The organism is Kitasatospora fiedleri (assembly GCF_948472415.1).
Lineage (GTDB): Bacteria > Actinomycetota > Actinomycetes > Streptomycetales > Streptomycetaceae > Kitasatospora > Kitasatospora fiedleri.
The window spans coordinates 6,513,859-6,570,297 of the sequence record NZ_OX419519.1; the positions used below are offsets into that span (position 1 = coordinate 6,513,859).

Genomic DNA, 56,439 nt, shown 5'->3' on the forward strand with positions numbered 1-56,439 from the left:
ACTCCCGCCGACGGTAAGGACGTTGTCCCAGGCGCTCGCCCCGGTCCCGGTCCCGTCTCCGGCGCCGACCCCCGCCGGGTCGCGCCCGCCGTCCGCTCCGTCCGCGCCGCCCGCGCCGCCCGCTCCGGCGGTTCCGGCCGCCGCCGTCGGGCCGGAGGGCGAACTCCCGCGCCGGGTGCGGCAGGCCAGCCTCGCCCCGCAGCTGCGCGACGCCCCCGCCCCGGCCCGCCCCGGGCTGCGTTCCGCCGACCGCCCCGCCGACCGCGACCCCGAGCAGGCCCGCACCGCGATGGCCGCGTTCCAGCGCGGCTGGCAGCGCGGCCACGCCCAGCCGCCCGCGGACCGGCCCACCGGCCGGCCCGCCGACCACTCCACCCACCACCCCGCCGACCGCAGCGACTTCGACAGAGGAGACCGGGCCCGATGATCGGCACCCCCCACCAGAGCGGCGAACTCAACTGGCTGCTGGACGAGTTGGCCACCCGGGCCGCCCGGGTCAGGTTCACCGTCATGCTCTCCGCCGACGGACTGCCGATGGGCAACTCCACCGGCCTCGGCCGCGAGGACGCCGAGCACCTGGCCGCCGTCGCCTCCGGCTTCCACAGCCTGGCCAAGGGCGCCGGCCGGCACTTCGACGCAGGGAAGTCCGCCAGACCATGGTCGAGTTGGAGCGCGGCTACCTGTTCGTCGCCGCCGCCGGGCAGGGCTCCTGCCTGGCCGTCTTCGCCGAACCCGACGCCGACCTCGGCCTGGTCGCCTACGAGATGGCCCGCCTGGTCCGCCGGGTCGGCGAACACCTGCACGCCGCCCCGCGCGGTTTCTAGTGCCGCGACGGGGCGACCTCCGCCCCGTCGCGGAGCGGTGTCCGGTGCGTGCGGCGGGAACGCGCGCACCGGGCACCACTCCGCGACGGGGCCCGGACCGGCCGGACCGGCACCGCACCGCCCAGTGGCCAGTAGCCAGTAGTACGTCGACCGTCCGTCAGAAGGGGTGACCTCCGATGGCCTACCCGCCCCGGCGCTACCTGCCCGGCTCCCCGTTCGGCTACCCGCCGCCGCCCGCCCGCCCCGTCCAGTGGTACGACGAGGACGCCGGTCCGATGGTCCGCCCCTACGCGCTCACCAGAGGCCGCACCCGCCCCGGCCGGGCCTTCGACCTGATCGCGCTGGTCGTCACCGACGTCCCCGACCCGACCGTGCTGCCGGTCGGCCCCGAGCAGGCCGCCATCCTGGCGGTCTGCCGGGGCAACGCCCTCTCCGTCGCCGAGATCGCCGCCGACCTCGACCTGCCGCTCGGCGTGGTCCGGGTGCTGCTCGGCGACCTGTTCGACGCCGAACACATCCGGGTCAGCCGCCCCGTCCCGCCGGAGCTGCTCCCGCACGAACACGTCCTCCAGGAGGTCATCCATGGGCTCCGTGCCCTCTGACAGCACCGACCTGGCCCTGAAGATCCTGGTCGCGGGCGGCTTCGGCGTCGGCAAGACCACCCTGGTCGGGGCCGTCAGCGAGATCAAACCCCTGCGCACCGAGGAGCAGTTGACCGCCGCCGGCACCCACGTCGACGACCTCGGCGGCGTCGAGCGCAAGACCACCACCACGGTCGCCATGGACTTCGGCCGGATCACCATCCGCACGGGCCTGTCCGTCTACCTGTTCGGCACCCCCGGCCAGGACCGCTTCTGGTTCCTCTGGGACGAACTCGCCCGGGGCGCCCTCGGGGCCGTCGTCCTCGCCGACACCCGCCGCCTCACCGACTGCTTCCCCGCCGTCGACTTCTTCGAGCACCGCGGCATCCCCTTCGTGGTCGCCGTCAACCGCTTCGAGGGCAGCCGCGCCTTCCGCCCCGAGGACGTCTCCCGGGCCTTGGACCTCGACCCGGCGACCCCCGTGGTGCTCTGCGACGCCCGCGAACGGGCCTCCGGCAAGGACGTCCTGATCAGCCTGGTCGAACACGCCGGGAAGGCGCACGCGGCCCGGTTGCTGGCCCGGACCCGCGGCTGACCGGGGGCGGACCGGGGGCGGACCGGGGGCGGACCGGCGGGGACGGGCCGGAAAGGGGGAGGCCGGGGCGGGCCCGCGCCGCTAGTGCCGCGTCAGGCGACCTTTGCCCGTCAAGGAGCGGCGTCCGGTGCGTGCTCTCGGCGTGCCGGCCGGAAGCCCTCGTACTGGGTGTACTCGGGTTTTCGGCCGGTGCGGCGAGAGGGCGTGCCGGGCGTCGCGACGGGGTGAAGGTTGCCTGACGCGGCACTAGCATGACCGGCATGTTCCCCACCCGTGACTAGGGACCGCACCGCGACCGCACGCCGCAGCGGGCGTCGCGGTCGCTCCGGCGTCCCCGTCCACCGGCGCACCGCGTGCGCCGTCCCCGTTGAGGAACCACTCCGCCATGTCCGCGTCCTACCTGGCCGTGCTGCGCGCCCCCGGCGCCGCCCGGCTCCTTCCGGCCGCCCTGCTCGGCCGCCTCTCCTACGGCACCCTGCCGCTCTCCCTGCTGCTCGCCACCGCCGCCACCACCGGCTCGTACGCCCGGGCCGGCTGGCTGACGGCCCTGTTCTCGGCGGTCAGCGTCCTGCTCTTCCCGACCCGCGCCGGACTGGTCGACCGGTACGGGCCGCGCCGGGCCCTGCCCCCGATGGCCGCCGGGTACGCCGCCGCCCTGCTCGCGCTGGCCGCCGCGACCTGGCGCCCCGGCGTCCCCTACCCGGCACTGCTGGCCCTCGCCGCCGCCGCGGGCGTCCTCGCCCCGCCGCTCGGGCCGGTCACCCGGGCCCAGTGGAGCGTGCTGGCCGCCGACCCCGAACTGCGCCGCCGGGCCTACAGCCTGGACACCGTCGCCGAGGAACTCCTGTACGTCACCGGCCCGTTGCTGGCCGGGCTGCTGGCCGCCGCGGCCCGTCCGGCCGTCGGGGTGCTGCTCAGCGCTGCCCTCGTCCTGGGCGGCACGCTGACCCTGGCGGCGGTGGCCGTCCCGATGCCCGTCCCGGTGCCCGTCCGGGGTGCGGCGGCCACCGCGCGCTCCGGCACCCGGCACCTGCTCGCCCGGGCCCGGCAGCCGCTGTCCGCCGCGGCGGGCGCCGGTGCGGGCCTGGCGGCGTTCTCGCTGCTGGCGGTGGTCTTCGCCGGACGCCACGGCAGCGCCGCGGACGTCGCCTGGGTGGAGGCGGCGCTGGCCGCCGGCAGCGCGACCGGCGGGCTGGCGCTCGGCGCGGTCGACTGGCGCGCCCCGGCCGCGACCCGGCTCACCGTGCTGACCGCGGCCCTCGCCGCAGCCCTCGCCCTCGCCGCCCTCGCGCCCACCCTCCCGGCCCTGACCGCCGTCGCCGCGCTGGCCGGCCTCGCCGTCGCCCCGACCCTCACCACCGCCTACCTCCTCACCGACGAACTCGCCGCCCCCGCCGAACGCACCCGCGCCGGGGCCTGGGTCAACTCCTCTTTCAACGCCGGGAGTTCCACCGCCACCGCGCTCACCGGCACGCTGCTCGCCCACCTCCCGCCGTCCAGCTGCCTGCTGCTCGCCGCCACCCCGCCGCTGGCCGCCCTCGCGCTGCGCCGGAGGGCGTAGGTCCGGTCCGGTCGATCTTGCCGGGCGCGCGACGCCGGATCATCCCGGCTGGAAGCACCGGCGAAACACCCGAGTACACCCAGTACGAGGGCGTTCCGCCGGCACTCCCAGCCGGGCGCCCGACGCCGCGCGCCGATCCGACAAGACCGACCGGACAGGGCCCAGCCGCCGGACGCCACGGGCCCCCGCCGGAACTCCCTCCCCCCGCAGCGATGAGTTCCGGCGGCGGGTCCCGTCCCACCTGGTATGACGCGCACCATGACCACTATCGCCACCACCGGTTCCGGTTCCGGTCCCGGACCCGGACCGCTCCGGAGCGCCGGGACACCGGGCCCGACCCGCCACGTCCGCCGGGGGGCCCGATGAGCACCGTCGAGGTCAACGGAACCGTCCTGGGGACCGAGTCCTTCGGCGCCCGGGACGCGCCGCTCCTGCTGCTCGCGGGCGGGCCGACGATGCTCTCCTGGCCCGACGCGCTGTGCGAGCGCCTCGCGGCCGGCGGGCGCCGGGTGGTGCGCTACGACCTGCGCGACAGCGGGGAGTCGGCGACGGCGGACCCGCAGGCGCCCGCCTACACCCTGCGCACCCTGGCCGCCGACGCGGCGGCCCTGGCGGGCGTGCTCGGCGGGGGCCGCGCCCACCTCGCGGGCATCGGGGTCGGCGGGATGGTCGCGCAGGTCGCCGCCCTGGACCACCCGGACGCGTTCGCGGCCCTCACCCTGGTCGGCACCCGCCCGGTCGCCCCCGGCCCGCCCGACCCGGACCTGCCCGACCACGACGGGCCCACCATGGCGCGGCTGTTCGCCGCCCCGATGCCCGACTGGACCGACCGCGCGGCCGTCGCCCGGTTCGCCGCGGCCGGTGCGGAGGTCCTGGGCGACGACCCGGCCGCCGCGCGGACCACCGCCGCCCGGATCTGGGACCGCGCCCCCGCGACCACGGCCCCCGTCCAACTGGCCAACCACCTGGGCGCGGTCTTCGCCCGCCTCGACTGCACCCCCCGCTGGCGCGAACGCCTCCCCGCCCTGGCCCTGCCCGCTCTGGTCGTCCACGGCCGCCGCGACCGCTTCTTCCCGCTCGGCAACGGCGAGGCGCTGGCCCGCGAGATCCCCGGCGCCCGCCTCCTCGTCCTCGACCGGGCCGCCACCGCGCTCCCCGCCACGGCCGCCGCCGAGGTCGCCGCGGCCGTGCTCGCCCTCGACCGCCGGGCCCCGACCGACTGAGCCCGACGGCCGGTTCAGCCGGTCGATTCAGTCGGTCGGTTCAGTCGGTCGGCCCGGTCAGCCTGCTCAGTCGGTCGGCCCGGTGCGCGCGGGGAGTGGAACGGGCCGCCGGGGGCGAAGGCGTGGGCGGCGAAGCGCTCGCCCATGCGGCGGTAGGCGGCGGGGGAGGGGTGCAGTCCGTCGGGGAGGTCGTCGGTGTCGGCCGGGCCGAGCAGCTCGCGTCCGTCGAGGTGGTGCAGGTGGGGGTCGTGCGCCTGCCGGAGGGCCACGATCCTGGCCAGTTCGTCGCGGACCACCTGGAGCGAGAGCGCCCCGCGCTCCAGCTCGGCCGGGTTGCCCAGGGCGGTGATCCGCCCGTCCGGGCCCACCGAGGTCGGGCCGGGGCGGGTGTCGAGGGCGGGGCAGCTCACCGGGGAGACCACCAGCAGCGGGGTGTCCGGGTGTCCGTCCCGGATGGTGTCCAGGAAGCCGTGCACCGCCGGGCTGAAGGTCCGCAGCCGGAAGGCGGCCAGGCCCACGATGTTGATGCCCGTCTTGAGGCTGATCAGGTCGGCGGGCAGGTCGCGGATCGTCCGGGCGACGTAGGGGTCCAGCAGGTCGTTGCCCGGCTGGCTGAGGTTGGTCACCTCCACGCCCCCGAGCCTGGCCGCCACCACCGGCCAGGTGCCGGTGGGCCCGTCGGCGCCGGGGCAGTGGCTGATCGAGCTGCCGTGGTGCACCCAGCGGGGCCGGCCGTCGGGCAGCGGGGCCAGGACCTCGCCGTCGGCGCGGAGCGCCACCAGCTCGGTGGGGGTCTGCTGCGGCAGCCAGAGTTCGACCCGCTTCATCCCGGCCGGCAGCCCGGCGAAGCGCACCGTCCCCGGCTTCCCCGGCGCCAGCTGCTGCTCCTCCCCGGGCCCCGCCATCCGCAGTACGTGGCCCAGTGGCGCCCGTCGGCGGTCGACCAGGGCGCCGTCCACCGTCAGTTCCAGCATCCCGGGCGGCTGCGGCTCGGGCGCGCCGTCGAGCTGCCCCGTGGAGGTGAGCACCTCGAGTTCCAGCACCCGCGCGTCGGTGCGGAACACCAGCCGCACCCCCGAGGGCAGCAGGGTGCCGCCGTAGACCGACCGGTCCGGGTACTGCTCCTTGGTCCAGGCGGGCAGCCGGCGCGGCATCACCCCCGCCGGCGTCCGCTCCAGGTCCAGCGCACCGCGCACCTCCACCGGCCCGCCCACCAGCGGATACTCCCGGATGGCCACCACTGTCATCGCTCCTCGGCTCCGGCCCGCTCGACCCGTCCGGCCCGCTCGACCCGTCCGGCCCGCTCGACCGCCCGGCCGGTCCGGCCGGGGCCGGCGGGCTCCTCACCGAACCTACTGCCCCCGAACCGCCGTGCTCAGTGCCGCCGGGCGCGGGCCGCGCACCAGCTTCTCGGCGACGGCCAGGTTGAGCAGCCAGGAGACCCAGGCACCGGAGGCGTAGACGGCGGCGGCCGGGAGGGGGGCCGGGGTGAGCAGGAGGAGCCAGAGGCGGAAGGTGACGGCGGTGAACATCAGGGCGTACGAGCGGAGCATCCAGGCCCGGTGGGCGGCGAGGCGGCGGTGGCGGGCGTGGTGCAGGCCGAGGGCGGTGGTGGTCAGGGTCAGCAGGGCGAGGACGGTGAAGCCGAGCGGCGCGACGGGCGGGTGGAGGCCGTGCGGGGCGAGGAGCAGGCCGCCGAGGCCCGTCGCGGCGGCGGCCGCCACGTAGAGGCGGCCGGTCCAGCGGTGCAGGGCGGGGCGGCGGGCGCGCAGGCCGGGGAGGAACTGGAGCGGGCCCAGGCCGAGGGCGGTGACGCCGCCGCCGATGTGGAGCAGCAGCGGGGTGAGGTGGGCGAGGTAGACGGCGCGCTGGTCGGCGAGGAAGGTGTCCGGGTCGAGGGTGAAGTAGCGGGCGGAGACGGCGGCGACCAGCAGCGCGAGGGTGGGGACGGCGATCCGGCCGGCCCGGCGCAGGGCGCGGTACCTCGGTGCGGGGGAGGGGAGTTCGATCGCGGCGGGGCGGTCCGGTGTCATGCCGGGGACGCTACGGACCGGCCCCGGCCCGGGGCGTCCCCCGGCGGGGTCGGCCGGACCACCCCAGCGGGGGTAGCGGCCCCGAGCCGTCCCGGAGTCGTCCCGGAGCTAACCCGGAGCTGACCCGGACAACGCCGGACGCCCGGCCCCGGGCCCGGACCGGTCCGGTAGGTTCGCTGCGCGGACCGGCCGCCGCGCCCCCAGCAGCGAGGATCTCGCACCATGCCGCCCAGCACCGTCCGAAGACTCCGCCGCCCTTCCCCCGCAAGGGCGTTCGCCCCCACCCCGGCCCGGCTGCGGTCCCTGCTCCCGACCGGCCTTCCGACCGGCCTTCCGACCGGCCTCCCGGTCCGGCTCCCTGACCCGCTCGCGGACGCCGCGCCGGCCGCCGTGCTGGGCGTGGCGATGCTCGCCGAACGGCTGGGCGCCGCCGCCCGCTTCGAGGGCCGGATGCCGTTCGCGCTGGCCCTGACCGCGCTGCTCACCGCCGCCGTCGCGGCCCGCCGCCGGGCCCCGCTGACGGCGTACCTGGTGGCGACGCTGGCGCTGGCCGTGGAGGCGCAGGCCGCCGCGCCGAGCCCGATCTCGCCGTACGCCAACCTGCTGGGCGCGTACGCGGTGGGCCGGTACGGGGGCCGGGGCCGGGCGGGGTGGGGGCCGCCGCTGGTGGTGGTCGGGGTCGCCGGGTACTTCACCGGGCAGGACGTCGCCGTGGTGATGCCGGTGGGCGTGCTGGCGGTGTGGCTCGCGGTGTGGGCGTTCGGCTGGGCGGGTGCCCGTCGGCTGGCCGGGCAGGCGGTCGAACGGCGGCGCGCCCGCGAGGAGTTGCTCGCCGAGGAGCGGGCCCGGATCGCCCGCGAGGTGCACGACCTGGTGGGCCACTCGCTGAACCTGATGCTGGTGCAGGCGGGCGCGGCCCGCCGGCTGCTGGAGCGCACCCCCGAGCGCAGCCGCGAACTGCTGCTGGAGGTCGAGCGGACCGGCGGCGACGCGCTCGGCGAACTCGACCGGGTGCTCGGCCTGTTGCGCGGTACCGCACCCCAACTCCCGGACAGCGCACCGCTCCCCGAGCCCGGCATCGCCGAACTCCCCCACCTGGCCGAGCGGATGGCCCGGGCCGGGCTGGCCGTGGAGCTGCACCGCGACACCCCGCCGCTGCCCGCGGAACAGGACCGCTGCGCGTACCGGGTGGTCCAGGAGGCGCTGACCAACGCGCTGCGGCACTCCGGCGCCGGGCGCGCCGTGGTCCGGGTGGTCCGGCGGGGCGGCACCACCGTGGTCGAGGTCGCCGACGACGGCTCCGGGCCGCCGCCCGGCCACCGTCCCGGTCGCGGACTGACCGGCATCGCCGAGCGCGCCGTCCGCCTGCACGGCACCGCCGAGTGCGGGCCCGGCCCGGACGGCGGTTTCCTGGTCCGGGTCACCCTGCCCGCGGTGAGCGCGCGGTGAGCGCCCCGGTACCGTCCGGGTGCTGATCGCCGACGACGACCCGCTGCTGCGCGCCGGGCTCGCCGTGGTGCTGGGGACCGCCGACCGGATCGAGGTGGTCGGCCGGGCCGAGGACGGGCTGCGGGCCGTCGAGCTCGCCCGCGCGCTGCGCCCCGACGTGGTCCTGATGGACGTCCGGATGCCCGGCTGCGACGGCGTCGAGGCCACCCGCCGACTGGCCGGGAGCGGCGTCCGGGTGCTGGTGCTGACCACCTTCCACCACGACGCGTCCGTGTGGGGCGCGCTGCGGGCCGGGGCCGCCGGGTTCCTGCTCAAGCGGGCCTCGCCGGAACGGCTGATCGACGCGGTGCACGCGGTCGCCGCGGGCGAGGCGGTCCTCGATCCGGCCGTCACCCGCGACCTGCTCGGCCACCTGCTGGCCGCGCCCGCGCCCGTCCCCGCGCCCGGGCCGCCGGTCGACCCGGGCCCGCTGGCGGCGCTCACCGTCCGCGAGCGCGAGGTGCTGCGGCTGGCCGCCGAGGGGCATCCCAACGAGGAGATCGCCGCGCTGCTGCACCTCGCCGAGTCCACCGTGAAGACACACGTCAAGCGGGTCCTGGGCAAGCTCGGCGCGCGCGACCGCTCGCAGGCGGTGGCCGCCGCGTACCGGCACGGGCTGATGGGCGCGCAGCCGTACCGGCCGGGCGGGCCCGGCGTTCCGTGACACTCCGTCACCGGCGGGGTGCCGGTCGATCGCGCCGGTACGGTCGTACATTGAGCGGATGATCGTGGAGAACGGGCCGGGGCCCGCGCGGCCGGAGCGCTACGGGTGGGGCCCGTCCGGGCGGCGGCTCGCCGACCAGGGCCGCTGGGACGAGCTGCTGGAGCGCTTCCGGCTGGCCCGGGCGCTCGGCGACCCGCTCTCCGGGCCGCTCGGCCACCTGGTCGCCTACGGCGCGCCCGCCGCCCTCGCCGCCCGGCTGTTCGACCCCGACGGCGGGCCCGGCGCCCCCGCGACCGCCGCCGACCACGACGCCGGACCGCTCTGGGAGGTGCTGGCCACCCGCCACCCCCGGCCCGTCCTGGACGCCCTCCCGCTGCCGCCCGCGATCCGCCGCCTGGCCGCGCACACCCGCGCCCTGCTCGGCGAGGACCCCGGCGACGACACCCCGGACGAGACCGGGATCCCGTACCGGCTCCAGCCCTGGGAGGAGGGCGGCTGGGAACGCGACACCCGGGTCCGCGAGTACCTGCCCGGCGGCGGCGCCCGGCGCGCCCTGCACCTGGCCCCGCCCACCAGGGAAGGGCTCGCCGTCCTCGAACTCCCCAACCCCGGGGCCAGGTTGACCGGCCTCGCGGCCACCGAGGCGCTCGCCGCCCTGGCCGGCTGGACCACCGCCGTCTGCGTCCGGGGCCGCGCCGCCGACGCCGCCGCCCAACTCGCCGGCGGCCCCGAGGTCACCGGCGGCCGGCTCCCGTTCGCCGCCCTCTACCCCGCCCTGGTCCACCTCGCCTCCGCCCGCCCCGACCGCGGCACTGCCCAGGGCCGCCTCGCCGTCTGGCGGCTGCTCACCGCGATGGACGGCGCCACCGCCCCCTCCCGCCCCCGCGCCGAAGCCCTGGTCGCCCGCCTGCACTGCCTCGCCTGGACCGAGCCCGCCGACGACCTCCGCCACCTCCACCTCGCCCTGGAGGACCCCGCCACCGGCCTCGCCTGGGCCCTCTCCGGCACCACCCCCGACCCGGTCTGACCGCGCCCGACGGCGCCTGACCGCGTCTGACCGCGTCTGCCCGGGCCTCGGGGCCCGTCCGTGCTCCGGCTCAGGAACCGGTGACGGGCTGCTGCGCGGAGGGGGTCGGCGACTGCGCGGGTAGATCGGTGGGCGCGGGGACGGTGGTGGGCGCGGGGACGGCGGTGGCGTTCTCGTCGTAGGGGAGCGCGCCGGAGAGGACGGCGGTCAGCCGGGTGCGGTCGAGTTCGCCCGTCCAGTGGCCGATCAGGACGGTGGCGACCGCGTTGCCCGCGAAGTTGGTGAGCGCCCGGGCCTCGGACATGAAGCGGTCGATGCCGACGATCAGGCCGACGCCGTCGACGAGTTCCGGCTTGTGCGACTGCAGGCCGCCGGCCAGCGTGGCCAGGCCCGCGCCGGTCACGCCCGCCGCGCCCTTGGAGGCGAGCACCATGAACAGCAGCAGGGAGAGCTGTTCGCCCAGCGACATCGGCCGGTCCATCGCCTCCGAGACGAAGATCGACGCCATGGTCAGGTAGATCGCGGTGCCGTCCAGGTTGAAGCTGTAGCCGGTGGGCACCGTGATGCCGACCACCGGGCGGCTCACCCCGAGGTGCTCCATCTTGGCGATCAGCCGCGGCAGCGCGCTCTCCGAGGAGGACGTCGACAGGATCAGCAGGAACTCCCGGCCGAGGTAGCGCAGCAGGGCGAACACGTTCACCCCGGCGGCCAGCCGCAGCAGCAGGCCCAGCACCACGACCACGAACAGCACGCAGGTGACGTAGAAACCGATCATGATCACCGCGAGGCTCTTCAGCGCGGCGGTGCCGGTCGCCCCGACCACCGCCGCCATCGCGCCGAACGCGCCGACCGGCGCCACCCACATGATCATCGACATCACCTTGAACACCAGCTTCTGCAGGTGCTCCACCCCGCGCAGCACCGGCGCCCCGGCCGCGCCCAGCGCCTGCAGCGCGAACCCGACCAGCAGCGCCACCAGCAGGGTCTGCAGCACCTGGCCCGCGGTCAGCGCCGAGACCAGGGTGGTCGGGATGATCCCGAGCAGGAAGTCGGTGGTCGACTCCGCGCCCGCCGCGGCCTGCGCGTGGCCCGACGTGGCCAGCGCCGCCGTCAGGTGCAGGCCGCTGCCCGGCTCCAGCAGGTTGCCCACCAGCAGGCCGATGCCCAGCGCGACCGTCGAGGTCAGCAGGAAGTACCCGAGCGCCAGGCCGCCGACCCGGCCGACCTTCGCCGCCTTGGTCACCGAGCCCACGCCCAGCACGATCGTGCAGAAGATCACCGGGGAGATCATCATCTTGATCAGGTTGACGAACCCGGTGCCGACCGGCTTCAACTCCACCGCGAACCCCGGCGCCGCCAACCCGACCACCACGCCCGCGACCACCGCGGCGATCACCGCCAGGTACAGGTAGTGGGTGCGGTCGGCCCTTCTCGCGCCGGACGGTGCTCCGTGCTGGGTCGGCTCCATGCTCGCGGCTCCTTCGCCGTAGGCTCGGTTCACGCCCCGGGGGAGGGCGCCCGGCCCGTGGGTGGCGGGCCGCGCACGACTATCCGGCCGGGCCGCGACCGGAGCACGCTTGCGGTCATACTGTTCACGCCGCCGCTGCCGCTGCCGTCGCCCCCCGCCGCCGCTGCCGCCCCCGCCGCTACCGCCGTCCGCGCACGGCCTTCGGTGCACCGGCCCCGGCGTGCACACTGGTCGGCATGCACCCGACCAGCAGCCCGCCGCCGCCACCCCGCCGCCGGCGCAGCCTGGCCGGCCGGCTGCTCGCCGTCCAGGTCGTGATCGTCGCGGCCGTGGTCGCGGGCGGCGCCGTCCTGGCCTACCTGTTCACCGCCCAGCGCGCCGAGGACGCCGCCCTCCGGCAGGCCACCGCCGTCGCCCTCGCGGTCGCCGACACCCCCACCGTCCGGGAGGCCGCCGTCCGGCCCGACCACACCGCCGTCCTACAGCCCTACGCCGAGCAGGTCCGGGCCGACACCGGCGTCGACTTCATCACCGTCATGGACCCGGACGGCATCCGCTGGACCCACCCCGACCCCGGCCGGATCGGCCTGCCCTTCCTCGGCCACACCGACCAGGCCCGGGCCGGCCGCACCCAGCACGAGACGTACACCGGCACCCTCGGCCCGTCCGTCCGGGTCGTCACCCCCGTCCTCGACCAGCGGCACCGGGTGGTCGCCCTGGTCAGCGCGGGCATCACCGTCGACAACATCACCGCCCGGCTGCGCACCCCGCTGCTCGCCCTGATCGGCGTCGCCGCCGCCGCGCTCGCCCTCGGCGCCGCCGCCAGCTACCTGCTCGCCGCCCGGCTGCGCCGGCACACCCACGGCATGGACGCCGAACAGCTCGCCCACCTGTACGACTACCACCAGGCGACGCTGCACTCCGTCCGCGAGGGACTGCTGCTGCTCGACCGCGACCACCGCGTCCTGCTGTGCAACGACGCCGCCCGCGAACTCCTCCAACCTGCCGGTGCGGTAGACGGTTTGACGGTGCGTCAGCTCGGCCTGCCGGGGTCGCTCACCCGCGCGCTGGAGAGCGCCGAACCGGTCCGGGACGAGGTGCACCTGACCGCCGAGCACGTCCTGCTGCTCAACACCTCCCCGGTCGGGCCCGGCCTCGGCACCGTGGTCACCCTCCGCGACCACACCGAACTCCAGGGACTCACCGGAGAGTTGGACAACGTCCGGGGCATCGCCGCGGCCCTCGACGCGCAGGCCCACGAGGCCGCCAACCGGCTGCACGCCATGGTCTCGCTGATCGAACTCGGCCGCCACCGCGAGGCGGTGGAGTTCGCCACCGCCGAACTCGCCCTCGCCCAGCGGCTCACCGACCAGGTCGTCGGCGCCGTCGGCGAACCCGTGCTCGCCGCCCTGCTGCTCGGCAAGGCCGCGCAGGCCGCCGAACGCGGCGTCGACCTGCACCTCACCGAGGACAGCCGGATCGACGACGGCCTGCTGCCCGACCGGCTCACCCCGCGCGACCTGGTCACCCTGCTCGGCAACCTGATCGACAACGCCATGGACGCCGCCGTCGAGAACGCCGCCCACGCCGCCCCCGAAGTCCGGGTCACCGCCCGCACCGACCACGGCCACCTGCTGCTGCGGGTCGCCGACAGCGGCCCCGGCGTCGACCCCGCCGCCGCCGAGGACGTCTTCCGGCGCGGCTGGACCACCAAGCAGCACGGCCGCGGCCTCGGCCTCGCGCTGGTCGCCCAGACCGCCCGCCGCAACGGCGGCGACGTCCGGCTCGGCGGCCGACCCGAGGGCGAATCCGGCGGGGGCGCAGAGCGCGGCGGGGACGGGGAGCGCGGCGCCGTGCTCACCGTCCGGCTCCCGCTGCACCTCCCGGCCCGGCGCGAGGCGGTGGAGGCCCGGTGACCGGACGGCCGATCCGCGTCCTGGTGGTCGAGGACGACCCGGTCGCCGCCGACGCCCACGCCCGCTACACCGCCCGCACCCCCGGCTTCGCCGTCGCCGCCGTCGCCCGCTCCCGGGCCGAGGCGGTCCGCGCCCTGGAGCGGGCCCGCACCGCCGGCGCCCCCGTCGACCTGGTCCTGCTCGACCTCTACCTGCCCGACGGGCACGGCCTGCAACTGTGCGCCGCGCTGCGCGCCGCGGGCCACGGCGCGGACGTCATCGCCGTCACCTCCGCCCGCGACCTCGCCATGGTCCGGCAGGCCGTCAGCGCGGGCGTCGTCCAGTACCTGCTGAAGCCCTTCGGCGCCGCCGCCCTCGGCGACCGCCTGCGCCAGTACGCCCGCTACCGGGCCAACCTCGACCGGCCCGGCCAGGCGCTCGGCCAGGACGAGGTGGACCGGGCGCTGGCCCTGCTGCGCGGCAGCGACCGCAGCAGCCTCCCCAAGGGCCTGTCCGCCGACACCCTCGACACCGTCGCCGCCGCGCTGCGCGCCGCCCCCGACGGCCTCTCGGCCGGGGCCGCGGGCGAGGCCACCGGCGTCTCCCGGATCACCGCCCGCCGCTACCTCGAACACCTGGTCGCCACCGGCCACGCCACCCGCGAGCCCCGCTACGGCCAGGTCGGCCGCCCCGAGCTGGGCTACCGCTGGAGCGGCGGCTGAGGCGCCCCGCGCGGGGCTGCGCCCGGGCCGCCGGGTGGTTCAGGCGCGCTCGGCGAGGACCAGGTAGCGGGTCGGCTCGTCGGTGTAGGAGAGCGGGGCCCAGCCGTTGGCGGCGAGCAGCGGGAAGAGGTGCTCGCGGGCGCGCAGGTCGTCGGGGGTGAGCGGGCGGCCCTTACGGGCGGCCAGCGCGGCCCGGCCGAGCGCGTGGAAGAGCGCGAGCCGGCCGCCGGGGCGGGTGACCCGGGCGAGTTCGCGCAGGCCGGCGGCGGGGCCGGGCAGGTGGGAGATCAGCCCCGCGCCGAACACCAGGTCGGCGACCGCGTCGGGCAGCGGCAGCCGGGTGCAGTCGGCCAGCAGCAGGGCGGCGTCCGCGCGGTGGGCGCGGGCCCGGTCGAGCATCTCGGGCGTCAGGTCGACGCCCAGGACCGTGCCGTCCGGGCCGACGGCGGCCCGCAGCAGCGGGAGGGCGCGGCCGGTGCCGCAGCCCGCGTCCACCACGAACTGCCCCGGGGCCAGGCCGGTGTCGGCGATCGCGGCGGCGTAGCGCGGGCTGTCGTCGGGGTACGTGCTGTCCCAGCGGGCGGCGCGTTCGGCGAAGAAGGCGCGGGTCCCGGCCAGTTCGCGGGTGTGGGCGGCGGACGGCGGGAGCGGCGAAGTGTCCATGGACGGGAGGGTACTTGGGCGGGGGAGCGGCCGGGCGGCGGCCGTGACCCGGGGCGCTCCGGCTCGTTGGAGGGGCGGGGGGTCCGTCGGGGTGTCCAGCGGTGCCCGACCGGGGGAGCCGGGCTGTCGCGCTCACCCGGACGGGTGATCAAAGGGCCCGGCGGCGGCGAGCGCCGACCCCTCGGAGATAAAGTTAGGCTTACCTAACTTCCCAAGGGAGCTCCTGCTGTGACCCTCACCGTCGGCACCCCCGCCGCACCGGCCGGCGACGCGATCCTGCGCCGTCAGCGCATCCGCGAATCGGCCGCCCGCACCTACGCCCGGTCCTTCCCGATCGTCCCGGTGCGCGCGAACGGCATGACGGTGGAGGGCGCCGACGGACGCCGCTACCTCGACTGCCTCTCCGGCGCCGGCACCCTCGCGCTCGGCCACAACCACCCGGTGGTGCTCGACGCGATCCGCCGCACCCTGGACAGCGGCGCCCCCCTGCACCTGCTCGACCTCGCCACCGCCGAGAAGGACGACTTCACCACCGCCCTGCTGGAGAGCCTCCCGGAGAAGTTCGCCGCCCGGTCCCGGGTGCACTTCTGCGGCCCGGCCGGCACCGACGCCGTCGAGGCCGCCCTCAAGCTGATGCAGACCGCCACCGGCCGACGCGGCGCCCTCGCCTTCACCGGCGCCTACCACGGCATGACCGCCGGCGCCCTCGCCGTCACCGGCAACACCGCCGTCAAGGCCCCGCTGCCCAGCGGCGGCGAGGTCACCCGGCTGCCCTACCCCTACGCCTACCGCTGCCCGTTCGGCGTCGGCGGCGAACGCGGCGCCGAACTCGCCGCCGCCTACACCGAGCGCCTGCTGGACGACCCGGCCGGGGGCGTGCTGCCGCCCGCCGCGATGATCCTGGAGGCCGTCCAGGGCGAGGGCGGCGTCGTCCCCGCCCCCGACACCTGGCTGCGCGAGATGCGCCGGATCACCGCTGAACGCGGCATCCCGCTGATCCTGGACGAGGTGCAGACCGGCGTCGGACGCACCGGACGGATGTGGGCCGTCGAGCACAGCGGCATCGAACCCGACGCGATGGTGCTCTCCAAGGCCATCGGCGGCAGCCTCCCGCTCGCCGTCGTCGTCTACCGCGACGAGTACGACGGCTGGCAGCCCGGCGCCCACACCGGCACCTTCCGCGGCAACACCCTGGCGATGGCGGCCGGCGCCGCCACCCTCCGGTACGTGGCCGCCAACGGCCTGGTCGCCCGGGCCGAGACCGTCGGCGCCCGGATCGCCGCCCGCCTCGACGGCGCCCGCGACCGCCTCCCGGTGATCGGCGACGTCCGCGGCCGCGGCCTGATGCTCGGCGTCGAACTCGTCGACCCCGCGGGCACCCCCGACAGCTGCGGCGCCCACCCCGCCGACCCGCGCCTCGCCGTCCGGGTCCGCGAAGCCTGCCTCGCCCGCGGCCTGATCGTCGAACTCGGCGGCCGCCACGACGCCGTCCTGCGGCTGCTGCCCCCGCTCACCATCACCGACGAGCAGGCCGAGGCCGTCCTCGAACGGCTCTGCGCGGCGATCGAGTCCGCGATGCGGCAGCCGGGCGACAAGTGACATTCGGGACCCTGTACTTGACGGGACGTCATATGCACCATCGGGTGGGAAGGTTGGCGGGCGGGGCATGAGCGGGACGACCGAAATCTCCGGCGAGCACGCCGAACCCTCCGGCGGGACGGCCGAACCCTCCGGCGGGAACGCCGAACTCTCCGGCGGGACCGCCGGGCCGGCGGCCCTGCGGCCGCTGATCGACGAGGTGCTGGCCGGGCTCGCGGCCGGCGCGGCGCGGCGCGGCGGGCCGATCGCCCCCGGGGCGCCGGAGGAGATCGCGGCGGCCGTCCGGGAGGCGCTGGCCGGGGCCCGGGGGCCGTCCGCGCTGGGCGAGTTGGCGCACCTGCTGGCCTACGGCGCCGCCGACCCGTCCGACCCCGGGTGCGCCGCGCACCTGCACTGCCCGCCGCTGGCCGTCGCGGTCGCCGCGGACCTCGCCGTCAGCGCGCTCAACCCGTCCCAGGACTCCTGGGACCAGGCCCCCGCCGCGACCGCGCTGGAGAGCGAACTGCTCGCCGAACTCGCCGCATCGGTCGGCTTCCACCCCGACCGGGCGGCCGGGGTGCTGACCACCGGCGGCACCGAGTCCAACCTGATGGGCCTGATGCTGGCCCGCGACCAACGCCTCGGCCCCGACGTCGAGTTGAACGGCCTGCCGGCCGGGGTGCGCCCCCGCATCCTGGCCTCCGAGGCCGCGCACTTCTCCGTCCAGCGCGCCGCCGCCCTGCTCGGCCTCGGCGAACGCGCCGTCCGCACCGTCCGGGTCGACCGCCAACTGCGGATGGACCCGGGCGCGTTGGCCGACGCCTTCGCCGAAGCGGGCCGGGAGGGCGCCACCCCCCTCGCGGTGGTCGCCACCGCCGGCACCACCGACACCGGCGCGATCGACCCGCTCCCCGCCATCGCCGACCTCGCCGCCCGCCACGGCACCTGGCTGCACGTCGACGCGGCCTACGGCGGCGGCGCCCTCTTCTCCGAACGCCTCGCCCCCCTCCTCGACGGCATCGACCGGGCCGACTCGGTCTCCCTCGACTGGCACAAACTCGGCTGGCAACCCGCCGCCGCCGGCGTCTTCCTGGCCCGCGAGGCCCGCACCTACGCCTCGCTCGCCCGCCGCGCCGTCTACCTCAACCCCGCCGACGATGAGGAAGCCGGCTACCCCAGCCTGCTCGGCCAGTCCCTGCGCACCACCCGCCGCCCCGACGCCTTCAAGCTCGCCGTCACCCTCCGCGTCCTCGGCCGGGAAGGACTCGGCGCCTTGGTCGACCGCTGCCACCGGAGCGCCCTACAGGCAGCCGAACTCATCCGCACCACACCCGAGTTGGAACTGCACTGCGACCCGGTCCTGACCACTGTGGTCTTCCGCTACCTCCCCCCGACCCGGCGGACAGCGACCGGATCAACGCCCAACTCCGCCGCGACCTCCTCCGCACCGGCCGAGCCGTGATCGGCCGCACCGAAACCCCCGGCCACGGCCCGGGCCGAATCCGCCTCAAACTGACCCTGCTCAACCCCCACACCACCGAGACCGACCTGGCCGCCCTCCTGCACGCGGTGGTCGACGCCGGCGCCAAGATCCACGGCTAGGCGCGACGGGAACACCTGCTGCGCTCACCGACGCGGAGCCGGGGTGCGGGGAAACCGCGCACCCAGCCACGTGAACGCCGGCGAGGCCGTGGGACGGTGCACGTCACTGTCCCGCGTCGTGGTCTCGTGGTGAACGCTCGGTCGGTCGCACAGGAAGAAAGGTCCTCCGTTCGAGGGAATCGGGCGGCGGGATCGGCGCTCGGTTCGGGCGTAGGCTGCCGTTCATGACGACGGCGGTGGGGAGTCTGATCGAGGAGCTACGCCGTGGCCTGGGTATGTCCCAGGACCAACTGGCGTCAAAGCTGAACGAGTTGGGCGACTGTACGACCATGACGCGACAGCTGGTCAGTCGATGGGAGAACGGCTACCGGGGGCGCAAGCCTGGTGCCGTCTGGCTACGTCATTTGGCTACCGCCTTGCAGGTGCCCCTGCATGCTCTGGAGAGTGCGGACGTGATTCGACGATCATTTCTGACGAGTGTCGCCGCAACTGCCATAGCGCCCGTGGCTACGGCGGACTTGCTGGCTCACGGGTTCGCGGCTGCGCTTCACGGCGGCCCGTCCTTGGACGACTGGCAGGGGCGGCTCCACGTCTACGGCCAGGACTACATGTCTGCGGGGGCGATGGAGATCCAGCGACGCCTGGCCGCGGACATGGTGGTGCTGCAACGACAGGTTGAAGGTCCTCAAATGTGGGACGTAGCCGCACGGTTGTCCGTGCTGTTCGCCAAGACGTTCCCCGGTACGGACGCGGTGCGCACTACGCAGTGGTACGGCATGGCGGCGACTGCTGCCGACCGGTCCGGCGATCCAGCGGCACGCGTGTGGGTACGAGGCCGCGCGGCCATCGCCCTCGGGTACGAGGGTGCGTCGCTGGCCGTTGCGGAGAGGTTCGCCGATCAAGCCTTGGCGATCGACACGCGGCCCTCCCTCGGGCGGCTCAACGCGCTCATGGGTAAGGCACATGCCGCTGCGATCCGTGGCGACCGCCGGGCAGCGTTGCAGCTCAACGACGATGGGTGGCGGGTGTTCGAGCGGGTTGCTTCACCAGCCAACGCACAGTCGGACTACGCGGTGCCCGAGTGGCGAATGAATGTCTTTTCCTCCCTGCTGCTTGCGCGGCTCGGTGAGGAGAAGCGGGCCGAACACGCACAGGACCAAGCCCGGGCTTTGTTGCCCGCGGCCTTGCCGCGATTCGCAACGCATCTGGAGCTGCACCGCGGACTGATGCTCGCGCGGGCCGGCGACCGGGCCGGCGGCGCGACCCATGCCCGTGCTGCGCTCGATGCGCTTCCTGCGGACAAGCAGTCTCTGACGTTGCGCCTGCTGCTGTCGGAGGTCGAAGCGGTGTAGCGGCTTGGCTACCTCCTGTGGCTAATCCATGGCTGACAGGTAGTCACCAGCCGCAGATTTTCCCCGAACAGTTCGCACAGCTCGGGGAGCATCCATGGTCCATTCGCACGACCCGATCCGCCGGCAGTGGCAGGCGGGCACACAGGTGGTCAGCCGTGATCCGCTGGCCGCGAATGTCGGCCCGGCGGCCGTCGTCGCTACGGGCCCCGTCCCTGATGGCGCGTCGGAACGGACGCGAGAGGTCGACAGCGCGGCGCGCGGTCGGATCGGTCCGCGCGTCGGTTGCTCGGTGCTGGTGACCGGCGGATATGACGGGGTGTTGCTGGTGCGGCCCGTCGGTGCGGAGTACCTGGTGCTGCCCGGTGCGGAGGTGAGGCCGGGGGAGTCTGTTGGGGGCGCGGCGGCGCGGGGGCTGCTGGAGTCGACCGGGTTGTGCCGCGCGCCGACGTACTCCCTCGGAGCCGCCCGGGTCGGGGCGGAGCCCGGGAGCGTGCACTTCTGCTGTGACGGCGGTACGGCGACCTCGGCGGAAGTCTTCGCGGAATCCGTTCCGGAGGCGGTGTGGGAGAGGGTCGACCGGGTCGCGTGGGTGCCTCCGGGGGACTTCGACCACGAGTTGCGTCCCGAGACCGCCGTCGATGTCCGGGCCGCCCTCGCCGCCCGCGCGGCCGGTCACCGGCTGCCGCTGCCGTCCATCGGCGGACCGGTCGGGGTGACTTCGCCGGTGGGGGTCGGGGACCGGCGGGGGCGCGGGTCGGCGCGAAGGGCGTAGGGGCCGTCCCACCCGCGCGGTGGTGCGTTCGGTCACAGCCCTTTCGGTCACAGCCCTTTCAGGAGGATCTCGCGGAGGGTCTCCCACTGGTCCGGGTCGGTGGCGACGAGGAGGCCGTTGGTGCCGCCGGGGGGTTCGGGGCGGTAGGGGGTGCCGTCGAAGCGGGCGCTGCGGCCGCCGGCTTCGGTGACGAGGAGGGAGCCGGGGGCGTGGTCCCAAGGGAGGGTGCGCCAGTAGAGGACGAAGTCGTGGGCGCCGGTGGCGATCAGGGGGTACTCGATGCCGGCGGCGCCGCGGCCGGGGTCGAGGGGGCCGAGGGCGAGCGTGTTGGCGAGCAGGCGGTGGCCGGTGGGCGGGGCGAAGTAGCGGGTCTTGAGGATGCCGGTCCACTTCTCGGGGGCGGTGGTGGCCTTGGGGAGGGTGAGCCGTCGGCCGTCGCACCAGGCGCCGGAGCCGAGTTCGGCGGTGTACGCGGTGCGGGTGCAGGGCTGCCAGATCCAGGAGGCGACCGTCTCGCCCTGGCGGACCAGGGAGGCCATCACCGCGTACGCGGGCCGTCCGGCGACGAAGTTGCGGGTGCCGTCGACCGGGTCGACCAGCCAGGCGGCGGGCTCGGTGGACAGGGCGCGGGCCAGGTCGGGGTCGGCGGCGACGGCCTCCTCGCCGACGACCGGGACGGGGAGCAGTTCGCGCAGGCGGCGGGCGATGATCCGTTCGGCCTCCCGGTCGGCGACGGTGACGATCTCGCCGGGGGCCTTCTCCATCACCTCGCCGTCGTTCAGCGCCCGGAACCTCGGTTCGACCGCCTCCGCCGATGCCTCGACGAGGATCTCGGTGACCTTCTCCATCAACACGCCCGTGCTCCCTTCACCGACCCCACTCTCCCACGCCGGGGCGGTACGGACGGTGCGCAGGTGGCGGGTGGGGCGGGCGTCGGCGGCCGGGGGCGGTTCAGTCCTCGGTGAGGCAGTCGTACTCGGCGCGCACCCGGCGGTCCATGGCGAGCGCGAACTGGGCGTCGTTGACGGCCCGGGCGAGCGGGCGGACGCGCTGGATCTGCTCGGTGAGCCGGGCCGCCTCGGCGGGGGTGAGGTCCTGGACCCGGGTGAGCGCGCCGAGCAGCCGGTCGCGGATCAGGGCGACGAAGATGTCGGCCATCGCGTCCGCGTACTCGCTGGCCCGGCGGCTGACGTCCAGGACGGCGGCCAGCGGCACGCCCTCGTCGACCAGGGCGACGGTGGCGTCCATCAGGCGCCGGCTGACGTGGGTGATGCCGTCGGGGTGGACGGTGATGTAGCCCTGGGCGATGGACTCGGCGGTGTTCGCCTCGGTGAGCTGGTCGCCGAACGCGGCGCGCAGCTCGTCCCAGTCGAGGTGGACGGGCGTCTCGTCGGACCAGGGGGCGACCAGCGCGGCCTGGAGCCCGATCAGTTCGGCGACGTCCCGGCCGTCCTCGCCGGCGCCGATCAGTTCGGCGATGCCGCCCAGGGCGTGTCCGCGGTCGAGGAGTTCGGCGATCAGGCGCAGCCGGGCCAGGTGCTCCGCGCCGTACCAGGCGATCCGGCCCTCCTTGCGGGGCGGCTGGAGCAGGCGGCGCTCGCGGTAGAAGCGGACGGTGCGCACGCTGACGCCGGCCGCCTCGGCCAGTTCGGCGACGCGGTAGGCGCGGGGGCGCTCGTGGTCCTGTTCGGTCTCCGCCACGCCGGTCAGCATAGGGCCGTCGGACGGCGCGGAAACAGTCGCGTCCCGCGCTATTCCACTCGGTGTCAACAAGGGCTACTCTGCCAAACGCGCCAGTGATTACTGGCAGCGTCGGCGGGCCCACCCGAAGCACGCGCACCACCCCCGGGACCCGCCCGCAGCACCGCCGGCCACCCGCACCCCCACCCTCGCCAGGAGGCCCGCCCATGGCACCCCGCAGCAAGAAGCCCACCGCACCCGCGCCCGACCGCCCGGACGGCACCGGGCCCGCGCCGCACGTCCGGGTCGCCGTCATCGGCTCCGGCTTCGGCGGCCTCGGCGCCGGCGTCCGGCTGCGCCGGGCCGGCATCACCGACTTCGTCATCCTGGAGCGCGCGGACTCCGTCGGCGGCACCTGGCGCGACAACTCCTACCCGGGCTGTGCCTGCGACGTCCCCTCGCACCTGTACTCGTTCTCGTTCGCGCCCAACCCCGAGTGGCCCCGGGTCTTCTCCGGCCAGCCCGACATCCGCGCCTACCTGGAGCGGGTCGCCGACACCTTCGGACTCCGCCCGCACCTGCGCTTCGGCGCCGAGGTCACCGAACTGCGCTGGGACGAGGAGCACACCCGCTGGCAGGTCACCACCGCCGTCGGGAACTGGACCGCCGACGCCGTGGTCTCCGCGGCCGGACCGCTCGCCGACCCGCAGATCCCCGACCTGCCCGGCCTGGACACCTTCCCCGGCAAGGTCTTCCACTCCTCCCGCTGGGACCACGACTACGACCTCGCCGGCCAGCGCGTCGCCGTGGTCGGCACCGGCGCCTCCGCCGCCCAGATCATCCCCGCCATCCAGCCCGCCGTCGGTCGCCTGACGGTCTTCCAGCGCACCCCCGCCTGGGTCCTGCCGCGCGCCGACCGCGAGGTCAGCGGCCTGGAGAAGTGGCTGCACGCCAAGCTCCCGCCGACCGGACTGCTGCGCCGCGCCGGGCTGTTCGCGATGCGCGAGCTCCAGGTCGATGCGTTCGTCCGCCGCCCGCAGCTGCTCAAGCTCGTCCAGCAGGTCGCCCTGCGGCACCTGCGCAAGGCCGTCGCCGACCCGGCCCTGCGCGCCACCCTCACCCCCGACTACCGGATCGGCTGCAAGCGCATCCTGCTCAGCAACACCTACTACCCGGCGCTCGCCGCCCCCAACACCGAGGTGGTCCGCGGCGGCCTGCGCGAACTGCGCGGCTCCACCCTGGTCGGCGCGGACGGCAGCGAGCACGAGGTCGACGCGATCGTGTTCGGCACCGGCTTCCACGTCACCGACCTGCCGATCGCCGAACGGGTCTTCGGCACCGGCGGCACCGCGCTCGCCGAAGCCTGGAAGGACGGCATGGAGGCGCTGCGCGGCTCCACCGTGCGCGGCTTCCCCAACCTGTTCTTCCTGATCGGCCCGAACACCGGGCTCGGCAACAACTCGATGATCCTGATGATCGAGTCCCAGCTGAACTACCTGATCGACGCCCTCACCACCCTCGACTCGGTCGGCGCCACCGCCATGCAGCCCACCGAACGCGCCCAGCGCCGGTGGAACCTGGAACTCCAGCACAAGATGGGCCGCACCGTGTGGACCACCGGCGGCTGCCGCAGCTGGTACCTCGACGAGGGCGGCAAGAACACCGTGCTGTGGCCCGCCTCCACCAGCGCCTTCCGCCGCGCCACCCGGCACGTCGACCTCGCCGAGTACGAACTCGTCAAGCGCACCGCCCCGCAGGCCGCGCCCGAGGCCGAGGCGGTGTCCGCATGAGCCGCCGCATCCCCGCCGACTGCGTGCTGCCCGACCCGGCGGCCGTGCGCACCGTCCGCTCCGCCGACGGCGCCGAGCTCAACGTCGAGGAGTACGGGCCCGCCGGCGCGCCGCTGGTCGTGCTCGCCCACGGCTGGACCTGCTCCACCGCGTTCTGGGCGCCGGTCGTCAACCGGCTCGCCGCCGACTTCCGGGTGGTCGCCTACGACCAGCGCGGACACGGCCGCAGCCCCGCCCCGGCCGGCCCCGCCGGGTACGCCACCGGCAAGCTCGCCGAGGACCTCGAAGCGGTGCTCACCGCCACCGTCCCCGACGGGCGGCGCGCCGTGGTCGTCGGGCACAGCATGGGCGGCATGACCATCATGGCCGCCGGCGACCGCCCCGCCGTCGCCGCCCGCACCGCCGCCAACGTGCTGGTCAACACCGGCCCGGGCGCGCTGATCGCCGAACTGACCGTGCTGCCGCCCGCCGTCCGGGCCAGGGCGCTGCGCCGCTTCCTGCACCGGCAGATCCTGCGCTCCCGGCTCCCGCTCGGCCCCGTCACCGGCCTGACCCGGGCCGCCCTCAAGTACGCCACCATGGGGCCCGCCACCCCCGCCGACCGGGTCGAGGCCTGCGCGCAGGTGGTGCACGCCTGCCCGGCCAGGGTCCGCTTCCACTGGGCGACCGTGCTCGACACCCTCGACGTGCAGGAGGGGCTGGCGAAGCTCACCGCCCCCACCGCCGTCATCGCCGGCAGCCACGACCGGCTCACCCCGCCGGTCCACGCCCGCCGGATCGCCGCCGCCCTCGCCGACCCGCGCGGCCTGCTCGAACTGCCCGGCACCGGGCACATGAGCCCGCTGGAGCGGCCCGCCGAGGTCGCCGCCGAGATCCGCCGCGTCGCCGCCCTGGTCGCCGCGGAGCCGCCGGTCGCAGCACCGCCCACCGAGGAACCGCCGGTCGCGGAGCCGCCGACCGCGGAAGCACCGACCGCAGCACCGCTGACCGCAGAACCGCTGGAGGAGACCGCATGACCCCGCCGCTGTCCTCGCAGGTCGTCGTCATCACCGGAGCCGCCCGCGGCCTCGGCGCGCTGATGGCCCGCAAGCTGTCCGAACGCGGCGCCAAGGTCGCGCTGGTCGGCCTGGAGCCCGCCGAACTCAAGGCGGTCGCCGCCCAGTGCGGCCCGCACGCCTCCGCCTGGGAGGCCGACGTCACCGACCTGGACGCCCTCACCGAGACCGCGAACCGGATCAAGGACCGCTACGGGCGGATCGACGCCGTGGTCGCCAACGCCGGCATCGCGCTCGGCGGACCGATGCAGGACAGCGACCACCGGGCCTGGACCCGGGTGGTCGAGGTCAACCTGTTCGGCTCCGTCGCCACCGCCCGGGCCTTCCTGCCCGCGCTCGCCGAGAGCCGCGGCTACCTGCTGCAGATCGCCTCGCTCGCCGCGCTCACCCCCGCCCCGCTGATGTCCGCGTACTGCGCCTCCAAGTCGGGCGTCGAGTCCTTCGCCCACGCGCTGCGCGCCGAGGTCGCCCACCAGGGCGTCAAGGTCGGCGTCGGCTACCTGAGTTGGACCGACACCGACATGGTGCGCGGCGCCGACCAGGACGCCGTGCTGCGCCAGATGCGGGCCAAGCTGCCCTGGCCCGCCAACAAGACCTACCCGATCGGCCCCGCCGTCGACCGCCTGGTGGCCGGCCTGGCCCGCCGCTCCGCCCACGTCTACGCCCAGGCGTGGCTGCGCGGCATGCAGCCGATCCGCGGTTTCCTGCCCGGCCTGATCGCCGCCGTCGGCTCCCGCGACGTCGCCCGCCTCGCCCCCGAGCTGAAGGCCACCGCCGCCACCCGGCTGGCCCCCGTCGGCGCGGGCGGGCAGGCCGACCAGGAGGCCCGGACGAGCCGGACGAGCCGGGCGGCCGGGGCGGAGTGACCGGCCGGTGAGAACCGGCCGGTGAGGACCGGGGGATGAGGACCGGGGGATGAGGACGGGCGGACGGTCGGCCCGGAGGGGAGCCGACCGTCCGCCCGTTCCCGCGTGCTGACGCACCGTCAGGTGCCGTGCACCGAGACCTCGTTGACCGAGTACCCCCACGGGGTCGCCCGGGCCGTCCCGTGGAAGCGGACGTAGCGGGCCGCCGTCGGGGCGAAGGCCGCGGTGTCCAGGCCGCCGTCGCCCGCCGCGGTCGACCAGGCGGTGTGCCAGCTGGTGCCGTCGGTGGAGAGCTCGATCCGGTAGGACCGTGCGTACGCCCGCTCCCAGTCCAGGGTGACCCGGTCGACGGTGCGGACGGCGCCCAGGTCGAGGCGCAGCCACTGGTCGTCGCTCCAGTCGCTGGCCCAGCGGGTGGCGCGGTCGCCGTCCACGGCGCGCTCGGGCCGGTAGGAGGTGAACGGGCTCCACTCCGCAGAACTGGCCGAGGCCGCCGCGCCGGTGGCCAACTCCCTTCCAGCGGTGTGCCGTTCGGTGGCCCGCCAGGTGTCCAGGTAGGACTCGGCGCCCTTCATCAGGTCGTCCACCACGCCCTGCCCGCCGGAGAGCCGGATCTGCTCGATCCAGTCCGGCAGCAGCCCGGCGTGCGCCAGGCCGTCCGTGTTGACGTCCCAGGTCCGCTCGCCGGTCACCTGGCGGTCCAGCAGCGAGCCGCCGTCGGCCGAACGGAACGGGTACACCACGGCGTCGGGCGCGTCCGGGCCGACCGGGCCGGGCCAGCCGCCGACGCCGTTCAGGTCGCTGCCGTAGCCGTAGCCGACCCCGTACCGCTCGCGCAGCGCCTTCGTCCGGTTCGCCTCGGTGACGAAGGCGGTCGCGTCATGCGGGTACTGGGCGGCGAACCCGCCCAGCCGGTACAGGCGTTCGGTCCAGTCGAGGTCCATCCAGCTGTGGCTGGAGACCACCCCCGGGTAGCCCCTGGACTCCAGGAGCTCGAAGGCGCTGCGGGCCGCCTTGACGCTCATGTGGTCGACCTCCAGCATCATGTGGCGCTTCACCATGCCGTCGATCGCGTACGCGCCCAGCGCGGTCAGGCCGCGGGTGTTGCACTGCGCGGCGGCCGCGTAGGCGGGCACGCTCACCCCGGCCGGCAGCAGCGCGTTCGCCTGCGCGGTGGGCAGGCCGATCGGGTTGTCGCGCTGTGGGCCGGTGCACTGCTCGGTGGCCCAGAAGGTGCCGGTGGACAGGAACTGCCCGGCGTTGACGGCCACCCCGGTGGTGCCCTCGTCGAAGCGCACCCCGCACAGCGCGTTGTCGAACTTGTGGCACAGGAACATGCTGCGCACGCCCAGCGCGTACAGCTCGTCCAGGCCGCGGTCGATCGCCGCCCGGTCGCACTGCGGCACGTCCAGGACCTGCTTGCAGCCGAACGGCTCCGAGGTCTCCACCCCGAGCACCACGGCCAGCTTGCCCTGCGCGACGACCCGGCGGGCCTGCTCGGAGTCGGTGACGATGCGGAACCAGCCCTTGCCGGGACCGCCGTACATCCGGTCGACGTAGTCCTGGAGCCGGTACGACTTCTGCGCCTCGGTGCGGATCGCCGCCATCTCGTCGCACGGGCGGTCCTTGTACGGGTAGATCGAGCAGAGCAGCCCGTTGGTCACCAGGTCGTCGACCAGCACGCGCTCGCCGCCGCGCCAGGCCCGCTCCACCCAGGCGTAGTAGTCCTGCTGGTGGCTGAGCGAGTCGTGGGCGGGCCAGTCGGCGAAGGTCGGCCAGCCCACCGGGTCGTGGTGGCCGTCCGCGCCGCCGGTGACGTTCTCGAACAGGGCGAGCGAACCGTCCGGGTAGTGCTCGGGGCAGTCCTTCAACGCGTCCGCGACGCCCTGCTCGGAGAACGCGGAGCCGCAGATCACCCGGCCGCCGAAGCCCTCGGCGGACATCAGGTGGTTGTGCGCGTCGACGAACCCGCGGACGGCGCCGTCGGGGCCGGTGCCGCGGAACGGTTCGCCGGTCACGTCGATCCGCGAGTCCGGGACGGGTCTGGCGGTGGGGTCCCACCACCCGCCGGCGGCGGCCCCGGCGGCTCCGGAGGCGGGGCCGGGCGCGGCGCCGGTGACGAGGGCGGCGGCGAGCAGCAGCGGCGGCAGCAGGCGGGCGAGGACGTTCCTGGCGCGGTGGTTCCGGTTCCCGGTCATGGACACCTCTCGGCTCGGGGAGGCGGCGGCGGGGGAGCGGAGCCCCCGCCCGGGTGCGGTCCCCCGAGAATCCCGAGCGCCTGACGGGCCGTCAAGCCGTCCGGCCGGATTCACCGATCGCTCCGGAACGGGGCCCGGAGCTCGCGCGGGCACCTGATGCCACCGGCGAACGGAGGCCGGGAACGGCCGCGCCCTACCATCGGACGGAAGGCGGAGCGCCGGGTCGGGATTCCGGCACCGGCACGAGGGAGGGTCGGGATGTTCGGTTCGAGGAAGAAGCTCGACGACCTGATGGCGCAGCTCCGACCCGACCTGAGCCGGGAATCGCTCGGCGTCGGGCCCGACTTCCCGGGCATCGCCCCGAACCCGCTGCTGAGCCGGGACGCACGGAAGCGCACGGCGGAACTGCGGACGGGGGTGCTCGCGCTCGGCGTTCTCGTCGACTGGCGGGAGGTCAACAGCAACCCGCGCGTGGTCCTGATGCTCGACGTGGACACCGCCGACGGCACCTCGTTCCGCGGCATCGCGGACGAGGACCTCACGATCACCGAGCTCACCCGACTCGCCCCGGGACAGACGCTGCCCGTGCGCTACCGGCCGGCCGTCATGGACCACTACGTCGCCCTCGCCCGGGACGCGGACCCCGCCCACGTGCAGCGGCTCTCCGACGAGATCGCCGGCCGCAAGCGGAACTGAGCCGGAGCCCGCCCTCGCGGAGAGGCGAGCCGCAGCCGCCCGGGGCGGCCCCGGCCACCCGAGGCGGCTCCGGCCACCGCCGTGCGGGCAGCGGCGCCCGCCGACCGGCCCCGGACGCGCGTCGGGCCCGGCCCCGTGGGGAGGGGCGGGCCCGGAGGTGCGAAGGCGGTGCCGGTCCGTCAGTGCCGCGCTCGGCGGCGGGGACGGACCGGCGGTACGACTTCTATGGAGCGGGCGAGGAGCCGAACGGACATCAGTTCTCCTGGGAGGGAAGGGCGCCACGTGGGACTGCGGCGCTGCCCGAAACCGTAGGGTGATCGGACGAACGCCGGTGCGGGGCGCGCCGCCGACGTCCCGCGGGTCGCCCGAAGGGCCGAGGGGCCGGTGGCCCGGTCGGTCGATGCGGCCACCGGCTACCGCCCGGTACGGTCGGGTCATGACCACCGCTCTCATCACCGGCGCCACCGCCGGCATCGGCGCCGCCTACGCCAACCGCCTGGCCCGCGACGGCCGCGACCTGGTGCTGGTCGCCCGCGACGGCGACCGCCTCGCCGCCACCGCCGCCGAACTCACCGCCCGCCACGGCGTCCAGGTCGAGACGCTCTCCGCCGACCTCGCCACCGAGGCCGGCATCGAAGCCGTCGAGGACCGGCTGCGCGACGCCTCCCGCCCCGTCGACCTGCTGGTCAACAACGCCGGCTTCGGCCACCGCGGCACCTACCTGGACGTCCCCGTGCAGGACGAACTCGACATGCTGAAGGTCCACATCGAGGCGGTGCTGCGGCTCACCACGGCCGCCGTCCCCGGCATGCGCGAACGCGGCTTCGGCGCGGTCGTCAACGTCGCCTCGGTGGCCGCGTTCCTGCCCCGCGGCACCTACGGCGCGACCAAGGCCTGGGTCGTCAACTTCACCCTCGGCATCGCCCGCGACCTGGCCGGCAGCGGCGTCCGCCTCCAGGCCCTCTGCCCCGGCTTCACCCGCACCGAATTCCACCAACGGGCCGGCATGGGCACCTCCTCCATCCCCGCCTGGGGCTGGCTCACCGCCGACCGCGTCGTCGACGCCTCCCTGCGCGACCTCGCCCGCAACCGCCCGCTCTGCGTCCCCAGCAAGCGCTACAAGGCCGCCGTCACCGCCGCCCGCCTCCTGCCGCCCGGCGGCCTCGGCAAGATCTCCAACACGGCGGGACGCGACTACGGCAAGAAGCCCTGACGGGGGGCGGGGGAGGGTTGTCGCCGGGTGGCTGCGGCGCGTTCTCCGGTGCGGCGGGATGTGTGACCACGGCGAGCCGTAGCCGTCGTCGTCCCCTGCGGGCCCGGTTCCGGCTCCGCCGTCCGTGCCGGGTTCGCCGTGGTGCAGCAGCGGCAGTCCCCGCCCCGCGTGCCGGGCGGCGAGCGCCCGGCGGACCCGGCGGGCGGCGTACGGGGCGAGGCCGGGGCGGGTGTCGAAGTCGTCGGGGTGGACCCACTCGTACCCGGCGACCTCGCCCGCCACGGCCGCGGGCACCCGGAGCGCCGCCGCCCGCTCGGGGGTGAGGACGCCCGCGTCGAAGACGGAGTCGACGCCCTCCGCGGCGCCGGAGGCGGGGTCCGCGGGCACCTGGTCGACGGCCGGCAGGGCCCCCGGCTCCAGGAGGTGCAGGCCGGTCTCCTCCCACCCCTCCCGGCGGGCCGCCGCGTCGAACCACTCGCCCGGGTGGGCCGCCCCGCCCGGCAGGATCAGGCCCTTGCCGTACCCGGTCCGGACGAACAGCACCCGCCCGTGCCCGGCCCGGACCAGGCCCAGCCCAGGCAGCCCGCCCGGCGTCGCGGGTGCCGGTCCTCCGGGACCTCCGGAAACCCCTGCTGCGTCATAGCGCGTCGCCCCCTCGGTGCGCGCCGGTGGCGCCCGGACCGCCCGCGCGGCGGGCACGGACGCCCCTCGGGGAGGATTGTCCACACCGGCCGACCGGGGATTAGAGGGCAGCGCCCTCCGCGTCCGCAACCCTCGGGTCGGCTGCTCCCCGGGTCCGCCGCCTCCAGGCCCCGCCGCCTCCCGGCCCCGCCGTCTCCGCACCGGCTGCCCTCGGGCCTGTCGCTCCGGCCCGCCGTTCCAGGTGCCGTCCCCGCGCTGACCGTCCCCGGCTCCGCCGTCCTTTCGCAGGCTGCCCCTGGGTCCGTCGCTCCGGGCTCCGCTGTCTCCGGACTCGTCGTTCCCCAGGCCCCGCCGCCCCCCCCGTCGGCCGCCCCCGGGACCGTCGTCGGGAATGCCGAGAAGTTTAGGTTTGCTAATGATGAGCAAGGCTCGTTAAACTCGTCCCGTCCCGCCCGCCGACCCCCAGGAGGCCCCGTGCGACCGAACCGGATCGACTGGACACCGCCCGAAGGGCAGTCGAAGCAGCCCGCCGAGGTGCGGCGCATCCTGCGGCTGTTCCGGCCCTACGCCGGGCGGCTGGGCGTGGTGGGGCTGCTGGTGGCGGCCTCCGCCGTGGTGTCGGTGGTGACGCCGTTCCTGTTGCGGGCGGTGCTGGACACCGCGATACCGCAGGGGCGGACCGGCCTGCTCAGTCTGCTCGCGCTCGGGATGATCGCCGCCTCGGTGGTCACCAGCGTGCTGAACGTGCTCCAGACGCTGATCTCCACCACCGTCGGCCAGCGCGTCATGCACGACCTGCGCACCTCCGTCTACCGGCACCTCCAGCGGATGTCGCTGGCGTTCTTCACCCGCACCCGCACCGGCGAGGTGCAGTCCCGGATCGCCAACGACATCGGCGGCATGCAGGCCACCGTCACCGGCACCGCCACCTCCCTGGTGTCGAACCTGACCGCGGTGGTCGCCAGCGTGGTCGCGATGGTCGCGCTCGACTGGCGGCTGACGATCGTCTCGCTGCTGCTGCTCCCGGTGTTCGTCTGGATCAGCCGCCGGGTCGGCCGGGAGCGCAAGAAGATCACCGGCGAGCGGCAGCGCCAGCTCGCCGAACTGTCCTCCGCCGTCCAGGAGTCGCTGTCGGTCAGCGGCATCCTGCTCGGCCGCACGATGGGCCGCTCCGGCTCGCTGACCCGCGAGTTCGCCGAGCGCTCGGACGAGCTCGCCGAGCTGGAGGTGCGCTCCAGCATGGCCGGGCGGTGGCGGATGTCCACCATCGGGATCGTGATGGCCGCGATGCCCGCGCTGATCTACTGGGCGGCCGGCCTGGCCTCCGCCGCCGGGGCGCCGATCGTCTCGCTGGGCACCCTGGTCGCCTTCGTCTCGCTCCAGCAGGGCCTGTTCCGGCCGACCATCGGCCTGCTCTCCACCGGCGTGGACGTGCAGACCTCGCTCGCCCTGTTCCAGCGGATCTTCGAGTACCTCGACCTGCCGGTGGACATCGACGAGCCGGAGCACCCCGTCCGCCTGGAGCGCGTCCGCGGCGACGTCCGCTTCGAGGACGTCGAGTTCCATTACCGCCCCGACCAGGACCGCCCCACCCTGACCGGCATCGACCTGACCGTCCCGGCCGGCGGCTCGCTCGCGGTGGTCGGCGAGACCGGCTCGGGCAAGTCCACCCTCTCCTACCTGGTGCCGCGGCTGTACGACGCCACCGGCGGCCGGGTCCTGATCGACGGGGTGGACGTGCGCGAGCTGTCCTTCGAGACGCTGGCCCGGGCGGTCGGCGTGGTCTCCCAGGAGACCTACCTGTTCCACGCCTCGGTCGCCGACAACCTGCGCTTCGCCAAACCGGAGGCCACCGACGACGAACTGGTCCAGGCCGCCCGGGCCGCCCAGATCCACGACATGATCGCCGCCCTCCCCGACGGCTACGACACCATGGTCGGCGAACGCGGCTACCGCTTCTCCGGCGGCGAGAAGCAGCGCCTGGCGATCGCCCGCACGGTGCTGCGCAACCCGCCGATCCTGATCCTGGACGAGGCCACCAGCGCCCTCGACAACCAGACCGAGCACGCCGTCCAGCAGGCCCTGGACGCGCTCGCCGCCGGCCGCACCACCCTCACCATCGCGCACCGGCTCTCCACCGTCCGCGACGCCGGGCAGATCGCCGTCCTCGACCACGGCGAGATCGCCGAACTCGGCACCCACGACGAACTGCTGGCCCGCGACGGCCGCTACGCCGCCCTGCTCAACCGGGAGGCGCTGCCCGTGCCGGCCGCCTGACGCCGCCGGGCCGCCGCACGCGGCCGGGACCGCCGGCCGCCCGACGCGCACCGGCCCGGGGCGCGCGCACCCCGGGCCGGTCAGTGGCCGGTCGCGGCCGGTCGGTCAGCCGCGGAAGTTGGCCGGGCGCTCCGGGGAGGCGGCGGCCAGGGCCTCGGTGACGGCCTCGACGCCCGCGCGCAGGCCGTAGACCGGCGTTTCGGGCTGCTGGCGCCAGGAGTCGTCGATGCCGCCGGCGTCGACCGTGTCGAAGCCGAGGGCGTCGATCAGCTCGCGCACCACCTGCTTGGCGGCCGGGTCGTCGCCGGCCACCGGGAGGGCGATCCGCTCGGGGTCGCCGGCCGGGCGGGGCGCGTCCAGGATGTCCTGGGCGTAGGTGCCGTTGAACGCCTTGACCACGGGGTGGCCGAGCTGCCGCTCCACCCAGCGGCTCTCGGTCAGTCCCTCGTCCTCGATGGCGGCGATCCGGCCGTCCCGCTCGCGCGGGTAGTAGTTGTTGGTGTCGAGCAGGACGAAGCCGTCGGCCGCGCCGGCCAGCAGGTCGTCCGGCAGGGCGGGGACGTTCTTCAGCGGGACGGTGACCACGACCAGCTCCGCGCCGGCCGCCGCCTCGCCGGCCGGGACGGGCGTCGCGCCGGTCTCGGCCGCCAGGTCGGCCAGGGTCTCGGGGCCGCGCGAGTTGGCCACCGCCACCTGGTGGCCGAGGGCGGTGAGGCGGCGGGTCAGGTTGCCGCCGATGTTGCCCGCTCCGATGATGCCGATCTTCATGGGGTGTGCTCCGTGCTTCTCGGGCCGGTGCCGCGGTCCGGTTCGGTTCGGTTCGTGGACGGCTGGGCGCGCCCACGTGGATGCCGAACCGGCGGACCCGGCCGGATGTTCCCGGCCCGGAGAAGTCGTACTGACGGAGGGTCAGGCGGCCTTCGGCGACTCGTTGTACTGCGCGGCGGGCTCCTGCCCGGAGAGCGCCTGGATGGCGGCCATCACCTCGTCGGTGACCTGGCGGCGGGCCTTGGCCGAGCGGGCCTGGCCGTGCAGCTCGTCGAAGTGCAGCGGCTCGCCGAACGTGACGCTGATCTTCCGCAGCCGGGGGATGCGCTTGCCGACCGGCAGGATGTGCTGCGGGCCCTCCAGGGCCACCGGCACCACCGGGACGCCGGCGGTCAGCGCCAGCCAGGCCACGCCGGTCTTGCCGCGGTACAGGCGGCCGTCCAGCGAGCGGGTGCCCTCCGGGTAGATGCCGAAGGCCCGGCCGGAGTTCAGGATCTCCAGGCCCTCGTCCAGCGAGGCGGTGGCGGCCCGGACGCTGCCGCGCTCCACCGGGACGGCGTTGATCACGTGGGTGAAGAAGAACCGGGAGACCGCGCCCTTGACGCCCTTGCCGGTGAAGTACTCGGCCTTGGCCAGGAAGAACACCTGGCGCGGCGCGGCCAGCGGGATCACCACGCTGTCCACGAACGACAGGTGGTTGCTCGCCAGGATCACCCCGCCCTTGCGCGGCACGTTCTCCAGGCCCTCGATCGTCGGCCGGTAGAGGGCCTTGGCGAGCGGCTTGAGCACGAGCTTGGTGACGAGGTCGATCACGGTGTGGCCCTCCCTGGCCGGACAAACGGTACGGCCGGGGGACGTCCCCGGCCGGGGTCTCGCCGCGGGGCGAGGCGCGCGGCTCGGAACAGGGCCGAACCGCGCGGGTACCGAACCACTGGGTAACGGACCGCAGACTACGACATGCACCCCGAGGTCCGTCCACATTCCGTGCGGCGGTGGCGCTGCGATCCTCGTCACGACCGCCTGTCGGTCACCCGCCGTCCCGAATAATGAGACGGCGGGACCGCGGGACGGCGAGGTGCGGGGCGGGCGGTCAGGACCGGAGCGGGAAGATCCGGCTGACCACCCGCTCGGCGGCCCGGCCGTCGTCCCAGGGGCAGAACCGCTCGCGGAAGCGCCGCCGGGCCTCCGGCTCCGGGTCGCCGGCCAGCAGCGCCTCGGTGAGCGCCTCCTGGTCAGTGGTGACCGCGCCGGGCGGTTCCTTCATCAGGTCGAAGTAGACGCCGCGGACCTCCTGGTACTCCTCCCAGTCGGGGCGTACACGGCGATCGGCCGGTCCAGCACCGCGTAGTCGAACATCATCGAGGAGTAGTCGGTGACCAGGACGTCCGCGGCCAGGTAGAGGTCCTCCACCGAGGGGTGGTCGGAGGCGTCCAGCAGGGTCGCCGCGCCGGGGCCGGTGGCCAGGTCGCCCGCGCCGCCGTCGTGGAAGTAGTGGGTGCGCACCAGCACCGTCCAGCCGGGGCCGAGCCGTTCGGCCAGCGCGGGCAGGTCGAGCAGCGGCAGGTAGCCGCCGCGGGACTCGCGGTGGGTCGGCGCGTACAGCACGGTGCGCTGCCCGTCGGCGATGCCCAGCGCGCGGCGGGCGTCGACGCACTGCTCGGGGGTGGCCAGGGCGAGCCGGTCGTTGCGCGGGTAGCCGGTGTCCAGGATCTGGTAGGTGCCGGGGAAGGCGCGGGCGAAGTGCCTGCTGGTGTGCGGGTTGGGCGAGACCAGGTAGTCCCAGCGCCCGACCACCTCGCGCAGCCGGTCGAAGTCCATCCCGTCCGCCGCCAGCGGCCGGTCCACCAGGTCCATGCCCATCGCCTTCAGCGGCGTGCCGTGCTGGGTCTGCACGTGCACGGTGCCGGTCCGCTTGGTCATGGTGTGCGGGAAGTTCACGTTGTTGACGAAGTACTTGGCGGTGGCCATCGCCTTCAGGTACGCGGGGGTGTTGACGATCACGTACGGCACCCCGGCGGGCAGCGTGGCGGCCCGCTCGGCGTTCTCCACCACCCACACCCCGTGCACCTGCGGGGCCAGCTCCCTGGCCTTGGCGTAGATCGCCGCCGGGTTGCAGGCGTACCCGCGGTGCCAGTACGCCGCGTACACCGCCAGGTTCTCGTCGATCGGCAGCCGCTTGAACGCGTTGTACGCGGTGAACCGGGCCCCGCTGCGGACCACCTTCTTCACCCCGGGCGCCACCGACCGGGTGCCGCGCTTGACCGCGCCGGGCAGCCGGCCGCCGCGGCGCAGCTCGGCGTAGGCGCGCCGGGAGCCGCGGGCGGCCAGCCGGTACTGGACGCCGCGCACGCCGGCCGGGTAGCGGTAGCCAGCCGGGCGGTGCCTGGCGAAGTGGCCGGTGATCCGGGCGAAGAACTCGGCGCGCAGCTCGGCGGGCACCAGGCCGGGGTGTCGTAGACGGTGAGCGCCTGCTTGACGGTGCGGTCGAAGACCAGGGTGCGCAGGGCGTCCGCGCGCTCGTTCCGGTCCAGGAAGGCGAAGATCGCGTCGTACTGGGCGAAGGCGTCGGCGTGCTTCGGGGAGGCGGTGGCGGTGATCGCGCCGGGGCGCCCGCGCCGGTAGTTGTAGCAGGGGCGGTCGAGGTAGAGCAGCCGGTCGGCGGCGAGCAGCAGCGGGTAGGTGACCGAGATGTCCTCGTAGTGGCCGCGGCCGAAGTGCACGTCCAGGCCGAGCAGGTACTCCCGGCGCATCACCTTGTTCCACACCGCGAGCACCGCGTTGAACAGCGCCGGGTGCTCGGCGGCGGTGCAGCCGGAGACCAGCGGGGAGCCGGCCAGCACCTTGCGCCAGGGGTTCGGCTCCCGGCCGCCGTCGGGGTAGACGTGGGTGAAGTCGGTGAGCAGCACGTCGGCGGGCAGCTCGCGGGCCGTCTCGGCGCGCAGTTCGCCGAGGACGGCGTCGATGCTGCCCTCGGGCAGCCAGTCGTCGCTGTCGACGAACCAGACGTAGGTGCCGGTGGCCTCGGCCAGGCCGGCGGTGCGGGCGCCGCCCAGGCCCCGGTTCTCGGTCAGGTGCAGCACCCGCATCCGCGGGTCGCCGGCGGCGTGCGCGTCGAGCAGCGCGCCGCAGCCGTCGGGGGAGCGGTCGTCCACCGCGATCAGCTCGACCTCGCCGGGGGCGGCGCCGTCGGCCCGGAGCGAGTCCAGGCACTGCGGCAGGAAGCGTTCCACGCCGTGAACGGGCAGGACGATGCTGAGCAGAGGTGGCACGTGCGTTCACTCCGCGAAGGGAAGGAGGGTGGCTGCCGGCGGGTCGCCCGGTACGGACACTCTACCGAGCGGGACTGGGCGCTCCCTGGGAGCGGGGTGGCGGCGGGCCCGGGCCGGTGGCGCTCCGCGCCGGGCCGCGGCACCCCGGGCGCAGGTGGTCGGGGTGACCGGGGTGTCGCGGACGGCGGGGAAACGCGACCGCCGGTGCCGCGCCGTACCAGCGGCGGCACCGGCAGCCCGGTTGGCGATCCGACCGACCCTCAACGGTCGACCGCCGGTCCGTCCACCACAGGGGAGCCGGGCCGCCGCAGCGTCGAGACGGCCTGACAGTGACTCACCGTGGTGTCGGAAGCATCACGGGATGGTCGGGTGATTCGTTCATACTCGAAATCACCCGACCGGGGATGGGTGGGTGTTCCCCGCTATCCCGTGTCGATACAGATATTGCTTGGAGGTTTCGGCCACGTCAATCCCTCGTATGTGTTCAATTTCTGAACACAGGATGTCCTGCGCACGGGGATGCCGTGTGCGGAGCATTGCCCGGCCCGCGGGCCGCTCCTATATTGACGCCACGTCTCACAAGTGGGGGGTACACCGAGGATGGCCGTCACACCGCCCGTACGACCGGTCAGCCCGCTCCTCAAGGCCCTCCTGCTCGGTCCGCTCGCCCTCGCGGCCGGCTGGGCCTTCCTGGTCCTGTGGCCCGCCGCCGACGCCACCGGCGACCTGTTCGCCTGGACGACGTCGCCCGTCACCGCCGTCCTGCTCGGCTCCGCCCATGGCGGCGCCGCCGCCATGCTGGCCCTCGCCGTCCGGGCCCGCTGCTGGGCCGAGGTCCGGGTGGCCACCGCCGCCGGCTGCCTGCTGATGCTGCTGATGCTCGCCACCACCCTGGCCGGCCGCCGCGACCTCCACCCGGACGGCGGCCCGCTGCTCGGCTTCCTCGCCGCCCGGGGCTGGCTCGCCGTCCACCTCGCCGCCCCGCCGGTCGGCCTGGCCGCCCTCGTCGCCCAGCTGCGCACCCCCGGCCCGGCCCCCGCCCGCACCCCCGGCTGCCCTGGTGGGTGGCCGTCCCGATGGCCGGCGCGGGCGCCCTGCTCGCCCTGCTCGGCCTCGTCCTGGTGCTGCGCCCCGACCAGCTCGCCGCGCACTGGCCCTGGACCGCCCGCCCGATCGACGTGCGCGCCCTCGGCGCCTGGACCCTCGCCTTCGGCGCCGGCCTGGCGGCGGCCTCCCGCGAGTGCGACCTGCGCCGGGTCCGCGGCGGGATGGCCGCCATGGTGCTCACCGGACTGCTCGGGCTGATCGGCCTGGCCCGCTACGGCGCCCGGGTCTCCTGGCACCAGCCCGGCGGCTGGATCGCCGTGCTGGTGCTCACCGCGCTGCTCGGCCTCGGCCTGTGCGGCTACGGCGTCTCCGCCCTGATCGACCCGCCGCCCGGCGCCGGACCGCGGCGCGAGCAGGAGGCGTTCGGGGAGGTCGAGGAGGCCGAACTACGCTGACCCGGGGCCGGAGCGGCCGTCCGCGCGCCCGGCGCACCCGCCGCCGCCGGTGCGCCCCGGCACGCCCCGACAACGCCCCGGGCCGCCGCAGCGCCTGACGCCCGGTCAGGGCTTGGATGGTGCACCATCAACCGATGCGCAGTCGTGACCGAGACCACCGCCCCCTGGTGAAGCGTCAGTTCCGTTCGCACGGTACGGTGGCGGAACACCAGGACGGTTGTGTGAAGGCCGTCGTAGCCGGATAGTCTTCGCCTCACGGCCCTGGCGCCTCGTAGGGGTGGGAAACAGATGGAACAGATGCAAGTGCGGCCGCGGCCCCGGGTGCCCGCGATCCAGTGCGGTGTCGGCACGACCGGCCGCCGGATCGACCGACACCTGTCCGTCCTCGGCGCGCCCGCGCTCCCGGTGGTGGACACGGCGGAAGCGCTCGGCCTGATAAGGGAACTGACGCCGCGCGGGCCCAGCGCCCCCGCGGCCGCCGCCTCGCCGCGCCGCAGCGCCCGGGTCTCCCTGATGGCCCCGCTGCGCCGCCTCAAGCGGAGCCTCTTCGGCAGCCGGGGCTGACCCCGGCGGTCCGGACGCGCGAGCGCCCGGACCGGTCGACGGGCCGCCCGCTGCCACGACCCGACGGACGGGGAGTCCGTCGGGCCTTCGGCGTCCCCGGGCGCGATCCGGCCCGGTGGCCGGTCCGGTGGCCGGTCCGGCCTGGCGCGCGGTGGCGGTGCACTGGCGCGCCCTGGCGGGCCCCTGGCGGTCGGGTGGCGTTCGGCCGGTGCCCCTACGAGGTCCGTACCAAGATCGGCCAGGATGGCCCCATGTCCGACACCTTCCACACCCAGACCCTCGACGTCGCCACCGGCCGGGACGAGGTCGCCCTCGACGTCACCGACCGCTGCCACGCCTTCCTCAGAGAAGTCGCGGACGGCCGCGACGGACTGCTCAACGTCTTCGTCCCGCACGCCACCGCGGGCATCGCCGTGATCGAGACCGGTTCCGGCAGCGACGACGACCTGCTCGCCGTGCTGCGCGACCTGCTCCCCCCGGACGACCGCTGGGAGCACCGGCACGGCAGCCCGGGCCACGGCCGCGACCACGTCCTGCCCGGCCTGGTCGCCCCGCACGCCACGCTGCCCGTGATCGGCGGCCGGATGGCGCTGGGCACCTGGCAGTCCGTCGTCCTGATCGACACCAACCGCGACAACCCGCAGCGCAAGCTCCGGCTCTCCTTCCTCGGCTGACCCCCGCCCGCTCCCGACGTCCGGGCCCGCCGGGTGGGGCGGGGGCCCGGCCGGGCGGGGCCGTACCCTTGGACGCATGGGAGAACCCGCAGCGGACCGGCAGCAGCCGTCGCCCTCGCCGCAGCCGTCGCCGCAGCCCTCGCCGCAACCGTCGCAGCAGCCGGAGGACCGGGTCTGCGAGGTGTCCGCCGACCCCGGGCAGGCGCTGCGCGGACTGCGCCCGGGCGGCGCGGGGGAGCGGGCCGCGTGCGTGCTGTGCGGCGAGCCGACCGAGTACCCGGCCGACGCGTCCGGCAGCCCGCTGTGCCCCGTCTGCACCTGGCAGCAGGCCCAGCGCGCCGCCTGCTCCGGCTGACGTGACGCCGGCCTCCGACGCGGGGCGGCTGGCGCGCCCGCACGCCACCCTCGCCTACTCCACCACCGGCCCCCGCCGCGGCCCGCTCGCCGTGCACGCGCACGGGGCGCTCTCCAGCCGGGCGCACGAACGGCGCGCCGGGCTGTTCGACTGGACGGCCGTCACCGCGACGCACCGGCTGGCCCGGTACGACGCGCGCGGCCACGGCGAATCCACCGGCCGGGCCGTCCCCGCCGACTACCACTACCCCGTGCTCGCGGACGACCTGCTGGCGCTCTGCGACCACCTCTCGCCCGACGCGCCCGTCACCGGCTTCGGCGCCTCGATGGGCACGGCCACCGTGCTGTGGGCCGCGCTCGCCCGCCCCGAGCGCTTCGACCGCCTGGTGCTGGCCGTCCCCGCCGTCGCCTGGGCGGCCCGGGAGCCCCGGCGCAGCGGGCTGCGGGCCGCCGCGACCCTGGTCGAACGGCGCGGCCGGGGCGCGCTGGACGCCGCCGCGAAACTCTCCGGCCCGCCCGCCGTCCTCGCCCGAGCCCCGCAGTACACCACCGAGTTCGACCTCGCCGAACCCCTCCTCCCGGCCGCCCTGCGCGCCGCCGCCGCCTCCGACCTCCCCACCCCCGAGACCCTGCGCGGCCTCCCCCACCCCACCCTCCTGCTCGCCTGGGACACCGACCCGCTCCACCCCCTCACCACCGCCCGCACCCTCGCCGCCCACCTCCCGAACGCCCGCCTGCACGTCGCGGACACCCTCGCCGAGGTACGGAGTTGGGACCGGCTGGCGGCCGGCTTCCTGGCGGAAGGAGAGCGGCGGAACGGGAACGATCGAGGTGCCGGGGCCTGAACCGGACCGGGAGGAGGCGCGCGCCCACCGGGGCGGCAAGCGCGATCCGGCCTTCCAGCGGAGCCTGCTGGAGCACGCGCCCGGTACCTGCCGGGTGATCCGGCCCGCGGGTGCCCCTCGAACCGCTCGCCACCCGCCTGCGGCTGACCGTGGAAGAGGGCCGGGACGGCCTCGGGCGTGCCGGAGCCGCCGTGTTCGTGATCGAGCGCACCCGCTTCGGCCTGAGCCGGGGCGACGGCGGCACCCGGCACCGGCGGGCTGCCGCAGGCGCGGTGTCCGGGCGGGGGTCAGGCGTCCTCGCGGGTGGTGTGGTGGACGGTGGAGCCGGTGCGGTGCTTGCGGACCAGGAGCTGGGCGGGGATGCGGGTGCGGAGGTCGGCGACGTGGCTGACGATGCCGACGGCGCGGTCGCGTTCGCGCAGGGAGTCGAGGACGTCCATCACCTCTTCGAGGGCGTTCTCGTCGAGGGTGCCGAAGCCCTCGTCGATGAAGAGGGTGTCCAGGGGCATGCCGCCGGCCTCGTCGGTGACGACGTCGGCGAGGCCCAGGGCGAGGGCGAGGGAGGCGAAGAAGGACTCGCCGCCGGAGAGGGTGGCGGTGTCGCGCTCGCGGCCGGTCCAGGCGTCGACCACGTGCAGGGAGAGGCCGGAGCGGCGGTTGCCGGAGACCAGGCCGTCGCTGTGGACCAGGGTGTAGCGGCCGCCGGACATCCGGAGCAGGCGCCGGCTGGCGGCGGCGGCGACCTGCTCCAGCCGGGCGGCCAGCACGTAGGACTCCAGGCGCATCCGCAGGGCGTTCTCGGCGGGGGCGCCGGCCAGCAGGGCGGAGAGCCGGCTGATCCTGGCGTGGGCGTCCAGGACGGGGGCGAGTTCGGTGGCCAGCGCGGCCAGTTCGCGGCCGATCCGGGCCAGGTCGGCGACCCGGCGGCGGGCCTGGTCGTGGGCGGAGTGCGCGCGGGCGAGGAGTTCGTCGGCGCGGGCGGCGGCGGCCCGGGCGGGTTCGGCGTCAGCGGGCGGGAGTTCGGCGGCGGCCCGCAGGGCGGGGTCGGCGAGCTGGGCCGCGGCGAGTTCGAGGTCGGCGTCGAGCTGCTTGAACTTCCCGCGCAGCACGTCGAGTTCGTACGGGGGCAGGACGGCGGCGTCCAGCGCGGCCAGGTCGGCGAAGCCCGCGGCGCGGGCGGCGCGGCGCAGCGCCTCGGTGCTCTCGTCGCGGTGGGCGCGGGCGGCGGCGGTGGCCCGGGTGGCGTCCAGCAGGGCGGTGGTGGCGGTGGACAGCGCGGTGACGGCGGCGGTGCGGACGGCCACCGACGGGGCGTCGCCGCGGACGGTGGCGAGCCGTTCCTCCAGGGTGGCGAGTTCGGCGGCCAGCGCGCCGAGCTGGCCGGTCAGGCGGGCGCTCTGCTCGCCGGCCTGGCGGAGCTGTTCGCGGTGGGCCGCGCCGTCCCGCTCCAGCCGTTCGAGCTGCTGGCCGAGCGGCAGCCAGCGTTCCGCCGCGTGCAGGAGCGCGTTGCGGCGGCTGGTCAACGCGTGGATGCCGGCGGTGAGTTCGTCCACGGTGTGGCCGCCGGCGGCGGCCTCGGCGGCGGCGGCCGCCGCGGTCAGGGCGCTCAGGTGGCGGGCGGCGGCGGCGAGTTCGTCCTCGGCGGCGTGCTGGGCGGCGCGGGCGCGGCGCTCGTCCCCGGCGGTGACCTGGTCGGCGGAGGGCTCGGCGGGGGCCGGGTGCGCGGGGGAGCCGCAGACCCGGCAGGGGGCGCCGGGGGCCAGGGCGGCGGCCAACTCGGCGGCCATACCGGTGAGTCGGCGTTCCTGGAGGTCCAGGGTGCGCTGCCGGGCGGCCTGGGCGGCGTCGGTCAGGGCGCGGACCCGGTCCTCGGCCCCGGTGCGGTCCGCCAGCAGCCGCAGGTGCCGGTCGGCGGACTTCCGCTGCTCGGTCAGCTCCTGGTGCCGGGCGTCGAGCTGGTCGAGCCCGGCGCGGGCCTCGCGGGCCGCCTCGCGGTCCTGCTGGAGGCGTTCGTGCCGGTTCTCGAAGTCGTCCAGCCAGCGGCGGGAGTCGGCCGCGAGGTCGTCCGCGCCGTCCCGTCGGCGGGTCAGCTCGGCGCGCTCGGCGAGCAGCGCGCGGTAGCGGGCCTCGTCGGCCCCGGCGGCCTCCAGCCGGCCCACCTCGGCGCGCAGCACCCCTTCGGCGGCGCGCAGTTCGTCGACGGTGCCGAGCGGGCCGGACCAGCCGGCGGCGGAGGCGCGGGCGGCCAGCTCGGCGCGGCGGGCGGCCTCCTCGGCCTCGGCGCGCTCCAGCCCGGCCAGCGCGGCGCGGTGCGGGGCGCGCAGCGGGGCCGGGGCCTCGGCGGCCAGCGCGGCCTCCAGCCGGGCCCGTTCGGGGGCCGAGCGGGCGGCCAGGTCGGTGAGCCGCAGGCGTTCCCGCTGGGCCAGCCGGTGCCGCGACTGCCGTTCGGCCAGGGCGTTCTGCCGCTCCAGCCGGGTGCGGGCCGCGGCCCGTCCGGCCTCGGCGGCGGTCAGCCGCAGCGCGGCGGACTCGGCCCGCTCGGCGGCGGTGACGCGGAGCATCGCCGCCCAGGCCAGCACCTCGCCGACCGGGGCGTCCTCGCCGGGGCGGTGCGCGGCGGTGTCCCAGCCGGGCCCGGCCAGCGGCCCGGCGGCCTCCTCGACGCGGGCGGCCAGGGCGTGCAGCCGCTGCCGCCCGCCCTGCACCTCGCGTTCGTGGCGCAGCCGCAACTCGGCCGTCCAGCGCTCCAGTTGCTCGAACCGGCCGGTGTCGAAGAGCCGGCCCAGCAGGTCGGCGCGCTGCTTGGAGTCGGCCCGCAGGAAGCGGGCGAAGTCGCCCTGCGGGAGCAGCACGACCTGGCAGAACTGCTCCCGGCTCATGCCCAGCAGCCGGGTCAGCTCCTCGCCGGCCTCCTGGTGCGAGCGGCTGACCGCCACCCAGCCCGGCCGGCCCGTCCCGGCGTCGGCGGCCCACTCGCGCAGCAGGGTCTGCGCCTTCTCCGGGGTCAGGCCGGTGCCGCGCTTCTTGGGCCGCCACTGCTCGGGGCTGCGGGTGATCTCCAGCCGCCGCCCGCCGAGCGTCGCCTCCAGCACCACCTCGGTGCGCACGCCCGGTGCGGCGTGGTCGCTGCGCACCCCGTTGCTCCGGCGGGTGCCGGGCAGTTCGCCGTACAGCGCGTAGCAGACCGCGTCCAGCACGCTGCTCTTGCCCGCGCCGGTGGCGCCGCGCAGCAGGAACAGGCCGGCGGCGGAGAGCAGGTCGAAGTCGATCCGCTCGGTGCCCGCGAACGGGCCGAAGGCGGTGACGGTGAGCCGGTGCAGCCTCATCGGGTGTGCTCCAAGCGGAGGGGGCGGGGCGTCATCGGGCGCTCTCCTCGGCCCGGCCGGCCGCCGCGCGGCGCACCGACTCCAGGCCCTCCAGCAGCCAGGACTGCTCGTCGCCGTCCAGCTCCCGGCCGGGGCGGACGTGGGCGACGAAGCCCTCCACCACCTCCTGGTCGGTGCGCCCGCGCACCCGCTGCGCGTAGGAGGTCCGGGCGGCCCGCTCGCCGCCCTCCGGTTCGAAGAGCAGTTGCAGGGTGTGCGGGAAGCGGGCCCGCAGCCGCTCCATCGCGTCGGCCGGGCGGACCGGGTCGGTCAGGGTGGCCTGCACCCAGCGGTCGACGGCGTAGGCGTGCGCCTCGGCGGCCAGCAGCTCGTCCAGCCGGCCCCGCAGCCGGGCGAGGCGGCGCGGCACCGGGCAGGGCACCCGGCGGGCCTCGACGGCGCCCGCCGCGTCCAGTTCGACCAGCCACATCGACTTCTCGTGCGCCGTCTCGGAGAAGGAGTACGCCAGCGGGGAGCCGGAGTAGCGCAGGTGCGGGGCGAGGGTCTGGCAGCCGTGCAGGTGGCCGAGCGCCGCGTAGTGCACGCCGTCGAAGACCGCGGCGGGCACGGACTCCACCCCGCCGACCGCGATGTCGCGCTCGCTGTCGCTGGCCGCGCCGCCGGTGACGAAGGCGTGCGCCAGCACCACCGCGCGGGTGCCCGCGGGGCGGGCGGCCAGGTCGGCGCGGACCCGGTCCATCGCCGCGGCCAGCACCTGCTCGTGGCCGCCCCGGGCCAGCCCCAGCCGTTCGCGCACCAGGGCGGGCTCCAGGTAGGGCAGCCCGTAGACGGCCACCGGCCCGTGCGCGTCGGCCAGCAGCACCGGCTCGGCCAGCGCGCCGGGGTCGGTGCGCAGGTGGATGCCGGCCCGGTCGATCAGCCGGGACGCGACGCCCAGCCGCCGGGCCGAGTCGTGGTTGCCGGAGATGAACACCGTCGGCACGCCCAGCTCGGCCAGCCGCCACAGCACCTCGTCGAAGAGCGCCACCGCCTCCAGCCCGGGCAGCGCCCGGTCGTAGACGTCCCCCGCGACCAGCACCGCGTCCACCCGCTCGGCCGCCGCGGTCGCCACCAGGTGCTCCAGGAAGACCCGCTGGGCCTCGTGCAGGCTCTCCCGGTGGAAGGACCGCCCCAGGTGCCAGTCCGAGGTGTGCAGCAGTCTCACGCCGACGCTCCCCGCAGCATGTCCCGTCACTCCTCGTCGATTCGGTGGTCCGGTCCGGCCGAGTACGAGTATCACAGGTGGCGGACAGCGCTCCGGGCGCGCGGCGGCGCGGGCGGTGACCCGGGTGGCGGCCGGGACTGTTCATCGGTCGGGTGTTCGGGGAAGATCATCAGGTGGTGCCGCGGGCCTACCGGGAGAGCGGAGGGAGTGGGATGGGCATCGAGTACAGCCCGGAGATCTCCGAACTGCTCGGGCGGGTGCGGCGCCGGCCGAACGCGGGGTGGCCGTGGCGGCCGGCCGAGGCGGTGCCGGCCGGGCTGCCGGTGAAGCAGTCCTGGGGGTGGCTGTTCGCGCCGGACGGGCGGGTGCTGACGCTGGTGAACCCGCGCGACGGGGTGGTCAGCCTGCCGGGCGGCTCGCTGGAGCCGGAGGACGCGGGGGACCCGGGGCGGGCGCTGGCCCGGGAGGCGGCGGAGGAGGCGCAGGCGCTGATCGCCGGGCCGGTCTACCTGGGCTACCTGTACGACCGGGTGGGGTCGGCCAACGGCGGGCACGAGTGCGCGCGGGTGCGGATGGCGGCGGCGCTGCTGGGGGCGGGGCCCTCGGCGCCGGACCCGGCGTCGGGGCGGCACTACCGGCGGCTGCTGGTGGCGCCGGGACTCGCGGTGGAGCTGCTCGGCTGGGGGCTGCCGGGGCTGCGGCAGGCGCGGGCGGCGGTGGCGGCGGCGGCCGCCCGGTGGGGGTGCCGGTGCGGGCGGACGAGACGATCGAGGAGCTGCCGGCCGCAGGCTGCCGGCTGCGCTGAGCCCCGCCGCGCCCCCGCCGTTCCCCGGCCGTTCCCCGGTCGTCCCCCGCCGGGCCGGTCCGGCGGCCTGATCGGACGTCAAGCACCCTTTCCGATGGTGCGATCACCCACTGATGGTATTTCCGCAGCCCAGGTCAGGGGCGGGTCTGCGCGCGTAGCTCCCCGTTGGGGCGGCATTCCGTGAACGTTCGTCAACTTCTTTGGCATGAGCGCTTCCCCCCGGACCTACTGACTGGTATCCAATGTGTGGCCTGCGTCACTCATGGAGGATCAGATGTCTCGCGTCCGTGCCGTTTCCGTCGCCCTCACCGCGGCGGCCCTGTCCCTCACCACCCTCGCCGCCGCCACCGAGGCGAACGCCGCCGGCGTGCGCTACGCCGCGCTCGGCGACTCCTACTCGGCCGGCGTCGGCTCCGGCAGCTACACCAGCGAGAGCGGCGGTTGCAGCCGCAGCACCAAGGCGTACCCGTACCTGTGGAACGCCGCGCACGCGCCCACCTCGTTCTCGTTCGTGGCCTGTTCGGGTGCGAAGACCGACGACGTGATCGCCAACCAGCTGGGCGTGCTGAACACCTCGACCACCCTGGTGTCCATCACCATCGGCGGCAACGACGCGGGCTTCGCCTCCACCATGCAGACCTGCGTGCTGAACAGCGAGAGCTCCTGCCTGAGCGCCGTCAACACGGCCAAGAGCTACGCCACCAACACCCTGCCGGGCAAGCTCACCAACCTGTACGGGCAGATCAAGTCGAAGGCGCCCAACGCGAAGGTCGTGGTGCTGGGCTACCCGCACCTGTACAAGGTGCCCGGTAGCTGCATCGTCGGGATCTCGGACACCAAGCGGACCGCGATCAACGGCGCGGCGGACACCCTGGACACGGTCATCGCCAAGCAGGCGGCGAACGCCGGGTTCACCTTCAAGGACGTCCGGACGGTCTTCGCCGAGCACGAGATCTGCGGCTCCTCGACCCAGTGGCTGAACAGCACCACGCTGCCGATCAGCGACAGCTACCACCCGAACGCGAGCGGCCAGGCCGGCGGCTACCTGCCGTCGTTCAGCGCCGCGGCCTGACGCTCCGGCGGCAGGCGGCAGCACGTCCGCGGGGACGGACGACCGGTGGCCGGGCTCGTGGAAGGAGCCCGGCCACCGTGGTTCCCGGGGCGGCGCTCAGCGCAGGTGGTCGCCGAGCGCGGCGGGCCGCAGACCGGCCTGCCCGGCCGCGTCCAGCGCGCGCCGGAGGTCGTCGGCCAGGGTGTCGGTGAAGTGCATGATGATCACGTCGCCGGGCTGGAGCGGGCCGCCGTGGTAGACGTTCGCGGCGCCCGAGGTGAAGTCGGCGGTCGCGGTCAGCACGTACGCCATGCCGCAGTTGGCGGCGGCCCGGAGGGTGTCGTCGTCGAAGGCGAAGTAGGGCGGCCGGAAGACCGTCGGGACGGTGCCGTAGCGCGCGGTGACCGCGTCCCGGGCGTCGCAGATCTCGGCCTGCTGCTCGGCCGGGGAGAGCGTGGTCAGGTCGCGGTGCGAGACGCCGTGGTCCTGGATCGAGGAGCCGGGCGCGGCGGTGACCCGGCGGAAGTAGTCCGGCTCGAAGCCCTCCGGCATCGGCAGCGGGAAGACGGTCACCGGCAGCGCGCGGTCGGCGATCAGTTGGGCCGCCTCCGGGGTGCGGGTCCAGCCGTCGTCGACGGTCAGGAAGACGACCTTGTCGTCGGTCGGCACGTTCCAGGTGGCGGGCGCGGGCGCCGGGCGGTCGCCGGTGACCGAGACGTCGTCCACCGCGATCGGGCCCTGGCCGTACCAGCCGTGCACGTACAGCTGCACCGAGGTGGTGGCCGGGCCGGTGGTGAAGCCGGTCGACAGCCGCTGCCAGCCGTCCCCGGTGGACGCCGTCCAGGCCGGGGCGACGTCGTGGCCGGTGCCGGTGGCGCCGAGGAAGGCGTACGAGCCGTGCACCCAGGCGCGGTACGTGTAGGCGGTGTTCGGGCGCACCGCCAGGGTCTGGGTGCACTGGCCGGTGGAGTCGCCGGCGGCCGGGGTGATCGCCAGGGCGGCGGTGCCGGTGCGGGCGGCGGCGGTGAGCGCGCCCTCGCCGGGCGCGCAGTGCCAGCCGGGGACCGAGCCCCAGTCGGCCAGCGGCAGGGTGGGGATCTCGAAGCCGGGGTTGGTGGCCAGGTTCGGCGCGGGGGCCGGGGCGTCCGCGTGCGCGGCCGGGACGGTGGCGGCGGAGGCCAGCGCGGCGGTGGCGGCGAGCGCCGCGAGACGGCGACGGGCGGAACTGAGCACGGGTCAACTCCAGTGTGGGGACGGGCGGAGGGGTGAACCCCGGAGGGGCGGGGATCGGGTGGGGGTCCTGCCGCACCAGGCCGGTGCACACAATGGACTGGACCAATCCCGGCGGTCAAGCGGAACCGGCCGACCGGCCGCCGAGATCGGTCAACCGGCGTAGAGCTCCTCGATGTCCGCCGCGTACCGCTCCGCCACCGCCGCCCGGCGGATCTTCAACGAGGGCGTCAACAGCCCCTCCTCCAGGGAGAACTCGCGCGGCAGCAGCCGGAACGCCCGGATCGACTCGGCCCGCGACACCGTGGTGTTCGCCGCCCCCACCGCCCGCTGCACCTCCTGGTGCAGCTCCGGGTCGGTGAGCGCCTGCCACATCTCCAGCGGCGGCCGCCCGCGCGCCCGCAGCCAGTGCGCCAGCGCCACCGCGTCCAGCGTGATCAGCGCCGCCAGGTACGGCCGGTCGTCGCCCACGATCAGGCACTGCGCGATCAGCGGGTGCGCCCGCACCCGCTCCTCCAGCACCGCCGGGGCCAGGTTCTTGCCGCTGGAGGTGACGATCACCTCCTTCTTGCGGCCGGTCAGCGTCAGGTAGCCGTCCTCGTCCAGCACCCCCAGGTCCCCGGTGGCCAGCCAGCCCCGGCACAGCGCCTCGTCCGAGCAGCGCGGGTGGTTGAGGTACCCGGAGAACACGCCCGGGCCCTTCACCCACACCTCGCCGTCCTCGGCGATCGCCACCGTCGAACCAGGCAGCGGACGCCCCACCGTGCCGAACTTCGGCCGCCGCGGCGGGTTCGCGGTCACCGGCGCGGACGACTCGGTCAGCCCGTAGCCCTCGTACACCGTCATGCCCGCGCCCGCGAAGAACAGCCCCAGCTCCCGGCCCAGCATCGACCCGCCGGTCATCACCGCCCGCACCCGGCCGCCCAGCACCTCCCGCACCCGCTGGTACACCAGCCGCTCGTACGCGGCGTGCCGCACCCGCAGCGCCGGCGAGGGGCCCGGGCCGGTGCGGTGCGCCCGGCGCTCCCAGGCCGCCGCCCACTCGACGGCCACCCGCTCGGCCTGCTCGAACAGCTCCAGCCGGCCCGCCGCCTCGGCGGCCTCCCGGGCCCGGCGGTGGATCTTCTCGAAGACGTACGGCACCGCGTGCAGGAAGGTCGGCCGGAACGCGGCCAGGGCCGGCAGCAGGCTGTCCGAGGCCAGCTTCGCGTGGTGGCCGATCCGGATTCCGCCGCGCACCGCCGCCACCTGGGTCAGCCGCCCGAACACGTGCGCCAGCGGCAGGAACAGCAGGGTGGCCGGCTGCCCGCCGCCGGTGTCGCGGAACACCTCGTCCCAGCCCGCCAGCAGGGCGTCCGCCACCGCCGCGAAGTTGCCGTGGGTCAGCAGGCAGCCCTTGGGACGGCCGGTGGTGCCCGAGGTGTAGATGACGCTGGCCAGCGAGTCCGCCGTCACCCCCAGCCGCTGACGGTGCACCAGCGCGTCCGGCACGCCCGCGCCGTCCGCCGCCAACTGGGCCACGCAGCCGCGGTCCAGCTGCCAGATGCCGGTCAGCTCCGGCAGCGCGTCGCACACCGCGCCGACCGTCATCGCCTGGTCCTCGTCCTCCACCACGCAGGCCACCGCCGAGGTCTCCGCCAGGATCCAGCGGACCTGGTCGGCCGAGGCCGTCGGGTACACCGGCACCGTGATCGCCCCCACCGACCAGAGCGCGTAGTCGAACAGCGTCCACTCCCAGCGGGTCGCCGACATCACCGCGACCCGGTCGCCGTAGCGCACCCCCCGGGTCAGCAGGCCCTTGGCCAGCGCCAGCACCTCGTCGCGGAACCCGGCCGCCGTCACCGGCGTCCAGACGCCGTCCACCAGCCGGGACATCAGCGACAGCCGCGGCTCCCGCTCGGCCCGGTCGAACACCGAGTCGGCCAGCCCGCCGGCCGGCCCGCCGCCCAGCGCGGGGCTGCTGAACTCTCGCACGGTACCCCCGATCCCGCCCCGAACCACCCACCCGGACCGGGCCCGCACGGCCCGGTCCGCCCGGCCGGCCGAGGGCCGGACCGCGGTACCGGCGAAGCTACCCGATCGGCGCGGCGCTGCCCAGAGTCACCGTCCGGCGACGCCCCGCACCGGAGGAAGCCCCGCAGGTCGGGGCCATGCCAGACCCCGGCGGGGAAATTAAAGGACGATCCGGACAACAGCCGATCACGATGCACTTCCACCCTACGAACGGGCGGTCAGGAAGTAGTAGGCTCGCGGCTCTCGAACCCGCCCGCACCCACCCCTGCCCGCGCGCACCCGCCCCCGCCCGCCCGCGTCCGACAACCTTCCCGCCCGAGGACCACTAAGGACCCGTATGCGCCTGCGCCGCAGCTCGATCCGCGCGAGGATCGTCGCGCTGCTCCTGGTGCCCATCGCGGCGCTCAGCGGCCTGTGGGTGTACGCCACGCTCGTCACCACCGGCGACGTGTGGAGCCAGATCGACCTCGGCTCCACCTACACCGCCTTCGGCGGCCCCGCCGACCGGTACGCCTACGACCTCCAGCAGGAACGCGCCGCCGCCGTGCTGCGGCTGGCCGCCCCCGCGAACGCCGGCTACGCCGCCGCCTACGACAAGGCCCGCACCACCACCGACCGCGACCTCCAACTGCTGCGCTACCAGGGCGCCAGCCACGACGCCGGCAAGCTCGACGCCGACCAGCGCGCCCGCTACCAGGACGTGCTCGCGGTCGCCGACCAGCTCGGCGCGATCCGCAACCAGATCGCCCAGTCCCGGCAGAGCTGGGACGGCGCGCTCAAGGACTACAGCGACCTGATCAGCCCGGTCTTCGCGTTCCGCTCCTCCTTCATCGCCAAGCAGACCGGCTCGCTGCCCCGCCAGGGCACCATCCTGGTCGAGCTCTCCCGGGCCGGCGAGTACCTCTCCCAGGAGACCGCCGCGATGCGCGCCCTGCGGGCCGCCCCCCTGGCCGACGCCCAGGACCCGCGCAAGCAGCAGGTCGCCCTGGACGCCATGAACGCCCAGCAGGCGCTGTTCCGGATCTACATCGCCGAACTCGACGACCAGGACCGGCAGGCGTACAACGCGCTGCGCCTGGGCTGGAACTGGAGCTGGCTCACCGCCGCCGAGACCGGCTTCGACAAGGCCGCCGACCGGGCCCTGGAGGTGCGCGGCGGCCCCACCGACTCCTGGGGCGACCCCGCCGACAAGGTCCTCACCGACATCGACGCGATCAACTCCCGGCTGGCCAAGGAACTCGGCGACCAGGCCCGCGACAGCGCGATCGACGCCCTGGTGCGCGGCGGCACGGCCGGCCTGATCGGCCTCACCGCGGTCGTCCTGTCGATCGTCATCTCCTACCGCACCGGCCGCCGCCTGGTGCGCGAACTCGTCGGCCTGCGCAACGCCGCCGCCGACCTGTCCGCCACCCGGCTGCCCTCCGTGATGCTCCGGCTGCGCCGCGGCGAGCCCGTCGACGTGGTCGCCGAGGTGCCCCCGCTGGAGTTCGGCGCCGGGGAGATCGGCCAGGTCGGCCGGGCCTTCAACGAAGTCCAGCGGGTCGCCGTCGAGGCCGCCGTCGAACAGGCCGAACTGCGCCGCGGCGTCTCCGCCGTCTTCGTCAACCTGGCCCGCCGCTCCCAGGTGCTGCTGCACCGTCAGCTCACCCTGCTCGACACCATGGAGCGCCGCACCGAGGACCCGCGCGAACTGGAGGACCTGTTCCGGCTCGACCACCTCACCACCCGCATGCGCCGCCACGCCGAGGGCCTGATCATCCTCTCCGGCGGCTCGCCCGGCCGCGCCTGGCGCAAGCCGGTCCGGATGGTCGACGTGGTGCGCGCCGCCGTCGGCGAGGTCGAGGACTACGCCCGGGTGCAGGTGCGCCCGTTCCCCGGCACCGGCCTGCTCGGCTCCGCGGTCGCCGACGTCACCCACCTGGTCGCCGAACTCGTCGAGAACGCCACCGTGTTCTCGCCGCCGCACACCCAGGTCACCGTCCAGGGCGAGGTGGTCGCGCACGGCTTCTGCCTGGAGATCGACGACCGCGGCCTCGGCCTGGGCGAGCAGCACCTGGAGGAGATCAACCAACGCCTGTCCGTGGAGCAGGAGTTCGACCTCGCCGACACCGACCGGCTCGGCCTGTTCGTGGTCTCCCGGCTGGCCCGCCGGCACGGCATCCGGGTGCACCTGCGGCCCAGCCCCTACGGCGGCACCTCCGCGGTCGTGCTGATCCCGCGCGAACTGCTCGCCGAGACCGTCGAGACCGCCCCCGACGCCCCCCGGCAGGGCGCCGAGGACACCGGCACCCACCGCCGCCCGCCCGCCCCGGCCGCCGCCTCCACCGCGGTCGCCGTCCCGGCCCGCGGCCAGGGCGCGCACGCCGCGCCCGCCGCCGCGCTCGGCGGGCCCCGCCCGTCCGAGGCCGAGCCGTCCCGCACCCCCGGCGGGCTGCCCCGCCGCCGGGCCGCCGCCGCGGCCCCGCAGGCCGCCGCCGGGGGCACCGGGCGCCACCGCCGCCCCGAGGAGGACGGCGAGCGGCCCGCGCTGCCCGCCGCCGCTGCCGGACCGGCCGCGGGCCCGGCTGCGGGCCCGGCGCTCACCCCGGTGGCCGGCGGACTGCTGCCCAAGCGGGTCCGGCAGGCCAGCCTGGCCCCGCAACTGCGGCCCGGCGCCGAACCGGAGGCCGCCGAACCGGCCCGCGCGCGCGACCCCGAGGAGGCCCGCTCCGCGTTCGCCTCCTTCCAGCGCGGCTTCGCCCGCGGCCGCGGCGACCGGCTCCAGCCCGCCTCGCTCACCGTGGTGCGCTCCGAGCCGGAGTCCCCCGACGGCGCCCGCACCCCCGAACGGCCCGCGCCGGTCCGCCCCCCGGGGCCCGGACAGCAGCCCCGGCTCCGGATCGCGCTGCCGTCCGCGCCGGTGCCGCACGCGCTGCCCGCCGCCCCCGCCCGCTCCGTCCCGTCGGCGCACCCGACGCCGACCGCACCGCCCGCACCAGCAGAAGGAACCGAATCATGACCGCAACAACACCGCCGTCCGGGGACCTCGACTGGCTCCTCAACGACCTGGTCGGCCGGGTGGCGACCCTTCGGCATGCGGTGATCCTGTCCAGCGACGGCCTGGCCACCGGCGTCTCCAGCGGCCTGGACCGGGAGGACGCCGAACACCTCGCGGCGGTCGCCGCGGGCTTCCACAGCCTCGCCAAGGGTGCCGGACGGCACTTCCGGGTCGGCGGCGTCCGGCAGACCATGGTCGAGCTGGACGAGGCCTTCCTGTTCATCACCGCCGCCGGCGACGGCAGCTGCCTGGCCGTGCTCAGCGACGCCGAGTCCGATGTGGGCCAGATCGCCTACGAGATGGCACTGTTGGTCAAGCGCGTCGGCGAGCACCTGGCCGCCGAGCCGAGGACCGACACCACGCTGCCCGGGAGATGACCGATTCGATGAGCGAGCCCGAGCCGACCGAGCCGACCGGGGCCCCCGCCCCGGCCGACCTGAGCGGTGCGACCGGGGACGGGCAGGCGGCCGGCGAAGGACCGGTCGACCTGTTCGCCCCCCGCACCCCGGTGGACGACCGCTGGTTCGACGACGAGGCCGGACCGGTGGTCCGGCTCTTCTCCATGACCAGGGGGCGCGCCCGCCCGGACGACGACGGCCTGTTCGACCTGATCTCGCTGGTCACCGCCGCCGGGCCGGACCCCGGTCCCGGCGGCGCCCGGCCCGACCCGCGCGCCCGACCTCACGCTCGACCCGGAACACCACGCGATCCTGGAACTCTGCCGCGACGAGCCGCTGAGCGTCGCCGAGCTCGGGTCCTACACCGACCTGCCGGTGAGCGTGGTCCGGGTCCTGCTCGGGGACCTCCACGACGCCGACCTGATCAGCGTCACCCGACCCGTCCAGCTCGCCCAACAACCGGACGAGCGCCTGCTGCGAGACGTGATCAATGGCCTCCGTGCACTCTGACGCCCCGTCGTCCCCGCCGCCCGCAAAGCCCCCTGGGGCGCCGACGCGGTCAAGATCCTGATCGCCGGCGGCTTCGGCGCGGGCAAGACCACGCTGGTGGGCGCGGTCAGCGAGATCCGCCCGCTGCGCACCGAGGAACTGCTCAGCGAGGTCGGCCGGCCGGTCGACGACACCGCCGGGGTGGAGGCCAAGCGCACCACCACCGTCGCCATGGACTTCGGCCGGATCGACCTCCGACCCGGCCTGGCCCTCTACCTGTTCGGCACCCCGGGCCAGGACAGGTTCTGGTTCGTCTGGGACGAGCTGGCCCGCGGTGCCCTCGGCGCGGTCGTCCTCGCCGACACCCGGCGGCTGGCCGACTCCTTCCCCTCGGTCGACTACTTCGAGCAGCGCGGCATCCCGTTCGTGGTCGCCGTCAACTGCTTCGAGGGCACCGAGGTCTACGCCCCGAGGACGTCCGGGCCGCGCTCGACCTGCCGGCCGGGGTGCCGGTGCTGCTGTGCGACGCCCGGCGGCGCGAGGACGGCAAGGAGCTGCTGATCCGGCTGGTCGAGCACGCGGCGGCCCGCCTCGGGGTGCGGCTGTAGCGACCGCCGGGGCGCGCCCGCGGCGCCGCCGCGGCGCGGCGTGTCCGCGGTGCCGCCGCAGCACCGTCGTGGCGCGCCCGTGACGCGGCCGTCGTGGGGCTGTCGCGCGGCCGTCGTGGAGCTGTCGTGCGGTCGTTGCACTGCCGCTGCCGACTTCTGACGTCCATGCAGGTCAGCGCGGTGGCGTCCGGATGGTGGACGGTTTCCGTCTCGGTCTGCGGATGGGGTGGTGCAGTGGGTTGCCTTCCGGGCACCGGGCGTGGAAGTCTCGTACCCGTGCCCGCCGCCGTTCCGCCGCGGGCCCGACACGATTTCGGGGGAGGAGCAGCGCCATGACCGTCTCGGTCCGCCTCTCCGCACTCCCCGTGCTCACCGTCCGCCGGTACCTCGACCACGGCCGGATCTACAGCACCTGCTGTCGCTGACGCACCGCCACTCCTCCCCGCTCGACGCCGGGGAGTGGCGGTTCCGTGCGTCCCGTCGACCCCCTGCCGCGCTCCGGAGAGCAGCCGTGCACCTTCGCACCCTCCTCGAACCGTTCTGGCCCTCGCGCCGGAACCACCACTTCGACCAGACCTGTCGGCGCGCACCCCGCGCCTCCCGGCCCCGGACCTGACCCACCGTCAATCCCCGTGCGCCGGAAGCGCAGACGACGACCACCCCCCGACCGTCACGCGCGAAAGAGCCCTCACATGTCGTACGCCACCGCCACCGCCGCCACCACCTCGACCCCGCACCTGCGCGCGGTCCGCGCCCTCCCCAACCTCGCCCCCGCCACCACCGTGACCGAGCACCGGCGGCCGATCCCGCCGCGGCCGGTGGGCGCGGCCGTCGCCCCCGCCCCGGTGTCCGTCGCCCCGGCCCCCGCGCCGGAGAGCCTGCTGGCCGGGCTCCAGGACGGCGCGGCCGTGGTCGCCGCCCTCCCGCAGTCCGTCCTGCCGCAGGCGCTGCTGGCGCAGCTCGGCGCGGCCAACTCCCCGCTGGTGGGCTACCTGGTGCTGGTGCCCGCGGAGGGCCAGAGCACCGCCGCCGCCACCGCCACCGCTGCGGTCGCCGAGGCCCCCGCGGCCCGCCCGTTCACCCGCCCCGCCGACAGCGGCATCTCCGTCGACCTGGACCGCCGCAACGCGTACGTCGACGGCTCCCTGCTCGACCTCACCTACCTCGAGTTCGAGCTCCTCGCCCACCTCACCGAGCACCCGCACCGGGTGCACACCCGCGACCAGCTGGTCCACACCGTCTGGGGCTACGGCCACGTCGGTGACGGCCGCACCGTCGACGTGCACGTCGCCCGCCTGCGCCGCAAGCTCGGCGCGGCCTACCGCGACACGATCGTCACCGTCCGCCGGGTCGGCTACAAGTACGCGCCGGCCGCGTAGCGGGCGCGACGCGCGACGGGGGAACGCGCGCGAGCGGCACACACCGGCGAGGCCGTGGCCGGGACGACCTGTCGTCGTCCCGGCCACGGCCTCGCCGCGTGTTCAGCGCTGGTCCGGGGGGAGCAGGAGGACCGCCAGGGCCCGGGCGCAGGTGTGGGCGTGGGCCAGGGTGCGGGGCAGCGCCTCGTCGGGCAGGTGGGCGGGGGTGGAGCGGACGGCGAGCGCGAAGCGGGCGGTGCCGGCGCGGTCGAGCACGGGGACGGCCAGGGTGCGGACGCCGGTGGCGGACTCGCCGTCGTTGAGGGCGTAGCCGCGCTCGCGGGTGCGGGCGAGTTCGGCGTCGAGGGCGGCCGGGTCGGTGAGGGTGCGCGGCGTGTAGGCGGGCAGCGGCCCGCGCAGCGGCGTCTCGGCGGGGAGGGCCAGGCGAGCAGCACCTTGCCGAGCGCGGTGGAGTGCAG

General features: G+C 75.7%; 44 protein-coding genes and 7 pseudogenes (1 of these 51 only partly in view). 34 read left to right on the plus strand and 17 right to left on the minus strand.

Annotated elements, in window-relative coordinates:
* Positions 1–22 precede the first annotated feature (22 nt).
* The 6 genes and pseudogenes from QMQ26_RS29400 to QMQ26_RS29425 all read left to right on the plus strand — a co-directional run bounded on the left by QMQ26_RS29400 (position 23) and on the right by QMQ26_RS29425 (position 4,784).
* A complete protein-coding gene (locus QMQ26_RS29400; protein ID WP_282203330.1) occupies positions 23–427 on the plus strand; it encodes a hypothetical protein in 405 nt (134 codons plus the stop codon).
* Positions 424–824 (plus strand): annotated as a pseudogene (locus tag QMQ26_RS29405) (roadblock/LC7 domain-containing protein). Before QMQ26_RS29400 ends, QMQ26_RS29405 begins: the two are co-directional and overlap by 4 nt.
* 176 nt (positions 825–1,000) lie before the next feature.
* Complete coding sequence (locus QMQ26_RS29410; RefSeq protein WP_318552076.1) at positions 1,001–1,426, plus strand: DUF742 domain-containing protein; 426 nt, start codon at positions 1,001–1,003, stop codon at positions 1,424–1,426.
* On the plus strand, positions 1,407–2,000 hold the full coding sequence (locus tag QMQ26_RS29415; protein WP_282203331.1) for a GTP-binding protein: 594 nt from the start codon (positions 1,407–1,409) through the stop codon (positions 1,998–2,000). The genes QMQ26_RS29410 and QMQ26_RS29415 overlap by 20 nt, the downstream gene beginning before the upstream one ends.
* Before the next feature lie 385 nt (positions 2,001–2,385).
* Positions 2,386–3,561 carry an MFS transporter gene (locus tag QMQ26_RS29420; protein ID WP_282203332.1) on the plus strand — a complete coding sequence of 392 codons (1,176 nt, stop codon included), beginning with the start codon at positions 2,386–2,388 and terminating at the stop codon, positions 3,559–3,561.
* A gap of 362 nt (positions 3,562–3,923) precedes the next feature.
* Positions 3,924–4,784 carry an alpha/beta fold hydrolase gene (locus tag QMQ26_RS29425; RefSeq protein ID WP_282203333.1) on the plus strand — a complete coding sequence of 287 codons (861 nt, stop codon included), beginning with the start codon at positions 3,924–3,926 and terminating at the stop codon, positions 4,782–4,784.
* Between the two features lie 14 nt (positions 4,785–4,798).
* Here the strand turns inward: QMQ26_RS29425 and QMQ26_RS29430 are convergent, their stop codons facing one another.
* Together QMQ26_RS29430 and QMQ26_RS29435 are read right to left on the minus strand one after the other, a co-directional pair.
* Complete coding sequence (locus QMQ26_RS29430) at positions 4,799–6,031, minus strand: GDSL-type esterase/lipase family protein (RefSeq protein ID WP_282203334.1); 1,233 nt, start codon at positions 6,029–6,031, stop codon at positions 4,799–4,801.
* Positions 6,032–6,136: 105 nt separating this feature from the next.
* Positions 6,137–6,817: a DUF2306 domain-containing protein gene (locus QMQ26_RS29435; protein WP_282203335.1), complete on the minus strand. Its 681-nt coding sequence runs from the start codon at positions 6,815–6,817 to the stop codon at positions 6,137–6,139.
* Positions 6,818–7,039: 222 nt separating this feature from the next.
* On the opposite strand from QMQ26_RS29435, the gene QMQ26_RS29440 reads away from it, so the two are divergent.
* The 3 genes from QMQ26_RS29440 to QMQ26_RS29450 are packed head-to-tail and all read left to right on the plus strand — an operon-like array spanning position 7,040 to position 9,996.
* Complete coding sequence (locus QMQ26_RS29440; RefSeq protein ID WP_282203336.1) at positions 7,040–8,266, plus strand: sensor histidine kinase; 1,227 nt, start codon at positions 7,040–7,042, stop codon at positions 8,264–8,266.
* A 19-nt stretch (positions 8,267–8,285) separates the two neighbouring features.
* Positions 8,286–8,969: a response regulator gene (locus QMQ26_RS29445; protein WP_282203337.1), complete on the plus strand. Its 684-nt coding sequence runs from the start codon at positions 8,286–8,288 to the stop codon at positions 8,967–8,969.
* A 58-nt stretch (positions 8,970–9,027) separates the two neighbouring features.
* Positions 9,028–9,996, plus strand: coding sequence for a hypothetical protein (locus tag QMQ26_RS29450; RefSeq protein WP_282203338.1), 969 nt, complete (start codon positions 9,028–9,030; stop codon positions 9,994–9,996).
* A 70-nt stretch (positions 9,997–10,066) separates the two neighbouring features.
* On the opposite strand, the gene QMQ26_RS29455 is transcribed toward QMQ26_RS29450, so the two are convergent.
* Positions 10,067–11,464, minus strand: coding sequence for a cation:dicarboxylate symporter family transporter (locus tag QMQ26_RS29455; protein WP_282203339.1), 1,398 nt, complete (start codon positions 11,462–11,464; stop codon positions 10,067–10,069).
* 236 nt (positions 11,465–11,700) lie between these two features.
* Here QMQ26_RS29455 and QMQ26_RS29460 point away from each other — a divergent pair, with 236 nt between their 5' ends.
* Positions 11,701–13,380: a sensor histidine kinase gene (locus tag QMQ26_RS29460; protein WP_282203340.1), complete on the plus strand. Its 1,680-nt coding sequence runs from the start codon at positions 11,701–11,703 to the stop codon at positions 13,378–13,380.
* A complete protein-coding gene (locus QMQ26_RS29465; RefSeq protein ID WP_100839588.1) occupies positions 13,377–14,081 on the plus strand; it encodes a response regulator in 705 nt (234 codons plus the stop codon). Before QMQ26_RS29460 ends, QMQ26_RS29465 begins: the two co-directional genes overlap by 4 nt.
* Positions 14,082–14,120: 39 nt before the next feature.
* On the opposite strand, the gene QMQ26_RS29470 is transcribed toward QMQ26_RS29465, so the two are convergent.
* Positions 14,121–14,744 (minus strand): class I SAM-dependent methyltransferase, encoded by a 624-nt coding sequence (locus QMQ26_RS29470; RefSeq protein WP_282203341.1) that lies wholly within the window; start codon positions 14,742–14,744, stop codon positions 14,121–14,123.
* A gap of 228 nt (positions 14,745–14,972) precedes the next feature.
* On the opposite strand from QMQ26_RS29470, the gene QMQ26_RS29475 reads away from it, so the two are divergent.
* The 4 genes and pseudogenes from QMQ26_RS29475 (at position 14,973) to QMQ26_RS29490 (ending at position 20,048) form a co-directional block, all read left to right on the plus strand.
* Positions 14,973–16,343: a diaminobutyrate--2-oxoglutarate transaminase family protein gene (locus QMQ26_RS29475; protein WP_100839586.1), complete on the plus strand. Its 1,371-nt coding sequence runs from the start codon at positions 14,973–14,975 to the stop codon at positions 16,341–16,343.
* 67 nt (positions 16,344–16,410) lie between these two features.
* A pseudogene (locus tag QMQ26_RS29480) lies at positions 16,411–17,924 on the plus strand (pyridoxal phosphate-dependent decarboxylase family protein).
* 224 nt (positions 17,925–18,148) lie between these two features.
* Positions 18,149–19,276, plus strand: coding sequence for a helix-turn-helix transcriptional regulator (locus QMQ26_RS29485; RefSeq protein WP_282203342.1), 1,128 nt, complete (start codon positions 18,149–18,151; stop codon positions 19,274–19,276).
* Between the two features lie 94 nt (positions 19,277–19,370).
* Entirely contained in the window at positions 19,371–20,048 is a 678-nt protein-coding gene (locus QMQ26_RS29490) for an NUDIX domain-containing protein (protein WP_282203343.1), read from the plus strand.
* 47 nt (positions 20,049–20,095) lie between these two features.
* On the opposite strand, the gene QMQ26_RS29495 is transcribed toward QMQ26_RS29490, so the two are convergent.
* On the minus strand, positions 20,096–20,896 hold the full coding sequence (locus QMQ26_RS29495) for an inositol monophosphatase family protein (RefSeq protein ID WP_282203344.1): 801 nt from the start codon (positions 20,894–20,896) through the stop codon (positions 20,096–20,098).
* Positions 20,897–20,999: 103 nt separating this feature from the next.
* On the minus strand, positions 21,000–21,749 hold the full coding sequence (locus QMQ26_RS29500; protein WP_318552079.1) for a MerR family transcriptional regulator: 750 nt from the start codon (positions 21,747–21,749) through the stop codon (positions 21,000–21,002).
* Between the two features lie 206 nt (positions 21,750–21,955).
* Between QMQ26_RS29500 and QMQ26_RS29505 the strand changes: the two genes are divergently transcribed.
* Genes QMQ26_RS29505 through QMQ26_RS29515 form a run of 3 tightly spaced genes read left to right on the plus strand, consistent with a single transcriptional unit; the run spans position 21,956 to position 25,439 of the window.
* Positions 21,956–23,518 (plus strand): flavin-containing monooxygenase, encoded by a 1,563-nt coding sequence (locus QMQ26_RS29505; protein WP_282203346.1) that lies wholly within the window; start codon positions 21,956–21,958, stop codon positions 23,516–23,518.
* Positions 23,515–24,534 (plus strand): alpha/beta fold hydrolase, encoded by a 1,020-nt coding sequence (locus QMQ26_RS29510; protein WP_282203347.1) that lies wholly within the window; start codon positions 23,515–23,517, stop codon positions 24,532–24,534. The genes QMQ26_RS29505 and QMQ26_RS29510 overlap by 4 nt, the downstream gene beginning before the upstream one ends.
* Complete coding sequence (locus QMQ26_RS29515; protein ID WP_282203348.1) at positions 24,531–25,439, plus strand: SDR family oxidoreductase; 909 nt, start codon at positions 24,531–24,533, stop codon at positions 25,437–25,439. The genes QMQ26_RS29510 and QMQ26_RS29515 overlap by 4 nt, the downstream gene beginning before the upstream one ends.
* Positions 25,440–25,558: 119 nt before the next feature.
* Here the strand turns inward: QMQ26_RS29515 and QMQ26_RS29520 are convergent, their stop codons facing one another.
* The gene (locus QMQ26_RS29520; protein WP_282203349.1) at positions 25,559–27,637 is read right to left on the minus strand and encodes a discoidin domain-containing protein; all 2,079 of its coding nucleotides are present in this window, start codon (positions 27,635–27,637) and stop codon (positions 25,559–25,561) included.
* Between the two features lie 258 nt (positions 27,638–27,895).
* Here QMQ26_RS29520 and QMQ26_RS29525 point away from each other — a divergent pair, with 258 nt between their 5' ends.
* Positions 27,896–28,333 (plus strand): hypothetical protein, encoded by a 438-nt coding sequence (locus QMQ26_RS29525; RefSeq protein ID WP_282203350.1) that lies wholly within the window; start codon positions 27,896–27,898, stop codon positions 28,331–28,333.
* 436 nt (positions 28,334–28,769) lie between these two features.
* Entirely contained in the window at positions 28,770–29,546 is a 777-nt protein-coding gene (locus QMQ26_RS29530) for an SDR family NAD(P)-dependent oxidoreductase (RefSeq protein ID WP_111556056.1), read from the plus strand.
* 270 nt (positions 29,547–29,816) lie between these two features.
* Here QMQ26_RS29530 and QMQ26_RS38440 read toward each other — a convergent pair.
* Positions 29,817–30,389: pseudogene (locus QMQ26_RS38440) on the minus strand (NUDIX domain-containing protein); the annotation flags it as partial.
* A gap of 273 nt (positions 30,390–30,662) precedes the next feature.
* On the opposite strand from QMQ26_RS38440, the gene QMQ26_RS29535 reads away from it, so the two are divergent.
* Complete coding sequence (locus QMQ26_RS29535; protein ID WP_282203351.1) at positions 30,663–32,465, plus strand: ABC transporter ATP-binding protein; 1,803 nt, start codon at positions 30,663–30,665, stop codon at positions 32,463–32,465.
* Between the two features lie 105 nt (positions 32,466–32,570).
* On the opposite strand, the gene QMQ26_RS29540 is transcribed toward QMQ26_RS29535, so the two are convergent.
* The 4 genes and pseudogenes from QMQ26_RS29540 to QMQ26_RS29560 form a co-directional block, all read right to left on the minus strand.
* On the minus strand, positions 32,571–33,233 hold the full coding sequence (locus QMQ26_RS29540) for an NADPH-dependent F420 reductase (protein ID WP_100839570.1): 663 nt from the start codon (positions 33,231–33,233) through the stop codon (positions 32,571–32,573).
* 141 nt (positions 33,234–33,374) lie between these two features.
* Positions 33,375–34,046, minus strand: coding sequence for a lysophospholipid acyltransferase family protein (locus QMQ26_RS29545; RefSeq protein WP_100839569.1), 672 nt, complete (start codon positions 34,044–34,046; stop codon positions 33,375–33,377).
* A gap of 277 nt (positions 34,047–34,323) precedes the next feature.
* Positions 34,324–35,474, minus strand: a pseudogene (locus tag QMQ26_RS29555) (CDP-glycerol glycerophosphotransferase family protein).
* A complete protein-coding gene (locus QMQ26_RS29560; RefSeq protein WP_282203353.1) occupies positions 35,459–36,502 on the minus strand; it encodes a glycosyltransferase family 2 protein in 1,044 nt (347 codons plus the stop codon). The pseudogene QMQ26_RS29555 and the gene QMQ26_RS29560 overlap by 16 nt, the downstream one beginning before the upstream one ends.
* Positions 36,503–37,102: 600 nt before the next feature.
* On the opposite strand from QMQ26_RS29560, the gene QMQ26_RS29565 reads away from it, so the two are divergent.
* The 6 genes from QMQ26_RS29565 to QMQ26_RS29590 all read left to right on the plus strand — a co-directional run bounded on the left by QMQ26_RS29565 (position 37,103) and on the right by QMQ26_RS29590 (position 40,441).
* On the plus strand, positions 37,103–37,807 hold the full coding sequence (locus tag QMQ26_RS29565) for a hypothetical protein (RefSeq protein WP_282203354.1): 705 nt from the start codon (positions 37,103–37,105) through the stop codon (positions 37,805–37,807).
* Positions 37,780–38,004 (plus strand): hypothetical protein, encoded by a 225-nt coding sequence (locus QMQ26_RS29570; protein ID WP_282203355.1) that lies wholly within the window; start codon positions 37,780–37,782, stop codon positions 38,002–38,004. The genes QMQ26_RS29565 and QMQ26_RS29570 overlap by 28 nt, the downstream gene beginning before the upstream one ends.
* 288 nt (positions 38,005–38,292) lie before the next feature.
* A complete protein-coding gene (locus QMQ26_RS29575; RefSeq protein WP_100839567.1) occupies positions 38,293–38,568 on the plus strand; it encodes a hypothetical protein in 276 nt (91 codons plus the stop codon).
* Positions 38,569–38,819: 251 nt separating this feature from the next.
* A complete protein-coding gene (locus tag QMQ26_RS29580; protein WP_282203356.1) occupies positions 38,820–39,242 on the plus strand; it encodes a secondary thiamine-phosphate synthase enzyme YjbQ in 423 nt (140 codons plus the stop codon).
* A 76-nt stretch (positions 39,243–39,318) separates the two neighbouring features.
* Entirely contained in the window at positions 39,319–39,597 is a 279-nt protein-coding gene (locus QMQ26_RS29585; RefSeq protein WP_282206710.1) for a hypothetical protein, read from the plus strand.
* Between the two features lies 1 nt (position 39,598).
* On the plus strand, positions 39,599–40,441 hold the full coding sequence (locus tag QMQ26_RS29590) for an alpha/beta fold hydrolase (protein ID WP_282203357.1): 843 nt from the start codon (positions 39,599–39,601) through the stop codon (positions 40,439–40,441).
* A gap of 287 nt (positions 40,442–40,728) precedes the next feature.
* Here QMQ26_RS29590 and QMQ26_RS29595 read toward each other — a convergent pair whose 3' ends face one another.
* Together QMQ26_RS29595 and QMQ26_RS29600 are read right to left on the minus strand one after the other, a co-directional pair.
* Positions 40,729–43,767, minus strand: coding sequence for an AAA family ATPase (locus QMQ26_RS29595; RefSeq protein WP_282203358.1), 3,039 nt, complete (start codon positions 43,765–43,767; stop codon positions 40,729–40,731).
* 31 nt (positions 43,768–43,798) lie between these two features.
* Positions 43,799–44,971 (minus strand): exonuclease SbcCD subunit D, encoded by a 1,173-nt coding sequence (locus QMQ26_RS29600; protein ID WP_282203359.1) that lies wholly within the window; start codon positions 44,969–44,971, stop codon positions 43,799–43,801.
* Positions 44,972–45,183: 212 nt separating this feature from the next.
* On the opposite strand from QMQ26_RS29600, the gene QMQ26_RS29605 reads away from it, so the two are divergent.
* Positions 45,184–45,960, plus strand: a complete 777-nt coding sequence (locus QMQ26_RS29605; RefSeq protein ID WP_282203360.1) for a hypothetical protein — start codon at positions 45,184–45,186, stop codon at positions 45,958–45,960.
* Positions 45,961–46,050: 90 nt separating this feature from the next.
* Positions 46,051–46,848 carry an SGNH/GDSL hydrolase family protein gene (locus tag QMQ26_RS29610; protein WP_100839562.1) on the plus strand — a complete coding sequence of 266 codons (798 nt, stop codon included), beginning with the start codon at positions 46,051–46,053 and terminating at the stop codon, positions 46,846–46,848.
* 96 nt (positions 46,849–46,944) lie between these two features.
* Here the strand turns inward: QMQ26_RS29610 and QMQ26_RS29615 are convergent, their stop codons facing one another.
* A complete protein-coding gene (locus QMQ26_RS29615; protein WP_282203361.1) occupies positions 46,945–48,060 on the minus strand; it encodes a polysaccharide deacetylase family protein in 1,116 nt (371 codons plus the stop codon).
* Between the two features lie 150 nt (positions 48,061–48,210).
* The gene (locus tag QMQ26_RS29620) at positions 48,211–50,031 is read right to left on the minus strand and encodes an AMP-dependent synthetase/ligase (protein ID WP_282203362.1); all 1,821 of its coding nucleotides are present in this window, start codon (positions 50,029–50,031) and stop codon (positions 48,211–48,213) included.
* Positions 50,032–50,407: 376 nt separating this feature from the next.
* On the opposite strand from QMQ26_RS29620, the gene QMQ26_RS29625 reads away from it, so the two are divergent.
* From QMQ26_RS29625 to QMQ26_RS29645, 5 genes and pseudogenes are all read left to right on the plus strand, one after another.
* Entirely contained in the window at positions 50,408–53,068 is a 2,661-nt protein-coding gene (locus QMQ26_RS29625; protein WP_282203363.1) for a sensor histidine kinase, read from the plus strand.
* Positions 53,065–53,484 carry a roadblock/LC7 domain-containing protein gene (locus tag QMQ26_RS29630; protein ID WP_100839558.1) on the plus strand — a complete coding sequence of 140 codons (420 nt, stop codon included), beginning with the start codon at positions 53,065–53,067 and terminating at the stop codon, positions 53,482–53,484. The genes QMQ26_RS29625 and QMQ26_RS29630 overlap by 4 nt, the downstream gene beginning before the upstream one ends.
* Before the next feature lie 8 nt (positions 53,485–53,492).
* Positions 53,493–54,015: pseudogene (locus tag QMQ26_RS38445) on the plus strand (DUF742 domain-containing protein).
* Positions 54,016–54,069: 54 nt separating this feature from the next.
* Positions 54,070–54,602: pseudogene (locus QMQ26_RS29640) on the plus strand (GTP-binding protein).
* Between the two features lie 692 nt (positions 54,603–55,294).
* A complete protein-coding gene (locus QMQ26_RS29645; protein WP_282203364.1) occupies positions 55,295–55,981 on the plus strand; it encodes a winged helix-turn-helix domain-containing protein in 687 nt (228 codons plus the stop codon).
* A 102-nt stretch (positions 55,982–56,083) separates the two neighbouring features.
* Here the strand turns inward: QMQ26_RS29645 and QMQ26_RS29650 are convergent.
* A pseudogene (locus QMQ26_RS29650) lies at positions 56,084–56,439 on the minus strand (IclR family transcriptional regulator); it runs 426 nt beyond the window's last position.

Bases quoted from the DNA above. Each gene is read 5' to 3' on its own strand.
- QMQ26_RS29410 (WP_318552076.1), top strand. From the start codon at position 1,001: ATGGCCTACCCGCCCCGGCGCTACCTGCCCGGCTCCCCGTTCGGCTAC.
- QMQ26_RS29415 (WP_282203331.1), top strand. From the start codon at position 1,407: ATGGGCTCCGTGCCCTCTGACAGCACCGACCTGGCCCTGAAGATCCTG.
- QMQ26_RS29420 (WP_282203332.1), top strand. From the start codon at position 2,386: ATGTCCGCGTCCTACCTGGCCGTGCTGCGCGCCCCCGGCGCCGCCCGG.
- QMQ26_RS29425 (WP_282203333.1), top strand. From the start codon at position 3,924: ATGAGCACCGTCGAGGTCAACGGAACCGTCCTGGGGACCGAGTCCTTC.
- QMQ26_RS29430 (WP_282203334.1), bottom strand. From the start codon at position 6,031: ATGACAGTGGTGGCCATCCGGGAGTATCCGCTGGTGGGCGGGCCGGTG.
- QMQ26_RS29435 (WP_282203335.1), bottom strand. From the start codon at position 6,817: ATGACACCGGACCGCCCCGCCGCGATCGAACTCCCCTCCCCCGCACCG.
- QMQ26_RS29440 (WP_282203336.1), top strand. From the start codon at position 7,040: ATGCCGCCCAGCACCGTCCGAAGACTCCGCCGCCCTTCCCCCGCAAGG.
- QMQ26_RS29450 (WP_282203338.1), top strand. From the start codon at position 9,028: ATGATCGTGGAGAACGGGCCGGGGCCCGCGCGGCCGGAGCGCTACGGG.
- QMQ26_RS29455 (WP_282203339.1), bottom strand. From the start codon at position 11,464: ATGGAGCCGACCCAGCACGGAGCACCGTCCGGCGCGAGAAGGGCCGAC.
- QMQ26_RS29460 (WP_282203340.1), top strand. From the start codon at position 11,701: ATGCACCCGACCAGCAGCCCGCCGCCGCCACCCCGCCGCCGGCGCAGC.
- QMQ26_RS29470 (WP_282203341.1), bottom strand. From the start codon at position 14,744: ATGGACACTTCGCCGCTCCCGCCGTCCGCCGCCCACACCCGCGAACTG.
- QMQ26_RS29485 (WP_282203342.1), top strand. From the start codon at position 18,149: ATGACGACGGCGGTGGGGAGTCTGATCGAGGAGCTACGCCGTGGCCTG.
- QMQ26_RS29490 (WP_282203343.1), top strand. From the start codon at position 19,371: ATGGTCCATTCGCACGACCCGATCCGCCGGCAGTGGCAGGCGGGCACA.
- QMQ26_RS29495 (WP_282203344.1), bottom strand. From the start codon at position 20,896: ATGGAGAAGGTCACCGAGATCCTCGTCGAGGCATCGGCGGAGGCGGTC.
- QMQ26_RS29505 (WP_282203346.1), top strand. From the start codon at position 21,956: ATGGCACCCCGCAGCAAGAAGCCCACCGCACCCGCGCCCGACCGCCCG.
- QMQ26_RS29510 (WP_282203347.1), top strand. From the start codon at position 23,515: ATGAGCCGCCGCATCCCCGCCGACTGCGTGCTGCCCGACCCGGCGGCC.
- QMQ26_RS29515 (WP_282203348.1), top strand. From the start codon at position 24,531: ATGACCCCGCCGCTGTCCTCGCAGGTCGTCGTCATCACCGGAGCCGCC.
- QMQ26_RS29520 (WP_282203349.1), bottom strand. From the start codon at position 27,637: ATGACCGGGAACCGGAACCACCGCGCCAGGAACGTCCTCGCCCGCCTG.
- QMQ26_RS29525 (WP_282203350.1), top strand. From the start codon at position 27,896: ATGTTCGGTTCGAGGAAGAAGCTCGACGACCTGATGGCGCAGCTCCGA.
- QMQ26_RS29530 (WP_111556056.1), top strand. From the start codon at position 28,770: ATGACCACCGCTCTCATCACCGGCGCCACCGCCGGCATCGGCGCCGCC.
- QMQ26_RS29540 (WP_100839570.1), bottom strand. From the start codon at position 33,233: ATGAAGATCGGCATCATCGGAGCGGGCAACATCGGCGGCAACCTGACC.
- QMQ26_RS29565 (WP_282203354.1), top strand. From the start codon at position 37,103: ATGGCCGTCACACCGCCCGTACGACCGGTCAGCCCGCTCCTCAAGGCC.
- QMQ26_RS29570 (WP_282203355.1), top strand. From the start codon at position 37,780: ATGGTGCTCACCGGACTGCTCGGGCTGATCGGCCTGGCCCGCTACGGC.
- QMQ26_RS29575 (WP_100839567.1), top strand. From the start codon at position 38,293: ATGGAACAGATGCAAGTGCGGCCGCGGCCCCGGGTGCCCGCGATCCAG.
- QMQ26_RS29580 (WP_282203356.1), top strand. From the start codon at position 38,820: ATGTCCGACACCTTCCACACCCAGACCCTCGACGTCGCCACCGGCCGG.
- QMQ26_RS29585 (WP_282206710.1), top strand. From the start codon at position 39,319: ATGGGAGAACCCGCAGCGGACCGGCAGCAGCCGTCGCCCTCGCCGCAG.
- QMQ26_RS29595 (WP_282203358.1), bottom strand. From the start codon at position 43,767: ATGAGGCTGCACCGGCTCACCGTCACCGCCTTCGGCCCGTTCGCGGGC.
- QMQ26_RS29605 (WP_282203360.1), top strand. From the start codon at position 45,184: ATGGGCATCGAGTACAGCCCGGAGATCTCCGAACTGCTCGGGCGGGTG.
- QMQ26_RS29610 (WP_100839562.1), top strand. From the start codon at position 46,051: ATGTCTCGCGTCCGTGCCGTTTCCGTCGCCCTCACCGCGGCGGCCCTG.
- QMQ26_RS29625 (WP_282203363.1), top strand. From the start codon at position 50,408: ATGCGCCTGCGCCGCAGCTCGATCCGCGCGAGGATCGTCGCGCTGCTC.
- QMQ26_RS29630 (WP_100839558.1), top strand. From the start codon at position 53,065: ATGACCGCAACAACACCGCCGTCCGGGGACCTCGACTGGCTCCTCAAC.
- QMQ26_RS29645 (WP_282203364.1), top strand. From the start codon at position 55,295: ATGTCGTACGCCACCGCCACCGCCGCCACCACCTCGACCCCGCACCTG.